A 52,674-nucleotide genomic window follows, 5' to 3' on the forward strand; every position below is an offset into this window, starting at 1 on the left:
AGTTTGTCTTCTCTCTTCTTAATGAACTCACCCTCAAGGTGTGCTGCGTATTCTACTCATTTCACTCTCAGTGTCAAACACTTTTTTGCTTTTTTTGTAATTATTTTCTTCTGCTTATTTACTATAATCCATATCGATTTTTTAGAATCCAAATTGATCATATTTTTACTTGCCTTGCTTAATGCTTTGTGATTTCCCATGAAGGAAATGCTTATTTTGTTACCTGTAGTTACTAATGTGACGAATTTCTATTGTTGCAAATCATTGATAACTTCATTGCCAACTCTCAAACCCGATTCAACAGCACCATCCATTTGCGCCCATGACTCTAACGCTCTTTCAGAGCTTGTCCAATGGATTCTACCCGTAGGTAGGCGCAAATATTGCCCAAAGCTAGTCCAAGAGCCCAAACTGGGGACTCCAACACTGCCAAGCGAAAATGAGCTTGCATCCCACATTTGTTCAGCATAATCAATGGGATTTCGAGCATCATCACCAAAAAATTTGACTAGTGAATCTTTTAATACCTGTTTTCGTTCCTTTTGTGACATGTCAGCCAAGTTAACTGGTCTGCCAAACGGTATATTTAAAAGAATAAGGCAGCCAACTTGGGCATCTTTTGGTGAAGCATCCCAAACCACCCCAATTGGCTCAGAAGAGGTAACTACATGGCCAGATAATCCTCGAGCACGCCAAAAAGGTTTATTATAAACAAACATTGCTTTAAAACCTGGCGTCATCGGAATTCTTTGATTCATATCCATCGTACCAGCTTGAGGAACAATTTTATCCCCTGCTTGATAAAAATGTATCCCATTAACTGCTATAGGTGGAATTGCTACAACTATATGAGTTGCTTCAATCGTAGTATTTTTAGCATGAACTCTGACACCATTTTCAGCTTGATCGATGCGATAAACCTGATGGTTAAATAGCAAGCTTACATTTTGATTTTGCTTTAATTCTTGAGCTATCTTTTCAGCAATTGCTGCAACACCGCCTTCTACACGCAACCAATATCGCATGTCCGCATAGTGATTTAATCCATGTGACATTTTCACATAAGCAAGCACATTCAACAAAGAAGTAGCATACATGGGTCCAATATATCCCTCAATTGTACGAGCCACAATATGGACATTTTTAGCATCCATTTTGGGATAATTTGTTCTAAACCATTCTAGAAAAGTCATACTATCTAAACGTTCTGCATCAGGATAGGTCCAGGGATGTTTAGCATCGAGGCTCTGACTCATAGTAATCAAACGTTGTAATAATTGAGCAGCAGGTTTTAATGATAAAGGTGGTTTTTCAGGAGAAAATGATAATTCACTCATCGGCACACGATGCACGGTATTATCTGACTCCATAATCAATGCATCCCCTTTGATATACGTAGGATATAATTGAACATGGTACTCTTTAGCTAGTTGGATCATATGTTTATGGGTAGGGCTAATAATCCATCCCGCTCCTAGATCAGCTGTAACACCCGGCAGTAGCTGTTTAGAGTAAGCACGTCCGCCAACACGATCCCGCGCCTCAAGAATAATGACACGGTAGCCTGCTCTCGCAAGTGTGCGCGCTGCCAATAAACCGCTATACCCAGCACCCACGACAGCGACATCTGCTTTCAAAAGTCTTGTTGTATTACTCGCTGTAGAGATAGAGGAGTTAGAGAGACTTCTCTCGACGAATGCATTCATGAGCTTAAAAATTTTCTTATTACTATTATTGGTATAACCTATATGAATCCCCTTGGTAATAAACTTTTTTTCAAAGGCTACAACTTCAGACCAATTTTTAAATTGATGATTTCGATAAATGAAATGTCCCTCAGGGTCAATAGTAATGAGCACACTTTTAGCCATAGAGTCCCCATTAGGAATCCATGTCTTGGGGAAAGGCGCATCAAATAGATGGCCCGCTTCCGGCCAAATTTTCAATTTAAATTGAGGGTTCTTATTTTGCATCAACAAACCAAAATCGATCGCTTGCTGTGGTGACACTTCATCATCTTTTCCTGCAATCACGTCTAAAACAGGAATCATCAGTGGACGAATGTGTTGTGGATCATAAGATAAAATCATTGCCGGATATAATACCATTGCATATTTGAGAATATGGGGAATTCGAAGAGCATGAAACAATCGTTCATCCAATACCAGGGTAACAGCTAATCCACCTCGCGAAGTACCAAATAGACCAACAGGTAAATGGCAATAATCTTTCATCTGATGAATTTTTTTAATCGCTAAAGCAATATCTAATACTTGCGAAGGCAAACTAATTGCCGCCTGATCAGAGAGCACATGTGAAACACCTCTTATTTTATAGGAGTCAACGACTAATACAGCCACTCCCATTTGCAAAAAATGACGAATATGTTGACCGATCATTTGATCTCTTACACCTTCTGACCCCGGTGAAATGACTATAACTCCCTTGCTCTCAAGTTCCGGCTCATAAAAGCTGAGAGAAGCTTTTCGAGTCAATTCAGGCAGTGGCGTTGTTCCGAGTAATACTGAAAAATCGTCAATATCTGTCGTTGTGAATGAGATATTAGTAAGTTTTGTTCCTTGTGGAACCTGAATAGCTGCTGGAGACAATAATACCGCTTCAGTATTAATAGCAACAGCAAATATGTTTTGATTAAAAAGCAAAAATATCAATAACCCTAAGAAACAACGCTTACAGACTCCTATACTAACTATCTCTATTTGAAAAAAGGTATATAGAGATACTATTCTAAAAATCCTTGTAATGTTAGCAAAGTAAAACATTATTGGTGGATTCCTTTCTTTTCTTCTGCGATATCCATTTGCGTATCACGTTGAAATAAAAGCGCTGAGATATTGGGTCCTTCGAAAAAATAAATATCACAATTATACCAAGCTCGATGATTCCTCCCATTTGATAAAGTTTGTGTTCCAGAAGGATTTTGCATCATGATAAATGCGTTACCAGCCACCAACACTCTTTCAACATTCTCATAAAAATCAGGCAATATTGCTAATAATCCATCAAAAAACATTGCTTTTACAGCTGTTTTACCTTTTAAATACAAAATACCTGTAGGTTCCCATGTAGATTGTTCAATATTGTCTGTTAATCTCTCCAACAATAATTGGCCTCTTTTAACAGTTGGCATAACTGTGCGTTTTAAATCCAGTATATAAGCCATGCCAACTAAGTTGTTGGTTGTAGTAGTAGGATGCCAATATTTATCAATAATTTCATATTCATGTTGAATATCTATTGATTCTGGATGTTTAATCAATTTCATGTAGGTATCTTCTTCGACACGCCAATCAACAATTTTTCCATGTTTTATAGTTATAACATCGCATCCTGCCCAAACCCATGGTTTCTGTTGTAAAGGAGAAGTTGACGCTTGATAGAATAAGATGAGTACACTATCAAAAGGTTCCTGACTTCCACCAACTCGTCCTCCAGCTACCATGAAACGACCGACTTGTTTTTTCAACTGAGAATATTCTTTTACCTCATGATTTAAATAGGTTTGTATCGCTTGTCTACCCCGTATTGGCATGGTTTGTTTCCCTTTCCACTGGAGCATGACAACGTCTTCATCCAGTAGCTGACTCATAGCAGATACCCACTCACTACCTTGTTTGTTTTGATAAATATCGATAATTTGTTTAAAAACAGGATCGTTAAGTTCATTAAAGTGAGGAATATTTTTCCTTACTTGCTCGGCTGTGAATGCAATTTGGGGTAGACAAGTACTTATAAAAAGCAATAGCAAAGCCAATGTTCTTTTTATCATGTTTAGAAATCCTTTCATATTTTTCCATTGAGATTTGGTGCAAGGAATTAAATGAGTTTCGATAAGCAAATAAATTTTAATTTCTTATGCAGGTTATCACAAATTTTGTAGAAATCAATTAACGCAAATCTTCTGGCGTAAAAGACATTATCATTACTCATGACAGAAAAAAGCACTAATTTGAGGTAATGAATTATAAATGAGATGAACGTCCTCTAAGATTCCGCTCATAAACATAAAACGTCATATCATACTTATTTTTTTCATCACGTTGTCGGAATTTTTGGTTTCGAATAGACCAAATTGACTCATCAATTTTTGGAAAAAAAACATCAGCTGCAAATTGATGATGTATTCGCGTAATATATAAAAAAGTTGCCTTATCGATTACTTCATTAAATAATTCAGCACCACCAATTATCATTATCTCATCATGTTCTGCGGTATATTCAATTGCTTTTTCTAATGAATCAAAAATGAGGACGCCTTCAATATGCGATAGAGTGCGACTCAGTACAATATTTAATCTTCCAGGAAGCGGTCTCCCTATAGAGGTAAACGTTTTTCTTCCCATAATAATGGGCTTTCCCATAGTCATTGATTTGAAATGGTGTAAATCGGCCGGTAAATGACAAAGTAATTGATTATTGATGCCTAAACCACCTGACTCATCGATTGCAGCAATCAAACTAATTTTTGTCATTGTCTCTTCCTAGATAAAGCCATAGACTTAGCCATATCAACCGCAGCAAACATTGATCCTGTATCCAATAAGTTTTTTCCTGCAAGTTCTAAGGCAGTTCCATGATCTACAGATGTTCTAATGATTGGCAATCCTAAAGTTACATTCACTGCTGCATGAAAATCAGCATATTTCAGTACTGGTAATCCTTGATCATGATACATAGCTACATAAGCATCACACTCATTTAATTGATTTTTAATGAACATCGTATCTGCAGGCATAGGACCTTCAACTTGAAAACCTTGCTCGCGTAAAAAAGCTAACGCAGGAGAAATTACCTCAATTTCTTCTTTCCCTAAATAACCTGATTCGCCAGCATGGGGATTTAGCCCTGCTACCTTGATGCGTGGATTTAGGATATTAAAATCCTCAATCAAAGTTTGATGTACTTGACTTACTACGTTGATAATTAAATCTGAGGTGATCGAATCTGCTACTTTTCGTAAAGGAAGATGGGTTGTCACCAAAGCCACTTTCATCTGCTGACAGGCCAGCATCATGACCACAGTTTCCACATTGTAAAATTGTGCCAAAAACTCAGTATGCCCACTAAATGTGATACCCGCTTTATTAATGTTTGCCTTATTGACTGGAGCAGTGACTAAAGCCGAAAAATCACCGCTGCCACATAATCGTGCAGCTTGGTTTAGTAACTCAATAACATAAGCTGCATTATTAGGATTAAGACATCCGCTTTGGACCGGATCAGGACAAGGAATAGACAACACCGGTAAATAACCAGGCTTAGGCTCAATTAGCTGGCCACTTTGGTAAGAAGTCAAGCAAACATCAAGTTTTAATTCTTTCGCTCTGGCTTCCAAAACAGCTCGATCTCCTAAAATGACTAATGGGAAATCGTACCTTGCAAGAGCCAAACATAAATCTGGGCCAATACCTGCTGGCTCTCCACTACTAATAAGTAATGGCTTCATGCTAATTCCTTATCAAGGATATTAACGTATGCATCTGTTCGTATATGTTGCTGCCAATTTTGTACTGCTTCAGCAAATTTTCTTTGCTGTAAAAATTGTCTGACTTGTTGAACTTTAAACGCTTCTGAATCATCCTCTTGCTTGCGCCCGAGGACTTGAATAAGATGCCAGCCAAATTGTGATTTCACTGGATGACTTATTTCATTGATAGAGAGTTTATCCATCGCTTTTTCAAATTCAGGAACTAATACTCCCGGCGAAACCCATCCTAAATCACCGCCTTTTACAGCGCTTGAGGAATCTAATGAATATTGTTTTGCCATCAGAGCAAAATCTTTGCCTGCTTTTATCTGTTGATAAATATTCTGGACTTGTTTCTTTGCATCCTCAGGAAGCATGCTCGGATCAGGCTTTAAAAGAATATGGCGTACGTGAGTTTTGGTGATAATATGATGTTGATTTTCACCACCAATAGAAACCAATTTTATAAGCTGAAAACCGTTTCCTGCTCGCAAAGGACCAGCAACCTGACCCGCTTTCATTTTTACAACTTCTTTAGCAAATAGCTCAGGTAACTCAGCGAGATGCCGCTCACCTAAATCCCCACCTTCCAATGCAAATTCCCCACTGGAGTTTTCTATAGCGAGACGACTAAAATCCTCTCCTTTCTTTATTTTCGTTAACAAGTATTCTGCTTTATTTTTAGCTTTTTTTACTTGTTCTGATGTAGGCTCCTCACTCAAAGGAATAACTATATTTTGTATGCGATACGTCAACGCTGAGCGATCAACAATTCCACCTTCAGTTTTTAAATACTGATTGACTTGCTCACTTGTAATCATTGCATCTCTGCCAACCGCTTTTTGCTGCAAATGGCTTAAGAGCATTTCTTTACGAATATTTTCCCTGTATTCATCCCAGGTCATACCTTGTCGGACAATTTCTTCACGTAACTGAGTTAAAGTAGCGTGATTCGCAGACGCAATTTTTTCAATTGCCTGGTTTAATTCCGTATCATCTACAGTAAGGCCATTCTTTTTCGCCATTTGAAGTTGCAAATCAACATCAATTAAGTGCTGTAACACCTGTTTACGTAATACAGAATCCTCGGGTACTTGCATTTTTTGTGCAAGAATTTGTTTTTTAGATAATTCAACTTGCTTATTTAACTCACTCTCGGTAATAACACCATCATTGACAACGGCAACTACTTTATCCAGCATTTGTGTTGCTTCTGCAATACCTACAACAGAAAAGAAGATGCATATCAGTGCTATTTTCTTATACATACCAGATTCCTTATTTACTTTTTTCGAGCAATTTAGGTTATTTTTATCCAAAACTCAAGCAAATTTGTTCGATTTTCATCATTCATTAGCGTCTGTTGACAATTCGCTAGGCTGAACCCAAATGGTGTGATTTTAAAGCACCGAAATGAAGCATACATGAAGTATGGTGAGCATCGGAGCGCATAATCACGCTATTTCCCCTAGGACAGTAGAATTGTCAACAGACCCTAGTCTAACGACGAAACGGGTCACTATATCCTGGGATATATGTATTCAATACACTGCCAGGATCACTATTGGCTACTGATCCTAAGCCTTTTAATAAAATTTGCAAATAGATATTATTATTATATCGAGGAGAATAATCCGCATCTAAGTTTTTAAATGTTCTTCCACCTAAAACTCGAACGGCCCAACAACAATTATCATACTGCATCCCTAACAACGACATCATGCTATAATCTTTACTAATATTATGGCTGTAAGCACCAATAGCACTCCATCGGTCACTTAATGGCCAAGAAATAGAACCGAGAACTTGATGTAACGCATTGTCGACTCCTAGGTTATTTCTGACTGCAGTTACATCACCATTCACTAAGTAACTATACCCCAAATTAACAACTGCATTAGGCTTGGGCTGGTAATGTATGTTTAAATCTGCATTATTTGTAGCCGAAGTAGCAGGATCCCAAACATAATCGCCTAAAAGTTTCCAAAATGGGCCCAAAGAATACATGGCACGACTTGCAATAGGTGAAAGTCCATAAAATGGTGATAATTGTCCTATTTCCAAGGGATTTGCACTGCAAAAACCAGAAGGGCTACGACACAGTTGTACATTCCTATCAGAAAAATACTTGATTTGTCCAATAGAAAAAGAGGCTAATTCAGTACCAGTTTCCTCTATTAACCAACGAGTTGTAAGTGCATAACTGAGTTGATTCGCGTCACCGATACGATCAAAACCCGAGAAACGATTTGTCCTAAAAAGTTGATCAAAATTAAAAATCATATTAGCGGTATCATAGATAGGTAACTGGCTTTGATCATAGAAAGGCACATACAAATAGTACAAACTTGGCTCTAAGGTTTGTGTATAAGAATCACCATTCCAATTAAAATTGCGATCAAAAAATAACCCTCCTTGAGTGCTGAAACGCGGAATAAAACGATTATAATCCGTGTGCATATTATTCCAATTATTTTGGACCTGGTAATAATTTTCTACAAACTCTACTGATGGAGTAATATACCCCCAATTTGTTCTTTGAGGTAATGCGAGCACTGGATTAAGATGAAATCGAGGACCTTGAGGCATTTCTATTGGGGCACCTTGGGGCATTAATATCGGAACATTTTGCGGTATTGATGTTGGCCAAAAAAACTGATCGTATTGTCCGGTCACATTTAAGTTGGCCTGCATGGGTAAATCATAATAATAACCTCGTGCAAATAATTGTGGCAAACGTTCATATTGATCTGCTATAGGAGTTTCATTAATTGGATGCAAGGTTTGAAAACTTTGTGCCATACCTCTAAAAGTCCAATGCTCTGTAGCATAAGTTAAATCGGCTTGGCGCAATAATTGTCTTTCTGTAATAAGCGCTAAATTAGTACTGAAATCCTGGAAATAGTAATCATCAGAAACTTGTTGCACATTCACATTTAAACGTAAATCAGGATTAAATTGCGTCGTATCACGAACAGCCCAAAACCAACGATTATTTGATTCATGTCTAAACCAAGGGAACTCATCCACATGGCTGTTTAAAAAATTACGATAAGCAGCATCATTTGGCAGAAAGTCACCAGTAATGATACCCATACTATTTGATGTTAAATAACGAAACTCACCACCAAGCATTACGTTACGTTCGGTGTAAAGATGCGGTGTTAGCGTTAAATCATAATTGGGAGCAATATTCCAATAATAAGGCAGCCCTAAATCAAAACCACCCACATTAGAATATCCTGCCACAGGCATTAAAAATCCCGATTTTCTTTCTTTAGTTGTTGGAAAACTTAAATAGGGAACATAAAGAACAGGCCACTCGTGAATTCGTAGTTTAGCATTTCTGGCAACACCTATTTTTCTTTTATTATCAATAACTATTGACTTAGCTTCAACATCCCAAGCTTTATCTTGTGGTGCACAGGTTGTATAAGTGGCCTGACGTAATAAATAATCAGAATTGGCAAAACGCTGCATTAAACTCGCCCGTCCCCACGCAGGCAAAATTGCGTCACGCTTATTGGTATTAAATCGATAAAGTACATCTTCTATCTGGCCTGACTTATCTTGTGGATTAATCACTGCTTTACGTGCAATCAATAATTTATCAGGTTCTAAGTAATGTACGTTTCCTAAAAACTCAATTTTTGTAATCTGATTACTTTTAGGATCACGATATACATAAGCAGTTTGTGCATTTACTACTCTCAAATTTTGTTGTACTTCCACATGTCCCGATAAAGTAGAGGGCTTATCTTGGTAAAAAGAAACGCGATCGGCCATAATACGTATTTCATCGGGTGTTGCGAGTGGGGTCACCGTGATAGATTGGTAAGATCCATGACAAATTGTCGAATTTTTGTCAGAAATCCAGCCGAGACACTGAGCGAATTTGTCTCTTATTGCATTAGTTAAATCAACATCTCGTGCTATGACACATGCTTGCACTGGCTCATAAATTAACGAAGCAGAATAGGCCAAAGTATGATAAATTACCATAAACAAGATAAACACTGTAGCCAGCATGCTCATCAAGAACCATTTGAATGAAATCTTGTTCATGAGTAATAAAATGCCTTATCATGCGCCAAAAAACATGTAACTAAATTACTTTTGATCATTCGGTGAGTTGTTTTTCATATAAAACCTACCCCCCCATTTACGGATAGAGGAGATCAAGTTATAAGTTACTGCCAAAAAGTTGAGGGGAAAGTATATCATGCATGCACGAGAAAACGCACTGAAAGAATGGCTCATTTACACGTTAAAACATCAAGGTTTTCATTTAACTTCATTAGCAGGGGATGCCAGTTTTAGAAGATATTTTCGACTTCAATATAATGGATTAACCTATGTGGTGATGGATGCTCCTCCAGGCAAAGAAGATCTTGAACCATTTATACGCATTGCTCAAACCCTGAAGAAGGCTGGAATACCTATTCCCGAAATTATTGCTGTGAATCTTAAGCAAGGGTTTCTATTATTAAGTGATTTAGGTGATCAACTTTTATTGAGTGATCTCCGACTTGAAACAGCCAACAAATATTATCATCAAGCTATAGAAACTTTGATTAAAATTCAATCTTGCTCCATTCATGATCCTATGTTGCCCTCTTTTGACAAGCTTCATATGCTTAAGGAAATGAATCTATGTAATGAATGGTTTTTCAAATCTTATCTTGCCTTAGATCTAAACCAAGAGGAATTAACCTTAGTACAACAAACCATGGACTGGGTTGCCACAGAAGTAGCACAACAACCACTAACTTTTATTCATCGAGACTACCATTCACGTAATTTAATGCTCATAAAGGAGCGATCTGAAGTTGTCTTAGGTGTTATTGACTTCCAAGATGCCATGTGTGGACCATTAACTTATGACTTAGTTTCATTACTCAAAGATTGTTATATTGCTTGGCCACGTACACAAATCCTAGAATGGGTAAATTTCTTTTATACAAAGCAGAGCATAGCAGCCAATCATTACTCGTTACCTGAATTTATTCGCGCTTTTGACCTTTGCGGATTGCAAAGACACTTAAAAGTTTTAGGCATCTTTTGTCGTTTGTATTTACGCGATAATAAACCAGGATACATAAAAGATTTACCGTTGACTTTAAAATATGTTCTTGAATGTACTGAAATTTATGAAGAATTACATCCGTTTTTTCACTTTCTGCAAATGAGAGTTTATTTACCATGAAAACTGCAATGATACTTGCTGCCGGTCGAGGCGAACGATTAAAACCAATTACTGAGGTAATACCCAAAGCACTTTGCATCATTAAAGGCAAACCTTTAATTGAACATCATGTAATTAATTTGGCAAAAGCTGGTTTTAAACAAATTGTGATCAATCATGCCTACCTTGGCGGACAAATTCGCCAATATTTAGGTAATGGAACGCGTTGGGATATTAAAATTTGTTACTCACCAGAACCTCCCGGAGGACTTGAAACTGGTGGTGGAATTGTCAATGCATTACCGTTGTTAGGCAATAAACCTTTTATTACAGTAAATGCAGATATCTATACTGATTTTGATTTTTCTTTATTAAAATCATCAGATGTGGATTCCATTCACACCGTTTTAGTTCCTAAAAATCCCGATCTTAATCATCATGGAGATTTTGGCATCATCAATCAAAATCAACTAAGCAACATACCCAAGGAATATACGCTTGCAGGGATCTGCTGCTATCACCCAGAGATATTCGCAAACTGTAAACAAGGACGTTACTCAGTAACCCCAATAATTCGACACCATGCCGAACACCATAAGGTAACTGCTCATGTTCATAAAGGTATGTGGTTTGATATAGGATCCTTATCAAGGCTGCACGCAGCGAACTCTATTTAAAAAGGGTGGCAATCAATCCGTGGCATTATCCTCCTCATTTTGATTTTCAAAAAGCAAGGGACAAATGTTCAGTAATCATTCACGGAATGTGTCATTTTCTAATGAGTCGGATAAAAAATAGTCGTCATTGCGAGCAAAGACGAAATATACACACCCGATGAACGATTAAATCTTCATGCAGTAAACGTTCACACCATACATCGAATGACTTTTTTTGTTCATATTGAATAAATATGAATCATTTCATCAAGATGCAATCCACCAATTGAGTAGATACTTCATCCAACATGTCCCGGACTTTCTTGCTGAACCTTGGGTTCTGAATCTGATTCTGGCTCTGATTTTGTCCCAATATTTTCTTCCATAACTTCATCAAGTTTCCTAGTTTCTATAAGTTCTTTAATAGCTTTTTGTGTCTTGGCTCGTATGCGTTCTTCTTCCAGGCGCTGCTCACCAGGATATTCACGTTGACGAGTTACAAGCGTAGTAGATACATTGCTTTCTTGGAGGAAGTCTCGAAAATCTTTTGCTGAGTCAGCCAGCAATTGTTCCATTATCTCCACAGGAAGTTTCCGAATGTGACTGCCCTCTTTATCAGAATTAAAAAAATAACCATTTTCTGTAGCAATTTGGTATTTCTTAGCTAACCATGCATTAAATAATTGATCTAAGGATTCTACCGTACCTTCGTCTAATGGCTCATCTGTTCCTGGAACTGCATAGCCACGGACAAAATGCCCCTCTTCACTAATAGCAAAATCAAACTGAATTTCTTCATAATTCTTATCTGCTAAGTTGCTTGCTGCTTTTTCAGCAATGCCTGTCTGCATATTCTTAAAGCTTGAAGTCTCAGGAAGATCACCCAGCCAAATCTGCTCTCTTTGAGAAAACTTATATTCAACAAATTGTACAAACTCATCTATTGCTTTTTCTATTTCTTTGGCAGCCGCCATTGCTTCAGGTGATTTTTTATAGTATCTCGAATTTTCTATAATTTCATGAACTCGTTGTCTTAAATAGCGAGCTAGTTCTGGTGACTTTTCTGCATTTTGCATCGCTTTTAATAATTCAGGCTTGGGAGGTAATGTGACATCTTTAGTGATGCTGATCGAAGGGGCGTTTGCGGACATAAATTATCTCTCTCGCAGATTCTATTATCGTATTGACCTAATTATAGCAAAATCATTTTAGTTACAGAATTTCTAGTTCTATCTAGCTGTTAAAAATTTGTAAAATATAAATTAACTCACGTTAATTTATATTAGAAGTTATTGTGAGTATTGACAATTAATCCTAAATTGACCATCTCTCCAGCTTTATGCGCGGCTCCCATAGATATTAAGTCATACGATGTTGGGTTGCCGTACATAAAACCGTGAGAATCCTCGTATAAAGCATCATATAAATGGGGATTTAATCTCATCAATTACGGACTTAAACGAATGGTTTTTCATTGAATCAAAAGTAAATTCATCCACTAGAATTGCATCCCAACGAGCCGATTCCACTGTAAGTAAATCATCCATTTCCTGTTGATTTAATTCGTTTTTTTCAACTTTTTCTTGTAGTTTCTCTCTTAATTTACCAAACTTGACTCGTTTCAAATCGCCCATTTTTTGAGTGATTTGATCAGCTTTGATAATTAATTGCAAAGCATGCTCCATCCGATCAACGGGTTGTTGTGGATCACCACTTAAATAAATCCATTTTTTCAATCGATCACGATAGACATTATTCTGGGCTGCCAATTTTACTAATCGATAATCCAGTTTATCACTTGGATAACGCATTGTCTGGCCCATAGGAAACGCTAAGAAACGCACTATAAATCCTAACACTTTGGACGGAAAATTATTACATAAATTAATCATCGATTTTTGTGCATGATAAAAGCAGTACGATACCGCCCATTGAGCATATAATTGGTCATCGGGATGATCCCCATTTAATTGCACATTACGCAAAACAGCCATTGCCATATAAAGATAAGACATTCCATCCGCTAGACGAGCAGACAAACGCTCTTTACGCTTTAAATCACCGCCTAATTTAATCAAAGACAAATCTGCAAGCCATGCATAAGCATGACTTAAACGCGCTAAACGCTGATACTCGCGTTTCATTTTTTGTTTCGGTGCACTAATAAATACCCCTGCTGTCCAGGCGGAACACACTGTTTTCGCAAAATTTTGCAAGAAGTATTGAATATGTTTCCAAATAACCTTTCTAAATGCTTCTTTATCCTGATTGGAAATAGCATAAAACTCGTCACGAATATAGGGATGACAAGCCATTGATCCTTGTCCAAAGATCAATAAATTCCGAGACATTATATTTGCCCCTTCCACAGTAATAGAAATAGGAACCCCATGATAAAAATTAGTTAAATAGTTGCGAGGTCCCACTACCACGGCACGCCCCGCATGTACATCCATCGCTGAATTCACAACTATTCGTGCTAGTTCAGTATTAAAATACTTGGTGATTGCTGACGCAACAGAGGGCTTTTTATGCTCATTTACCGCAGCTACTGTGAGTAATCGAGTGGAATTAATCAAATAATTTAATCCAGCAATCTCTGCAAGCTTCTCGACCACTCCTTCAAACTGAGCGAGTTCCACATTAAATTGGCAACGAATGCGTGCAAAAGCACTCGTTGTCAAATAACAAACAGAAGAAGAAGCGGCACCCAGAGCAGGTAAAGAAATAGAACGACCAATTGATAAGCACTCAACCAACATTTGCCACCCACTACCTATTCTTTTTTGTCCACCAATTACAGTAGATATAGGTACAAAAATATCTTTCCCACGAATGGTACCATTCATAAATGGTTGATCTGCGGGTAAATGACGATTTCCAATTTCTAGATTAGGAGTATCACGAGAAATGAGTAGACAAGTAATTCCTTCCGCTCCTTCACCTTGTAATAAACCATTAGGATCTTTGACATTAACTGCTAATCCAATCAACGTAGCAATTGGAGCTAAAGTAATCCAGCGCTTGTCTAAAGTAATGTTAAAACCTAACACCGTTTCGCCTTCAACAGTCTTCTGTACCACAATAGCATCGGACTGAATGGATGTTGCATCGCTCCCTGCGCCCGGTTCGGTTAAAGCAAAACAAGGGATATCAATACCTTTTGCCAAGCGTGGTAAATAATAAGTCTTTTGTTCCTCTGTTCCATAATAATTGATTAACTCTCCTGGACCTAAGGAATTAGGGACCATTACAGTCACTGCAGCTACACCAGAACGACTGGCAATTTTCATCACTACATCAGAATGCGCACGCGCCGAAAAACCTTTGCCGCCGTATTCTTTGGGAATTACTAGTCCTAAAAAACCTTTTTCTTTGATATAAGTCCAAACTTTCTCAGGTAAATCACGGGATTGGCCGATTTCCCATTCATCTAACATGCCACATAACGTTTGAGTTTCATTATCAAGAAATGCCTGCTCTTCTGTCGAAAGAGCAGTACTTATATTGGCTAATCTATCCCAGTCAGGTTTACCTGTAAAAATATCTTGCTCTAACCAAGTATCACCAGCATTAAGCGCTTCCTCTTCCGTTTTTGACAATTTCGGAATCGATTTACCTGCAGTTTTGTAAAGATAATCCGCAATTGTTGCACGCAAAGGCTCTAAATAGACCACAAGTAATGCGGAGATAATCACTAACCAGAGTAGAAAACCAACAATCCAAGGCAAACCTATAGCGAATGTTGCTATGATTAAATAGAAAACACTTCCTAACTCCCAAACTAATGGGTTCATTGCTCTATAGAGCACTACTAAAGTAAATATCAGGTACAGTAAAAAAAACAAAATGGCCATAATATCAATACCTTCCCTTGCTTTGTACAATAAAGGTGTAGTATATACTCTTTACTTTATAAGTAGCAATTGCACATGAACCAACGTTTGATTTGGAATTTTGAATTTACCCCCAAAAAAAGCTTACCCTTAGCGACTTACGTGGATAGCAAAGATGACCACATAAAATGGGAAGCTCGTTATTTTTGGCAGGATAATAAGCCCATTATTTTAAACACTATTGATCCCTCACTACTCGACATTACTCATTACAAACAGAAACATAAAGAAGACTATTATTATTTATTGCCAGAGCAAAACTACAATATTAAGAAGCGACGCAATCAATTACTTTATAAACCTTTACTTCAAAAAACAGACTCTGCTTTTGGTTTTGGCACCAAAATACTTCTAAGCACTCCTCAAGATTCGCTACATCAAACTGAATTAACCGATCCTGATTTACTAAAAATAATGCACCAAGTTACCAATGAAAGCATTGAGGTTCCTGTTAAAAAGGAAGCTTTTATTTATTCCTTTTCAACCCAGCCGAAAATAAAAATGGAACTTGCACGTCTTGACATCTTTGACAAAGTCTATTTTAGCGTTTGTATTGAAGGACGATCTCTTTATTTAGTAGAAACTATTTCCAAATACTTGCTAGAAGAACAAGTTTCCTGCGAATATGTAACATTCCTGAAAAGTCTACTGAAATTATGCTAAAGACCCTTTTCGCTATTATTCTAAGTTTTGGAAAAATCGGTCTCATATCCTTAGGAGGCGGTAACTCCATGTTAAAACTCATGGAATATGAAGCTGTTGAATACCGACATTGGATAGGACAAGAGGAATTTGTTGCAATGGTCGGATCGACCTTTATTTTCCCGGGACTAACTGGGGTTAAATTATCCGCACTCATAGGATATAAAGCGGCTGGAATAACTGGATTAATTTTTGCTATCCTAAGCCTTAATTTGCCTGGATTACTCATGGCTGTGGCAGGCTACCATTGGTTAACTAGCCACAATGGACCCGTGATGCGTAAAATCATGATCGGAGTACAATATGGTGCTCTGGCTTTACTGGCTGCAGCAAGTTATTCTGTTGCTCAAGGAGTAGTGGGTATGTATTTTTCTATTCCAATTGCTTTGTGCTGCATCCTATTTTTTATTGCGCTAACTTTTTGGAATTTATCACCTTTTTATGGTTTTATATTATTTATTGGGGTTTGTTTTTTTCTAGTGCGTTGAATAGGGTCTGTTAACAATTTTAAAAATCAATGGAGTTACTTTTGGAAACTAAGTTGGATAATCCGGAGTATTATATTAATAGAGAGTTTTCTATTATTGCATTTAATCAGAGAGTCCTTATGTTAGCCAATGATGAACGCGTTCCTTTGTTAGAAAGGATGCGCTTTCTCAGTATATGCAGTAGTAATCTCGATGAATTTTTTGAAATCCGTGTTGCAGGTCTTAAAGAAAAAATCGCAATGTCTTCAGGTAAATTAACTATTGATGGTTTGCGTCCAGATGAAGCATTCAGTCAAATTAGTCAAAAAACACATAAACTTATCGAGCAACTCTACTCTATATTTAACAAGCAACTTCTTCCTGCATTGAACAAAGAAAGGATCCACTTTCTGGAAACAGAGCAATGGACTGATGACATCCATCTGTGGGCAAAACATTATTTTAAACATGAAATTCAACCTATAATTAGCCCTATTGCTTTGGACTTAGCGCATCCTCTGCCACAATTGATTAATAAAAGTTTAAACTTTATTATTTCTCTAAGTGGAAAAGACGCTTTTGATCGTAAAATTAACTATGCGGTAGTGCATGCTCCTCGATCAATTCCAAGAGTCATTCATTTACCTTCTGAGTTATGCGGTGATGCTCATTATTTTGTATACCTTTCTTCTATTATTACAACTCATGTAGAGAGTTTATTCCCTGGAATGGAAATTAGTGGTTGTTACTCTTTTCGTCTTACTCGCAATAGTGACTTATTCTTGCGTGAAGAAGAAATTGATGATTTAGCTAAAGCGGTACAACGTGAAATTTTTTCACGCCACTATGGTCATGTAGTTCGACTTGAAATTGAAAAAAATTGCCCTGAAAAAATAGTGGATTTTTTACTGCAAAAATACCATCTTCGTCATGAAGACACTTATTATTGTGATGGTCCAGTAAATATCCAGCGTCAATTAACAGCGATTAACAGTATTAATAGACCTGATCTGAATTATCCTCGTTTTACGGCGCAATATCCTGTATTTTCCAAAGCTGAACGTAATTTATTTAACGTGCTCGATGAACAAGATATTTTATTACATCACCCTTACCAAAGCTTTGATGTAGTGATTGACTTTGTGAGACAAGCAGCAAATGATCCTAATGTTTTAGCAATTAGCCAAACTCTATATCGAACTCGATCGGAATCAGTTATGGTTGATGCTTTGGTGGATGCAGCACACTCGGGTAAAGAAGTGACTGCAGTCATTGAATTGCGGGCTCGTTTTGATGAAGAATCTAATCTGAAATTAGCCAATCGTTTACATGCTGCAGGAATTTTGGTGCTTTATGGTGTGGTAGGATTTAAAACGCATGCGAAAATGACCTTAGTTGTTAGGCGAGCCCATGGAAAATTGAAGCGTTATGTTCATTTAAGTACTGGAAATTATCATGAATATACTGCAAAACGTTATACTGATTTTGGATTATTAACCTGTGAACCTACAATTGCAGCAGATACTCAAATTATTTTTCAACAACTAACTGGCTTAGGAAAAGTAGTTAAACTCAAATCATTAAGCCATTCACCGTTCACGTTACAAAAAACGTTATTGCAATACATAGAACAATGCACCGCCGCTGCCTTAAAAAAAGGAGATAGCGAAATTCTCCTTAAAGTGAATGGATTAGCCGATAAAACAATCATTCAAGCTTTATATAGAGCATCACAGGCTGGAGTCAAAATAAACTTGCTTGTACGTGGAGTCTGCTGTTTAAAACCAGGCTTGCCTGGCGTTTCAGAAAATATACGCGTGCTTTCCTATATAGGTCGATTCCTAGAACATCATCGAATATTTTATTTTCGAATTAATGAAGAAGAGTTTTATTTTTGTTCCAGTGCTGATCTCATGGAACGTAATTTATACCATCGTATTGAAATTATGTTCCCCATTCTTGATGAAAATTGCAAAAAACGAATTAAACAGGAAATTATAAAAAACTACCTCAAAGATAATAGTAATACCTGGGAAATGCAAAGTGATGGGAGTTATAAACCAATCACTCAAGGTAATAACTGTGCCCAGGAAAAGCTCATTACACTTTATCAAGATGAGGAAACTTCAATGTGACCGTTCTTTAGCGAGAACACGTTAATTGAGCATTTTCACCTAATTGCAAATGCGCTTTTGTTCCCAAAGGGATAGGAAAGTTGACAGGACCATGCCCTATTCCTTTGATTCTTAGCACAGGAATATCACTACTTTCTGCAAAACGCTGCAAAACGGGTTCAATTAGAGAAGAACCATTAGGCTCATACCCCTCAAGAAAATCACCCAGTAAAATCGCAGCAGCATTGGTAAAAATACGTGCTTGCTTTAAATGCTCGAGCATGCGATCAACACGGTACCCTCGTTCGCCAATCTCTTCGAGTAAAATAATTTTATCTTGACCATCTATTTGCCAACAAGTCCCAATTCCTGATTGGATGATTGCTAAATTCCCACCAGTAACGCAAGATTGAATGAAACCTTCCTTTTGTGCCTGCTGATTAAGAGGGGTTAATTCTTTAAATCGTGCTGGTGCATCATGAAACAAAATTGACTTTACAGAAGCAATCGATTCCTTGGTAAACTTATCAGGAGCAGCAGCACCATGAATTGTTGGCCACCCCCAATGCTGCTGTAAATAAAGATGGAGACAGGTTACATCACTTATACCTACAAATATTTTGACATGTTCAGGAGGGGAAACTTCAGCTAATCTCGAGATCAAACGCGTAGCACCATAACCACCACGTACACAGATTACTGCTTTTGTTTGAGAGTTTTTTAGGGCATTTTTTAGGTGCTTCAAACGCATTTCATCAGTATTAGCGCATAATAAATCCTTGGCAAAAATATCGTTCTGCACGATACAATTTAACCCCCAAGACTCTAATAACTCTTTTAATTCGAATAACTGTCTGTCAGTACTCCGAGAAGATGGAGCAACAATCTCAATGGAGTCTCCGGCGCTTAAAACAGGTAGCTTTCTCATGCTGTCTCTTCTAAAAAATAAGGTAATTTTTTATATCTCACTATTCCAATTTTAAAACTGGATCCCGTATAAATGCTACGTATCCCGCTTTCGCTGGGAACAAGTTTTACGGGATAACGCTCGTTTAGCGACATCAAAGGCATTTGATGTCGCACTCACGCTAAATTAATAGAGTCTTGCTTAATTTTCCAGGTTCTTCGCGAACTAAGCGAGGCAACAAATACCCTGGCAATAAATTTTGTAATTGTTGAAAAAGAGCCTGTACTTTATTAAAAGGCAAATCAAAATGAGCTGCTCCAGTTACTTTATCTAATACATGTAGATAATAGGGCAAGACACCAAATGAAAATAACTTGTGACTCAAGTCCGCCAAAATAGGAGCATTGTCATTGATACTCGCCAATAAAACTGTTTGGTTCAACAAATGACAGCCTATTTGCTGTAATTCATAAATTGCTTGTCGTACAGAGTCATCTAGTTCTTGTGCATGATTGCAATGCAACACAACAACCTTATTCAATTTAACTTTTTTTAATAGGGCAAGTAAGCCTGGATCGACCCGTTCTGGAAAGACGATAGGAATACGTGTGTGGATACGCAAGGTATGCACATGAGTAATCCGTTCTAACTGCTCTATCAGCTCTCCAAGAACGACATCCGATGCTAATAATGGATCGCCTCCACTTAAAATTACTTCAGTAATACTTGTATCTTGGGCAATATAATCACAAATACGTTTAAGTCCTACACGTCCGGGATTATTATTTTGATAAGGAAAATGCCGGCGAAAACAATAACGGCAATTCACCGCACATACGCCAGTCATTGTTACTAAAACACGGCCATGGTATTTATGAATGAGTCCGGGAATAGGGTTTTTACTATGCTCATCCAAAGGGTCTATACTGTATTCCTCACTTCCTTGGAGCTCGTATTCAGAAGCCAAAACTTGAAGTAATAAGGGATCAAAAGGATTTCCTTTTTGCATACGGTCGGCAAATCCTAAAGGAATACGACTAGGAAATTGCTTTTCAGCATGCAAATTCCCAATTGATAAGGGTAACTCCAGATACGTTAATAATTCTGTTACTGAAGTAAAACCCTGAGCTAATTTTTTCTGCCAACTTAAAGAGGTATCTCGCATTAATAACACAGACTTGATAAACTGTACGAACTTTAACTAAAACCAAAAAAAATCTCAACTGTGGAGTACTAATGGCAATCTATAGCACCAATGAATTTAAAAATGGCTTAAAGGTAATGGTTGATGACGCACCTTGCGCCATTCTTGATTGTGAATTCGTTAAACCAGGCAAAGGCCAAGCATTTACTCGTATTAAAATCCGGAATTTAAAAACAGGCCGAGTTGTGGAGCGTACGTTCAAGTCGGGAGAAACATTACCTTCTGCCGATGTTGCTGATGTAGAAATGCAATATCTCTATAACGATGGTGAACATTGGCATTTTATGGTTCCTGACAGTTTTGAACAATATGCCTTGAGCAAAGAAGTACTTGCTGATGCAGAACAATGGTTAAAAGAACAAGATATTTGTATTGTTACTCTATGGAATAATGATCCCATACAAGTAACCCCACCTAACTTTGTTATTTTGGAAATCATAGAAACAGATCCTGGCGTACGAGGCGATACCTCCGGAGGTGGTGGAAAACCCGCAAAACTAGAAACAGGAGCTGTAGTCCGAGTACCTTTATTTGTGCAAACCGGTGAATTAATCAAAGTAGATACTCGCAAAGGCGAATATGTATCCCGCGCTAAAGAGTAATAGGATAATAAGTTCCCCAAAGTTTTGGGGACGAACTACGTCCTGTTCTTCCATTACCACTGAGCCAAAATGGGGTGACTTTAGAGCACTGAAACGCAGCATACACGAAGTATGTGAGTATCGGAGTACATAAAATCACGCCTTTTTGGCCAGGGATAGTAGAATGGTCAATAGGTCCTAATAAACCTGATATGAATTATACATACCCCAATAACCAACATTCCCCAAATCATTATAACCGTAATAATAACCATCAGCATCATTGTAATAATCTATTTCCCAGTAAGGATTAGTATTATAATAACTAGTGGAATAGATGTATTTTGGAGTATAATAAGATGGCGTGTAGTAAACTCTTTCAGTAACACATCCTGTTACTAGAAGTAGGGATCCAACCACCATTAAAGTAAGCATTAATCTGTTCATAATCCCTTCCTAATTGTTGAATGCACACTTAATTCTTTAGATGGAGTCTGAGAATACAGGCAATGACTTCCCTGTATTCTGAGCCCGTAATTGAAGTAAAATGGAGGTTTATGTAGAGCTTAAGGCTTCCTACCATCTACATAGGCTTACACACCGCTCTCCAAAGCAACCTCCCCATCTGGTACTATTAAATGGTTCAGGCAGGATTAGTCATTACCCATATGTATAAATAATAGACTAAAAGACTTGGTTGTGTAAATTTTTTAAACAATATTCGCCTATTTCTTAATTCTCGATAAGTGATTAGCAGAAGCTTGTACTGTAGGCATTATGATCATTTCTTCAATATCTACGTGCAAGGGTCGAGTAATACAGTATACGATTGCATCAGCTATATCCTCTGCTAACAAGGGTTGAAAGTCTTGATAGAATTCTTTTGCTTTTTGCTTGTCATTCCATCGCACTTCACTAAACTCAGTTTCTACCGCACCTGGAGAGATTTCAGTTACACGAACGGGGCTACCAAGCATGTCTAATCTCATCGTTTTTGAAAGAGCATGTACTGCATATTTTGTTGCACAATAAACATTGCCATTGGGATAACATTCATGGCCTGCTATTGAACCAATATTAACCACATGACCATAACCCCGTTCAAGCATACCAGGAATCAACGCTCGGCTCACATAAAGCAATCCCTTGATATTAGTATCAATCATTATATCCCAATGTTCTTCAATGCCTTGTTGCAAAGGAAGAGTATCTAAGGCTAATCCAGCATTATTGATTAAAATATCTATTGATTGCCATTGACTGGGCAAGGAATCTAAATATCTCTTGACTTGTTCATGCTCACGTACATCTAAAGGTAAAATATAATGTTCCTTACCATAACGTTGACGCAACTCTTTAGCCAATTGTTCGAGACGTTCTACACGCCGAGCACAAAGTATGAGACGTGCCCCATGTTTAGCACACAACTGAGCACAAGCTTGACCAATTCCGCTTGAAGCACCAGTGATTAAAATAATTTTATCCATTAAGTCATTCATCTTTTATACCTTTATTTCACCACAAGAAAATTAGAAACTACCAAGTTCTATCACTTAAATTTATAAAAAATTTAGTTCGAAAGCGCCAACAATTTTATTACTTCATCGTCTGTTGTTTGTGAAAAGTCATTGTACCACAATCCTACGGCATAAAAATTAGCTGGACAAAGTGGGCAGATAATCGTGTCAACCAAAGGGGCTAACTCATTACATGTAGAACGTGCGGCAACAGGAACCGCGATGATAATTTTTGCCGGATGCTTCTGTTTTAAAGCGGCAATGGCGGCGCGCATTGTGTAACCTGTTGCAATACCATCATCCACAAGAATTACAATTTTTTCCATTAGATCCGGAAAGGGTTTATTGCCGCGATAAACTGATTCACGACGTGATAATTCGTTTTGTTCTGATTGTAAAATTTTATCGATCGCGTCCTTTTTTATATGGAGAGTACTCAAAACTTCTTCATTAAAAGCCACTATACCTCCAGAGGCTATAGCTCCCATAGCAAATTCTTCATGACCGGGAACTCCTAATTTTCTTACAATAAAAATATCAAGTTCTAGTGACAACTTTTTGGCGATTTCATAGGCCACCGGCACTCCTCCCCGAGGTAGTGCTAAAATAATTACATCAGTTCGGTTCTCATAATCCTTTAGCAAATCAGCCAGAACGGAGCCTGCTTGATATCGGTCACTATAGTTCATGCCAATTCTCCAAAATAGTCCTTATTTCTGAAGTTTAGCCTATTTGTTTTGCTGTGCTATATTTTAACAATTAGCTATCTCACGGAGGAAATAGCCATGAATGTCACAGAAAAGATCATCAAAACCCACCTTCTTGATGGTGAAATGAAACCTGGCAAAGAAATTGCACTGAAAATCGATCAAACACTTTGCCAAGATGCAACAGGCACATTAGTCATGCTTGAATTAGAAGCAATCGAACTCGCACAGACTCAAGCTGAAATTTCTGTGCAATATGTAGATCACAATTTAATTCAAGAAGACAACAAAAATCCAGATGATCATCTCTTCCTCGCAAGTGCAGCAAGACGTTTTGGTTTTTATTTTAGTCGACCAGGAAATGGAATTAGCCATGCGGTTCACATGCAGAATTTTGGGAAACCAGGAAAAACCTTAACAGGCTCAGACAGTCATACCTGTGCTGCTGGCTCATTAGGAATGATTGCTATTGGCTCTGGTGGACTGGAAGTAGCCATGGCAATTGCAGGCTATCCACTCTATATAAAAATGCCTAAAATTCTTGGCGTACATTTAACTGGAAAATTACCTCAATGGGTTAGTGCCAAAGATGTCATTCTGGAAATGTTGCGTCGATATGATGTCAAAGGAGGCGTAGGTTACATCATAGAATACTATGGAGAAGGATTAAAACATTTAAGTGCTATGGATAGACACGTCATCGCAAATATGGGTGCTGAATTAGGAGCTACAACCACGGTATTTCCCTCAGATGAGATCACTAAAGAATTTTTGCAAAGCCAAGGTCGCGAAAAAGATTGGATAGAATTAAAAGCTGATAAAAATGCATCTTATGATAAAGATGAAGAAATCGATTTATCCAAACTTGAACCCCTTATAGCAAAACCGACGAGCCCTGGAAATGTAGTCCCTGTTGCTGAAATTGCCGGTGAAGAAGTGTATCAGACTTATATTGGTTCATCAGCAAATCCAGGTTACCGTGATTTTGCGATTGCTGCTGAAATAGTAAAAGGTCGTACTGTCCATCCGAATGTATCCTTTGATATTAATCCAACCTCGCGAACAATTTTAGAAGAATTGGTTCGGGATGGGCATTTAGGTAATCTAATTCATGCGGGTGCGCGTATCCATCAGGCTGGATGCAATGGCTGTATTGGTATGGGACAAGCGCCTGCAACAGAGAAAAACAGTTTACGCACGGTACCAAGAAACTTTCCTGGACGCTCAGGAACAGAGGAGGATAAAGTTTTTCTTTGTAGTCCAGAAACAGCAGCAGCTTCAGCATTAACAGGAGTCATTACCGATCCTAGGACTTTAGACATGCCTTATCCTGAGATAAAACTACCTAAAAAAAGAATACTAAATCCTGAATGTTTTGAAAAACCATTGCCTTTAGAAAAAGCTAAATACATTCAATTGGTAAAAGGTCCTAATATTGTTACTTTGCCTGATTTTGATCCATTTCCCAACTCATTGAAAATACCAGTATTACTCATAGTTGGCGATAATATTTCAACTGATGAAATTTCTCCGGCTGGCGCCAAAGTGCTTCCTTATCGTAGCAATATTCCTAAAATTAGTGAGTTTACTTATTATCATATCGATTCAGATTATGCGAATCGTGCGAAAAAATATAAAAAAGGTCACGTGATTGTTGGCGGAGACAATTACGGTCAAGGTTCAAGTCGAGAACATGCAGCTTTAGCACCGCGTTATTTAGGTCTGAGGGCTGTTCTTGCAAAAAGCTTTGCCCGCATACATTGGCAAAATCTAATTAATTTTGGCATTTTGCCTTTAGTGTTTAAAAACACCAAAGATTATGATGCGATCCATTTAAATGATGTTGTTGAAATCAGTAACTTTCCTAATATCTTAGATAATGAGTTATTCAAGATAAAAATTAATGATAAAGAAATTGAAGTCGAACAAACCCTATCCAAACGCCAAATTGAATTACTTATAAAAGGTGGATTAATTAATTGGGTTAAGGGAGATTTGAAAAAAAAACAAAAAGACAAGTAGACTATTTTTGCCACGACCTCAAAGTATCAATGCATCGCAGCTATTTCTTATTATTTAACGTGAGTTCTACATAAAAACGATATAAAAACACTTTATTTTTTATGTCGAACTCACGTTATTTATATGATTAATCAAACGAAATTTTGGGTCCTAAAGGAACAATCTGTGTTGGGTTAATGGTTTTATGACTGTAATAATAATGTTGCTTAATATGTAAAAAATTTACGGTTTCATACACCCCGGGATAGTGATATAGGCGTTTCAAATAGGGTTGCAACGCTTGATAATCACTAATTCGTTGTTGGTTTGTTTTGAAATGACCGTAATAAACAACATCAAAACGAATTAATGTTGTAAACAAACGCCAATCCACCTCGGTAAGTTGATCACCTAATAAATATTTTTGATGTCGCAAACGCTCATCCAGTTCATCCAGTAAAGCAAATAATTCGATATAGGCCTCTTCATAAGCATTTTGTGTGGTCGCAAACCCACAACGATATACTCCATTATTAATTGAATTATAAATTCTGTCATTTAAGTGCTCTATTTCGGATCGCAAAGCTTCAGGATAAAAATCTCGTTGATCACCCGTTAAATGATTAAATGCATGATTAAATTGACGAATAATCTCTGCTGACTCATTACTAACAATAGTTTTTTCCTTTTTATCCCACAAAACCGGCACCGTGACTCTACCGGTATATTTGCTGTTCGCTTTTACATAAAGCTCATACAGATAATCAAGTCCATAAAGAATATCTCCAGTAGCCCCCATCCCTTTTTTAAATGCCCAGCCTTTTTCAAGCATGTGTGGATGAACTATAGAGACATCAATATAATCATCTAACTTCTTTAACTTTCTAAAAATGAGCGTGCGGTGCGCCCATGGACAAGCAAGCGAAACATATAAATGATAGCGGCCTTTTTCTGCAGGAAAACGGGCATTTGATTCATTACTAATTGCAAAGTGAAATTGAACAGGTTCCCGCTTGAACTTCCCACCTGTTGTAGAAGTATCATACCACACATCATGCCAATGCCCATCAATCATTAATCCCATGATTTGTCCTATAAAATTTTATTTAAGCAATTATAGATTATGTTCTATATTTAGTATTGAACCAAAAATAGAGAAATGTATGAATAATTCAACTAATCCTTATCTTTTAGGAAATTTTGCTCCAGTTCATGATGAATTAGACGTAAAAAAATTGGAAGTAGTTGGTGAAATTCCTCGAGATTTACAGGGAGTGTATATGCGTAATGGACCTAATCCAGCATTCCCACCAATTTCATACACATACCCTTATGATGGTGATGGCATGATTCACGCGATCTATATTAATCAAGGTAAGGCAGCATACAAAAATCGATTTGTTGAAACTAAAGGATTAATTAAAGAACGAAAAGCGGGAAAAGCACTTTATAGTAGTGTTATAAAGCCTGAGCCCATAGATCCTCAATGGGCAGGCCCTGAAGATCACCCTATTGCTCTAAAAAATGGCGCATTCATTCATATCATTCGTCACCATAACACGTATCTAGCCCTCAATGAAGGATCTCCAGCATACGAGATGAATGTACATTTAGACACTCTTGGTGAGTGGCAGCCTTATAAAAACCGTCCTCCTATCGATGTATGTGCGCATACCCGATGGGATCCCGTAACCGGTGAATTATGGTTTGTCAATTATGCATTAACACCACCTTATTTATCTTTTTATCGATTTGATAAACAGGGTAATTCGATTCAAAAATGGGACATTGAAAAATCCAATTGCTCTATGGTCCATGATTTTATTTTAACCCCAAATTACGTACTCGTTTTTGACTGTCCCGTAGTCTTTGATCTACAACAAATCATGGCTAGCGGAGCCATGTTGAGCTGGGAACCGGAACTCGGCGTGCGCATTGGCGCCATGCCACGCACTGGCGGAGCAATGAAATGGTTTCACACTGATCCATTTTTTGTTTTTCATTTCGCTAATGCATACGAACAAGACCATGAAATCATGATTGATTATGTAAAGCATGAAAAAATAGTACTTCTAACACAAGAAAATCAATCAATCCCGCCTCGATTAAATCGTATTCGCCTCAACTTAAAAACTGGGACGATAAAAAACAGTGAATTAGACGATCGTCTTGTTGAATTTCCACGTATTAGGGAAGATCATGATACTTTGCCTCATCAATTTATCTATACCCCATCAAAAACTGGAAATCATAAAGGGGCATTTAATGCATTAATCAAGTATGATATAACCCATCAAAAATCATGGGCTCATGATTTCGGTGCTCACGCAGAAATCGGTGAAGCAGTTTTTGCACCTGCCGCATCCAACCAAGCAGAAGATGATGGTTATTTACTTTTATTTGTTTATAATGCAGCCACTAATCAAAGCGAATTCGTTATTTTAGATGCACAAAACTTCCTGGATAAGCCACTAGCCCGGATTAAAATGCCACGCCGTATCCCCCATGGATTACATGGCTCGTGGATGCCAGGAACTTGGTAATGAAAATAAGCTCTGAAATAAAGCTTATTTTCTAAAATATTCCTTTTATCAGGAACCTAGATGAAATTGCAGACAATTACGTTGCTGTTCCTCGTAAAAACTAGGCCACGCATCAATAAATAACCTCAAATTAACATTAGGAACAAGTGCCTTACCTCTAATATCTACTCGAGTAACTGGATCAGGAATAGGCTGAATATTGCTCCATACTGGTAGAGCACTTTGTTTGGAGCTTATCCATTGCTCTATCGAGCTTCGCTCATAGGAATACCCACTTGGACTTAAAACGGGATTTTCTATAGTGGCAAACAGTATAGGATCTTGGATGTCTTCCTCTACTTTCTCCAATTTAGCTAAGTACTCATCAGGCTGTAGTGAATTTGCGGCAATATAATTAATAATAGTTTTAAGTTTTATATTGGGGTAAAAATCATGACCTTCCTCTAAGCTCGGGCACTCTTCCAGTAAATTAACTCGTTCGTACGTGATACCATCTTTAACAAGAGTCACTGGATCTTTCATCAACTTTGCTTCCCCAGTTTTTTTAGTTGCAAGCGGACATGAAAGAGCCATAAGTATTCCTTCGGGCAAAGAAATTATCGTTGATTTTAAATGACGATCGTGTAACTTTTCTGAACGTGAAAGATTAGTGTAAGTCGTGTAAGCTTTTGTTTGTGTTTCTTCGCCAGCTTTTGGGTTTATTCTATTTTCTGGATAATACCCGTTCTCGGATAACAGCGTTAACAACCCAGGAAGATGAGGAGTTGTATTTTCCTCTGTCAACTTGATAATACCACCTACAGAATCAGCAATAGCCTGAAACAGATCACTACCAGGGCTTTCGTTATTACGTATCCATCCCTTTTCATTTGATAACAAATAGCGTTGCGGTATGTTCATTTTCCATTTGGATGAGCCTTTATCATAACTTACCGATTGAACCGTGAGTAACCCATCTACTCGACTCTCACGTATTAGCCATAACTTACCTTCATTTTCTTGTAGTGCGGCAAGCTTAGAAGAAAAATCGGGCTGTTTTTTGAGTAATTCAACTTTGGCTAAAAGGATTCGATTTGTTTCCTTAGGCCCCATTTTACCATAGATAAAAATATCAGCATCTTCAAGTTTAGATTGCATTTTTTCTCCACAGAAATTTAAACATAGTCAACGAAAAGAGGTGATTATACATTGATCACAAAGAATAAACAATGATAAAAATGAATAGTAAAAAGATATTGCGTTTAATTGAAATTCATTTAGACTTAAAAAAAGAACATACTACTTAAGAGCAATCCTATAAATTATTTTAATGTCCGATATAAAAATAAAAGTGATTTTTTATATCGAACTTATGTTCTTTTAGTGAGTTAACCCAATTTCAGAAGCACGTAACTCCTGTGTATTTTCCGATGAATGCGTTTTTTCTTGCCACCAATATTTCAACTGTTGAAACCCCTGTAAAGTCGCCCTATATAAATCAGGAAGAATAGAAACAATGGCATCAAAAAAATCAGTAAAGCCACCTTTGTTAAAACCATAAATACAACGACTAAATTCAGCCCCTTTTTTACTTAAAGCAATTATATCATCCTTTTTAGAGAAGAATTGATGTGGGTTAAAACCCAATTGAAACTGGGCCTCATAATCTTTTAATTCCTGAGCAAAAATACCTTCGATATCATCCGCTAAAAGATGCTCGACTTGTATTTCAGTAAGAACAGGATAAAGTGTCGCCATCATAGTTCGCACCGTCTCGTTCTTAGTTAACTGCTCAATTGAACGATCTTTGCGTTTACCCGGGCCTTGTCCAAGACTCCAATTGCATGCCCCAACCAGTAGGGTTAATGATTCATGATAGTCTGCATATGCAGTTGCCCGTTGACTGATATAATAAACTGTAGCTCCCCACCCTATCCAACCTAAAAAGCCAATTACAGGAAGAAATGACAAAGCAGTCGCTACAACACCAAACGCAACACTTCCTAAAATTTTTTGATCAATGCTATGAAGTTGTGCCGATTTATCTTTAAACAATGCAATACATTTATTTAAAAATTCGATATGTGTCGAATTTGTAGAAAGAAAATTCTGCTCTTCTTTAACTTGAACAGCAAGAACATTGCGATTCGCTGCTTGGGCTGACTTTGGAATAACGAAATAGTTTTCTGATTCCCTTTGTAACCTGTTAAGCTCATTGTTGATACCAAGCTGAGGTACTGAAGTAGAAACAGATTGCGTTTTAATCCTTAAAAATTCAAATACTGATGCCATTTGTGTTCCTACTCGCCAAAAAAATTCATTCTAAATTTTATTGAACCTGATGACAATATGCCTTTGCTCAAAATTTACTTAATAAAAAAAATATTTATTCAGAAATAATCTTTTTTAGAATCAATTCATTAGCGAAAGATGATATTTATTGACCAAAACCTTTAAAACATGGAGATCCTAATGATTGCATGGCACTACATCGAATTATTGTAGTTGTAGCTGCAGCATTATTAGCAATTTGAATCACAAAAGCTCGCCCATCAGTACAAGCGACGTTCCAATATGCCGCACCATATAAATCAAGTCCTTGGAAAAAAGATTTGATAGGCACACAAGGTTCACCGGCTGAATTGACAATATTACCCAAAATTTGAACTTGCTGATCGGATGTTCTGCTTGACAAGATCTCACTTGCAATATTGGCATAGGTAAGTGAAGCTAATGCTAATAGAGAAACTGCTATTATTGACTGTCTCATGTCGCATCCTTACATTGAGTAACAACAAGATTTTGGTCCTATGATGTTATTGTAGGATACGATTGGATTTAATTGCAAAAAAGAGCCAACAAGATAAATTTTAAGCCACCTTCTTTAAGTACATCGCTTAAGTGTAAAAAAACAATCCATTTAAAATGCGCAGCATTTATACAAGATTCCATGCTTATTCTGAACTTTGCACTTTTGCTCGAAAAATGGAACACCTTGACACCAAACCTGGCACACTGTAAAAATTAAATCGTCAATGGGAATGAAAAGGAGAATGTTATGGAAGGAAAACTAGAGCTGTATCAGCAGGAAATTAATTCTCAAACTCAAACAATTTTTACGCGCCTAGAACACTATCGTAATGCCATGTTTGAAATAAAGAAATTATTAAAGGATTATTTCTTTAATACATGGCGAACACAAAGACTCACCGAAGTCGCCCAAGGAGAAGAAGTCGTTTTTAGCTTCAATATGGTTCAGCAAGCCATGGAGAATTGTTTGGTTGATGAGAAAATATTAGTAGAAACCGCGCAAACAAGTATCAAGGACACAGAAAATCCAAGCCTTATTGCGGCTTTTGAGCCTTATGTTTTAAAGAGTGGTTTGCCATTGGAATTAAATCAAGAAACTGGTTTGTTTCTCTTTAAACCCGAAAAACCATATACACCAATGGCACAAGTTTTTATGCGCCAATTTGCTTATGCTCTAAGTATTTATCGTATATGTTTGGGCGTTTGCGAAACTTATTTTGCTATTTATAGTCATCCAGGAATAGAAACCAAACAACAAAAAGATTATATTGAGTCCGCGAATTTTTTAAAACAACAACTTAATGAAGAAATTGATTTAATTTCTTTATATAAAGAAGTAAAAAAAATTGAACATGAAATTTTACGCTTGCTCCGCACTGAGAAAATACATGAAGGGTTAGATCAATTTAAAAATGATATCGATAAACTTAAAATTAAATTGATTACGTTATTGGAATCTGGAGCTAATTATTTGCAAGATTCCTATAAAGAATTCCCTAATAATCCTATATTATGGCTACTTCATGATCGGAGTTGGCACGCATTACTTAAAACGATTTCAGGCCTTCTTTATGCTCAGCAATATAACTATTCTACTTTATATGGCACATTAGAAATTAAGAAAGAATTTATTAGTTTAATTAAGACAGAAATTGACAAGTTTGATACCGCTGTATTAGCAAAAACTCCTTTAGTTAAAATTGAATTATTAAAAAAAGCTGCAAAACTTATTAATGGAATAAAAATTGATATCCTTGCTCAGTTTGCAGAGAAAGAAATAGAATTGGTTGAGGCCCCTAAAGTCGGTATCTTTTCTCCTTCCCAATCTAATAATATTTATGGGCGCTATTTTGCTTATCATAAAAGTCTGTTAACAAATAACGACTGTGTTGAAGAAGAACACGTTGAAAAAGATGAAGAAGAGCGAGTATACAAACCTTTGTAAATAGATATTGACCCACCAAAAGTGGCTTTATATAGTTTACCTGTTTTTTCTGAAATCTTTTTAGCACAAACAGTAAAATTTTTTTATAAAATAAATATGGGCGATTCCTGAAAGATGCTCCTCATACATCACGAACAGTGTATACTTGAGAAACTCAAATATCTCGATACACATTGAGGAACTTTTATGCCAGGACAGCCCTTTAAAATTACCTTACTTCTTATTTTATTGAGCATGATTTTCTATCTTTTGTTGCTCCCTTTTATCCAATACCCTATAACCACTGTACTCAAACCTATTCCGATTATTTTGCTCATACTGTATGCATTACAAGTTACTTTAGAACAACCAACAAAATGCTTATTACTCGGAGCATTAAGCTTTTCAGTCATTGGTGATATTGTTTTAACATTGCCCACAAAAGCAGCACTCCAGGCAGGAATCTTAGCATTTATGGTAACACACTGTACTTACATTTCCCTCTTTTTAAAAAGTAGTCAATTTCAAAAGAAAAATGTCATTTCATTTTTACCGGTACTGATATTCGTTCTTATTGGAAGTTATTTCCTATGGCCCTATTTAGGCGAAATGAAAAAACCTGTATCACTATACTTATTCCTGCTTACTTTCATGGTTTTTTGTTCTTTTCAAGTAATGCAGCAATCACTCATAATTCGCCTTGGAGCTTGTCTTTTTTTACTCTCTGATTTTACACTAGCATTGGACTTATTCGTTCTGACTCCTAATAAACCACTTGATGTGGTAATTATGCTTCTTTATTATCTAGCTCAACTCTTATTAGTGGTTGGAACTACTCAAAAAAACTTCCAAAATATATTCATGCAAAATAGAGTCTCTTTTTGATCTGTATCTTCTTTATGCTTAATCCTAGATTCAGCTGCCGAATTTAGGTTACTATATTTCTCTTAATAAAAAGCATCAAAATAGCTTTCCGCGATATTCGCTGGCAAGCAAAAAGCTCAGGATGGGTTTGAAATGCGTAATTTGCTGTTCATAGGGTTGATCACCCTACTTTTAATCTCCTGCAACAATGAAAAAAATAAATCATTTAGTGGATATATTGATACAGATCTTGTTTATTTGTCGTCTGATTTTGGCGGGCGTTTGACTGATTTAGCCATATCAAAAGGACAAATAGTAAAAAAAAATCAATTTCTATTCAAGCTTGAACAAACTAATGAACTTTATAATGTCAAAATGAGTCAATTAGGTACTAAAGAACTTCTTGCTCAACGACAACAAACTTTAATTCAACTCAATTATAATGAAATTAATTATCGTCGTATTGTCGCTATGCGTAAACAAAATGCTGCAAGTCAAAATGATCTTGACGCAGCTCAAAAAGATTTAAATATTTCCAAACAACAACTTGCTGATATTGACGTTAAAATCAAAAATAATCAGCTAGAAGTTGCTGATAAAAAATGGCTGGTGACCCGCAAAGAAAATTTTGCTCCAGAACAAGGAATTATATTTGATACCTATTATACTCAAGGCGAATTTGTTCAAGCAGCAGCCCCAATTCTCTCATTAATTACCAAAAATAATATTAAAGCTATATTTTTTGTGCCTGAGGAAAAATTAAGTCAATTACGACTTAATGAACATGTTACAATTAAAACGGATCAAAATGCTCATTTTGCTACAGGACATATTTCCTATATTTCTAATATAGCGGAATATACCCCTCCTATTATCTATTCGCGCGAGGAACGTCAACGACTTGTTTTTCGAATCGAAGCAAAAATTGATACGCCTGATTTAGAAAAAATACATTACGGGCAACCGGTAACTTTGGAATTAACCTCATGAGCGATTTAGTTATTGATGTTAGAGAATTAACTAAAAAATTTGATGAAAAAGTTGCTGTTGACCACATCTCTCTTAAAGTGGAAAAAGGCTCTATATTCGGTTTTCTCGGCTCCAATGGTAGTGGAAAAACAACTACGATTCGGATGATTTGTGGTCTTTTAACGCCCACAGAGGGGAAAGGAACCTGCTTGGGTTATGATATTCAAACACAAAGCGATAAGATAAAAAAAAATACTGGGTACATGCCGCAAAAATTCAGTTATTATACAGGATTAACTGTCTATGAAAATCTTCGTTTTGTTGCTGATATTTTTCAAATTAAAAACTCGGCTGAAGAAATAAACAAAATGATGAAGGATCTAGGTCTTGACAAGTATCGCAAGGTCCAAGCAGGTCGATTATCCGGAGGATGGAAACAAAGCCTAGCCTTGGCTTGTAGCATATTGCATAAGCCCCAATTACTTTTTTTGGATGAGCCCACCGCAGGTGTTGATCCCAAGGCACGTAAAGAGTTTTGGGATTATTTACATAAAATTACCACACGTGACGGGACTACAATTCTAGTAACAACTCATTACATGGACGAGGCTGAGAAATGCACCGATCTCGCCTACATCAACTTAGGAACATTATTGTATACAGGCAGTACAAAAAACTTAATACCCTATTCAAAAGTCAAAACTTTTATCTTAGAAGCCGATCGGAAAGAGCAGAGTTTATTAATAAAGAAAGTAAACGATTCCTATCCAGAATTATTGGCTTCTATTGTAAATAATGAGTTGCGAATTTCATCTCGAAATCATCAAGAATTGGATAAGTTAATTCAAGAAAACAAGAACTTGTCCTTTAAAGAAGTGACTCCTTCGTTTGAAGAAGTTTTTATTGGGTTAATGCAATGAAGAATTATAAAAATGTCATACACGGAATATCGATTGCTCGCATTGCAGGTTTAATCCGCAAAGAATTCATTCTTATTACCCGTGATCGTGGTACTATAGCCATGCTGGTCATTCTACCCATCATGCTCCTTATTCTCTTTGGCTTTGCTATTGAATTTGATCCCAAACATCTGCCTACCACTATTGTAAGTTATGATAACTCTCCTTTAACCCGAAGTTATGTTAGTGCACTCGAGGCTTCAGGATATTTTAAAGTAACTCATGAAGCATCTGACGAATATAAAAAAAATCAAGACCTTGCGAATGGTAAAATAAGTTTTGCATTTACTATTCCTCCGAATTTTACTCGCAAATACTTACGTAATGAAAATCCTCAGCTATTAGTTGAAATTGATGGCTCAGATCCTGGAAGTAGTGCCAGTGCTCTTGGAAATGCACTGCCGATTTTGAATCAAACTTTAAATACATTCAACAAACAAGGATTAGGTTCTCCAGTACTAGGCAACCCACAACGGAACGTGAATCTTACGATTCACCGACTTTATAATGAATCGAATACAAGCTCTTATAATATTGTCCCTGGTTTAATTGGCGTATTACTGACATTAACCATGGTCATGCTCACCTCAACCGCCATTACGTCAGAAAAAGAATCCGGTACGATGGAAATGTTACTCAGTACCCCCTTAAAACCTACTGAGATTATTTTAGGAAAGGTGATACCTTATATCGTTCTGGGTTACTTACAACTCACAAGTATTTTAATTTTTGGTAAGCTCTTGATTAATATTCCTACTGAAGGAAGTTTGATTTTGCTTTATATGGCTTCCGCACCCTTTATTATTGCCAATTTGATGGTTGGAATGATTTATTCCACAATAGCACGTACCCCTATGCAAGCCATGCAACTTAGTGTGTTTTATCAACTCCCTTCCATGTTTTTATCAGGTTACATTTTTTCGTTCTATGGCATGCCAATATGGGCCCAAATGTTAGGATACTGTATTCCAATGACTTATTTTATTCGTATTACGCGTGGAATTTTACTCAAAGGTAACACTGTTAGCCAAATAATTCCTAATATTTTACCTATTTTATTGATTGCTTTTATCCTGGTGCTTTTGACAGGAAAAATATTTAGAACAAAACTTGATTAAATTTAATTGATGGAATGATGAAACTAAAAATTATCTTGCTTTATTTATGCGCTATTCTGCTCGGATCGTGTTGCAAAAACTGTATTGTTCAGGAAAAGGTTACTTATCCTAAAAGCACCCGGAGTGGAATAAAATACGTTAATGACACTACTTTTTTAAGTCAACTTGCATGGTGGAAAAAGTTACACGACCCTCAACTTGACCAGCTTATGTATCAAGCTCTTGCTTCTAATTATCAGATTAAAAGTTCTTATGCAACCATTGAACAAGCACAAGCTCAGCTTAAAGCAGCTCAATATGCTTGGATTCCAACTCTTGACGGCACTGCAAATGGATTTGCAGGTAGGGCTTGGAATTCGCATATTACACCTCAAGGACACTTAGTTAGAGATCCTTTTGTATCAAGCTTATCCAATTTACGATTTAAAGGATACCATACTGGCTTTGTACCCGAATATACTTTTAATGTATTAAACAATATTAATAATATTAAATCAGCTAAAGCTTCTCTAGAGCTCCAAAAAGCACTAACCCAAGCCACAAAACTAGGAATTATTAGTCAGATGAGTGGTGCCTATTTCATGCTCTTAAGTCAGCGCGAGCAATTAGCAATGGAGAAAGCACTATGCCGTGATTTAAAAAAACTACGCCACCTTGAGCAAGTTCGATTCCAAAAAGGCGCCAGTGACCTTGAATTAGTAACAAATCTCGATCAACAGCTTGCATATGAGGAAACAAAAATTCCACAAATTGAAAGTGTAATAGCGCAAAGTGAAAATGCTATTCATCTCTTATTGAATGGAAATCCAGGGCCAATTAGTACAAATCGTACTTTACTTTCACTTAACTTAGATAATCTCATTCCTAAACAGTTACCTTCGTCCGTTTTAAAAAATCGTCCAGACATTATGATTGCCTTAAATAATGTCAAAATCGCTTCGTCACAAATTGGCGTGGCTTATTCAGTTTTTTTTCCCACAATTTCATTAACTGGCTTAGTCGGAAATGCTTCTATTGATTTAACACATCTTTTAAAATTAAGTACCAATCTTTGGATTGCTCAAGCTGCAGCTTCAATGAAAATATTTAATGCCAGCTCTTACCAAAATATCAAATCCGCTAAAGCAAACTTCAAAGCAACTTATTATGATTATTTAGAAACACTGCACGCTGCATTTGCAGATGTAGATAATGCATTGATGGCAGAGCAAAAAAACAGATTATCTTATCTGCAAGCATATAGAGGATATCTAGCTGCTAAAGAAGGATATGCTCTTGCATTAGCACAATACAAGTCAGGTGCAAAAGATTATCGCAATGTAGTGAATGCAATGATCAATCTTGATCGAAGTAAACTCAGCGTAGTCCAGGAGAAAGCGCAATTACTCGACAGTATTATACAAGTTTACAACGCTGTTGCTGGGGGCTATGATGCGGCTAAAACTATGCCTTAAACTTGCTCGTCTAATGCTTTCTCGATAATTTTGATAACTCTTCCTGAGTCTGGAGAAGTAGTCGAATAAAAATAATCAATCAGCTCTCCCTTTCTGTTGATCAGATATTTATGGAAATTCCATTTTGGAGCAGTACCAAATCCCAATTTCTTTTTTGCCCAAAGATAAAATGGATGTGCATTTTTCCCTGAAACCACTTCCTTTGCTGCCATTGGAAAAGTAACACCATAGTTTACCTGACAAAAGTTAGAAATTTCTTGTTCTGTCCCTGGTTCTTGACTGCCAAAATCATTTGAAGGAACTCCTAATATAACTAAACCTCGATCTTTATATTGTTCATAAAGTTTCTCTAAACGAGCATATTGAGGTGTAAATCCACACTTAGAAGCAGTATTAACTACAATTAAAACTTTTCCTTGAAAAGATGACAGAGGCAATGGCTCCTGTCCTCGTAACGTATGAAATGAATAATCATACGCGTTATCATAATGAGGATTATCTGCTGCGGCTGATTGAGTCATCATACACCATCCTAGTATTATTAATGAGAGAAAGTACATGGTTATCCTGTTATTCAAGCTCAGAACTAAATCCGTTCTGAACATGAATTAATGATATACTATTGACCTTATAAAGCAAGAATAGAAAAATTATTAACTATTTTGCACGAAATATTAAATCCCATATAAATTCGAGACGGCATAAACGCCTCCTCAGCCCCACTGCCATTGACTTAAGGGTCTCGTCATTTTCGCGAAAGCGGAAATCCATTTCTATTTGAGCATGATGCCTACATCAACATGGGTCCCCGCTTTTCGCGAGGACGACTACAAGTTCCTTAATTCAACGACAGTGCTCCTCAGCTCGAACGATTCGTGATAATGAGCCAATCTCCTTATCCGAAACTCATGTTAAGTTAGTTCTATTTGATATCTTATTTTTTCTTGTACTTCACGTACATGCACTTCATTCTCATAATGAGTGCGAGGCCAAAAAAAACCTTTTAATCCATCTTGCTTATTTCTTGGAACAATATGAACATGAAGATGAGGAACACTTTGACTAATTGTATTATTCATAGCAATGAAGCTACCTGCAGCATCCATTGCTTTTTCAACAGCCCTACCGATTCTTTTAGTTAATAAAAAAAGAGACGATACCTTAGTATCTGGTAACTCATAAAGTGTTTTAATATGTGCTTTAGGTACTAATAAAGTATGGCCTGGGAATAATGGGCGAGAATCCAAAAATGCAATAAAACTCTCATCTTCGAAAACAAAAAATGCTTGTTCTTTTTTTGCAACAATTAAATCAAAAATACATTCTCTTGCCATTTATATATTCCTATATTTGCGACTGGCCTTAAGGAGCCATTGAACTCAATTATTCTTCTATTTTAGTCAATGGAAATTCCGTCAACGTAGTGTATGTCGTTCTTTCTTGGCCTAGTTTGCTTTCAATTAAATAAATATTATCAATAGTAATTGGCGGGATATTCTCTAATTGAATTTGTGATAATAACTTCTGCTTCTTATGCTGATTATGGCGAAGCCTTCCTATAGTCATGTGGCCACGAAAGTGTCTCGATTCAATCGGATAATTTAAAGAATTTAACGATTGGGCAATAGTACTTGCAAGTTTGCATAAAATATCATGGGGCTCAACAACTAAAGAAAGAATTTTAGGATGCCGTAGTGTGGGGAACCATTCTATCGGCCCTAATTTTAATTGAAAGCATGGGGTATGCTTCAATGCATGCGCTACTTTTTGACTCAGCAAGACTACGTCTTGTAATTGCAATTGTGCTATAAAGTGCAACGTTATATGTATATTATCTATAGGAACCCAACGGATATAATCTTCGGGCATTTCTTGCTTTAAAGACTGCAAAACATTCACTAGATGAACGCGTATTTCCTTTGAAGGTACAATTGCGAAAAAAGCGCGTATCGTATTCATCACCATATTCATTTATTAATTCGATTATAAAATTATCTTCGTCAAATTTATAAGGCATGAAGCCAAGCATAAATTTTAGCACTGAATAATCTTGGCGCTAAAGGTTCACAATGACCACCCGTTCCCTCTTCTGCATTAAAAAGAATATATTGTTTTTTACATTGTAATTGGTCATATAATTTTTTTGCCTGCCCTAATGTGATGTATTCTAAGGTATTATCACATACGAGCATAGGACACTGAATCTTTTCCACTAATCCGCTCAACGTGTACTCTCGAATTCTATGAAACATTTCGCCAATCGTTTTGGCACCAAATCGCCACTTACGACTTTCTAACATAAACCTTAAATTTTCATCTACGCTCATAAGATGTTCTATAGCTTGCTCTAAAGGAGTATCTTTTAAATCTGGAAACCGTGTCGTAAACGAATTAAATTTTGCTTCTAAATTACTACTTGCATCAAAAATGCCTGGATCAACAACACAAGCTGCAATTCGTGTTTCTTTTGTTACTGCCCGTGCAGCAAGATACCCCCCAAAGCTTCGACCTATTAAATAAATTCTATTGGAATCGATTTCGGGACGATCGATAATAAAATCGACAACCGCACTAATCACGTGCTCCCAATCAGGGATAAAAGGTATTTTATTTAAACGCAACATACTACCTTGACCAGGACCCTCAAAAGTTAAGCAGTGAAAGCCGCGTTTTAATGCTTCAGCTGCGGTGCTATAACACTCTTCTTTAGTACCATCCCCTCCACCAGTATCAATTAGAATAGGTCTAGGATGATTAGAAAAAGATGGATAGAGGTAAAGATAACCAGGCAATGTACTATTTGTAAAAGGAATTTCGACCTTTTCTACAGGAGTTTCAAAAAACTCAAGCGCCTGATGAAATGCATCAATACTGTATTGCAATGCTTGTTCAATCCGCCTATCTGTAGGTTCATCTTCCAGGAAAAAAAATGCGGTGCGATAATAAGTGCAGGCTCGTAAAAAAGCTAATTTTGCATCAAAATAAAGCCCTTGGCTACGATAAATTTCAGCATGACTATAATTGGTATCAGCCAAAGCAATCCAATGACTATACCAGCTTTCTTTATTGCCAGGCTCTATTTGACTCGCTACAGCAAGACACTCTCCAATTTCAGCTCCTTGATAGGTAGTACATCCTAAGCTTCTGATTAATTGAGCATTAAACAGTGCTGGTTTGATGAAGTCATGCATGATAGCTTCCTTATTCCTATTTAATCCTAGAAAAATTAAGTTCTAAAAATCAGTCCGTTGAAAAGCATTTTCCAACTCTTCCTATCCAAAAGCAATGCCCAACTTTCCCATTTCATAATTATATAGATAATGTTTAACCCAAATGATAGTATTACCTCATTTTATTCGAGAATGAATGAAATACCGTCCCGATATTGATGGACTGAGGGCCATTGCGATTGTACTGGTCTTAATTTATCATGGCGGTCTTCGCTTTTTTCCTTCTGGGTTTATAGGCGTTGATGTTTTTTTCGTTATTTCTGGTTTTCTCATCACCAGTATCATTCATGAGTCACTTAATACTGATTCTTTTTCCTTTTTAGATTTTTACAATCGAAGACTATGGCGCTTACAACCTGTATTTGTTTGTTTGCTGTTTTTGACCACAACATTAACCGCATTATTCTTTTTACCTGATGATTTAATGCAGTACAGCAAAAGCGCTCGCAAGACCTCTTTATTTTTATCTAATTTATTTTTTGATAAAACAACAACCGGTTATTTTTCACCAGAGACCCATCAACTCCCCCTATTACACACTTGGTCTCTGTCTATAGAATGGCAATGTTACTTACTTCTTCCTTGCCTTATCTATGGTTTATATCGCTTTTTACCTAAAAAGTATTTGCCTGCATCAGTATATATACTTACTTTAATTGCTTTTCTCTATTCATCACACAACGGTAGAACTTTACCCGCTCATACCTATTACTTATTGTTGAGTAGAATCTACGAATTTTTAATTGGCTCCTGCGTTGCATTGGTTCCGTCCATTACCCGTGCAGGGAACAAATATTTGTTAAATCTCATTGGCGGTATTGCATTATTTTCCCTGTTTTATATCGCAAGTCTTAATCCAGTTTTGCCAGGATATCCTGACAAACATGCGCTTGTGGTTTGTCTTGCAACTGGAATACTGATTACTCTAGGCAGATTTTTTCCTGAGTGTTTTTTATGCAAATTACTTTCCATAAAACCTATAGTCTTCATAGGATTATTGTCTTATTCTCTTTACATTTGGCATTGGGTTATTTTTTCACTTTTAAAATATCAAAGTATTGTAGAAACCCTCGTTATTCAGTTTTTTGCTTATGGACTTACTTTTGTATTGGCTTATCTTTCTTGGAACTATATTGAAAAACCAGCAAGGCATTTAAGGAATACTCCATTTCGCTACACTTTTGGGCTCTTAGTATTCATGCCCATACTTGTTATCCATCTTACTTCGTATTTGATTCATGTAAATAATGGCTTTCCCAAACGTTTTCATGGTGAATTAGCTACTATTTATCAACAATTAGAACAATACGAAAGTAAACTAAGACCTACATGCATCAGTGATAAACAACAAGAAATCAACATGCAATGTCTCGTGGGATCTAGAAAAAGAGACAGCAAAAAAGCACTAATGATTGGTGATTCATTTTCCAATCATTACTGGAATTTCATTGATGTATTAGGGAAAGATGCTAATGTCACCGTATTAATGCAAGCAGTGTCTTCTTGCATCACCTTGCCAGGCATTTATCTTTATGACTGGTGGCATTTTAAAAATCAAATTTATCAACAATGCCATGTATTAACCCAAAAATATTATCAAATGATCCAAGAAAATCATTATGATTATGTACTTATTAGCCAACTCTGGATCAATTATATGGCCGATAACATCATCAATCACTTAGGTGATAAGCGTTCCGTACCATTGACTCTAAAAAGACTAGAAGATGCATTAGATAAAGCGCTTACGATAATTACAGATTCTGGAGCAAAACCGGTGTTAATTAAATCAACCGCAGTAATGCAAAAAAACCTCCATGATTGCTTCTTTAAACATATAAAATTAAGAAAATCATATCTTCCTGGTGAATGTGATTTTACCCTAAATGAACCGGCTCCATGGCTTGAGCAATTGTTTCAGCAAATGAAACTGAAATACCCACAATTAATTATCATTGATCCCAAAAAAATCCAATGCATACAAGGAAAATGCAAAGCAGATATCAATGGAATTCCAGTGTACCGTGATGTAGGACATATTACTGATTATGCCGCATATCAATTGGGTACACTTTATTTGCAACAATACGCTAATCCCTTGATTAATTCTTAAAAAAGAAACAAATATAACTTAGTCAGACATCACATAGACAAGCCAAGGTTCTCTTGTTCCAATTTTATTGTAAAAATTTTGAGCCACATAATTATTAACCTTTGTTAACCAGCTCTGTTTATCACTAGAATGTAATTCTCTAACTTTATTGAATTCATAAACAGCCTTATTGTTTCAAAATATCATTTGAATCCCTACCAATAAATAGAGCAAATAAGCAATAAGTCATTAATAGGATTTCTTACTTGATGTTTTTTAAAAGCGGCAAAATAAAAAATATCGTGTGCACTAATGTGATAGCACGATCCTTCATAATTTAAAATGCCACACCCTTGTAAAACAATCCAAATCTCCTCTTCTTGATGCGAATCCAATGGAGTTTCACACTGACTTAACACCTGAAAATAAGTAGTATGAAAAGGAGGATTTACTTGAGCTAGCGCGAAATTAATAGCATGCACGTTAACTCCAGAAGCTATGTTCTCAGAATTTGAAAAAGGCAGTGCAAAATCCTCCTTACTCATCGTTGCATCAAGCCATTGAGGCATATTTTTGCTCCTTTCTATGAGGCAATAGCTCTCGCTCCCAATCTAATACCGTACTCTCATTTTCTAGATCATAGATTGGTGATTGCGCAATGCTATTAATGATTTTTGCACTTCGCCATGCCATAACACTTAAATTCGGTTCAGCAATTCCATGTGACTGAGCAGCAGCATTTTGGACATAAATGCGATTTTGTCTTGGACCATCCCATAGAATAGAAAAATCCTGATTCACACAAAATCTTCCGTTATTTAAGGGTATTCTGTCAGCAAGTGAAGAAAGATAAGAGGGGAAATCCCATTGATAACCCGTACAGAGAATAACAATGTCTGCGGGAATAAGTTTTCTTTTAGCTGCGCTAAGATCATGCAACAACAACTGATACCAATTTGACTCTCTATTCATATGAGTTAATTCATGTCGCGGTAAAAACTTAAAGAATCGCCCCTTATTTTCCAAAAATTCTAAGCTATAAAGTTTTTGATAAATCGCTTTTAATAAGTGAAATGAAATACCATCACTTGCAAGTAGCTGCTCCTGCAATAAAGCAGCTTTTTCTTTCTCAGGTAGATGAAAAAAATATTCCATATAGTTTGGAGTGAAAAACTCATTTACAAATGAAGAAGTATCCATAGGTAACAATTGATACCTCTTTGAAATCCAAGTCAACTCGGATGGAAGCTGCTCTGTATGGGATAAAAGGTGGTGTACTATTTCAGCACCACTTTGTCCGCCACCAATAATAGCCACTCTTTTTCCCTGCCAATGAATCGGTTTTAATAAAAAATCTTTATTGTGTAGTACATTTTTCCCCATATGAGGGTTCACACAAGTAGGGATTTTTTCCTGTAAACCATTACCCAATAAAAGATGCTTGCTTTTAATTGTTCGTTGACTCGTACTCATTACAAAATGAGATTGATTAAAACAAATATCTTCCACCTTTTCTTGAAAAAATAAATTAGGTAAGGAATGACTTACCCAATTTAAATAGTGACTAAACTCTGTTCTTAACACATTTTTAAATTGGGCATTAATAAAACGATATAATCGTTTATGTTTGGCTAGATAGGCAATAAACGAATAAGGATTAGTAGGATCAACCAGTGTCACGAGATCATTTAAATGACTGACTTGGATTTCAGCATGAGAAAAAAGCATTCCTGGATGCCAAATAAACTCTTTATTTTGCTCAAAAAAAACACTGGAAATCGCTTCCGTTGAGGATAGTAAAGCCGCTACACTTAAATTAAATGGGCCGATACCTACTCCAAGTAAATCAAAAATTTCATCATGATTCGTTGGATTCATAATTGATTTCCTCCTTGAATGCTCCAAATTCTTGATAAATACGCTTTATGTTGAGTTGCAGTTTCTGTAAGGGACGTGTTGGTAGTGCAAAAAAATCCTTCCTCACAGGTAAATCCTCATATCCCAAAACATTCCAAAGAGTTTTTCCTAACTCGGGCATATAAGGATAAATTAACAAAGTTAGTCCTTTTAACCACCAAAAATAAGTACCTGATTTCTGACTTAATCCTTGACCTAAGGTGAGCCAATCATCAATAGAATGAACCGCGATATGAGGTAAAAAGCGATTGGGTTGTAATGAATGGGCTTGAATGGAGAATAAGTTATTAAGTTGTGTACTTAAGTATTGATCACAAAAGGAGGATTTCACTTCACCTAAATGCTCCATGCCTTGAATGATTAATGATTCGATCCAACCTATTGTTTTATTGTAATAATGGATAAAATCATTTATCACAAAATTGCCTGTTTGATTACGAACATCTACAGAGGCGAGATAAAGTCGAATAATATCACTAGAGAGTTTTTTTCTATGGATCGCTTCATCAACGCCAATCATATGTTGCCGGCTCGTTGAAAATTTGCTGCCCTCCAGGTAGTAAAAATAATTAACCAGGTAATAATCAAAAGACTTATATTGCGGGCACCCCCAACTAATTCCCAAGGCACTGCTTAAAAAAGGCAAGGCATTATCAATGCCAAAACTAGAGACAGTAATCACCTCTGCATCATGTGCAAATGCATTTTTATTGATGCCCATAAGCTTCCCGGCAATTTCCCCAAACATTAAAAAATAAGCAAATATAAAACCGTAACTAAACAAAGTTCTACCATGATTAGGATCGGTAGGATCAGAAAGTCCCCAATCACAATGAGTGGTTAACCGAAACAAATTATTTTGCTGAACTCGATAGTTTTGGAATATAGTTTCTATAGAGTGATTTATTCCTTTAGGACGTAACTCAACTTGCTGAGTAAGGCGTAAAAAAATATTTTCTACTGCCTTTTGTGTCGTATTATTTTCTCGAATTATTTCTTCTGGGCGGAAATGTGCGCCACAATTTTCGCAAAAATAACTTGTGGTTTTTTTAAAACAAACAGGACAGTTTCCATGAAGCCAATAACCTGTCAGATAACGTCCATTCTCGTCATCCCAGGGAATATTTTCTTTTAATGAAACTGTTGCCTTATTATCCAATAATTGTTGAAAAATCTTCTCATGCCATTCTTGATAAGCAAACCGCCATTGTGAAGCCAGTGGATTAATAAATTGATCCACTTGAATATTCATTAATTTTAGATCTTCTGCGATTAATGCATGATAGTGATGACCTAGTTCTTCTGTTTCTTTATTCTCTTCTTCAGCTTTTCCTGCCGCATAAGATTCATAGCTATCGGTACCCGAAATTATCCAAGCGGAATGTCCACACGTCCGTAAGTATCTGGCAAGAATATCAACACTTAAAAAAGGACCACCTATATGTCCTAAATGTAAGCGACCATTAGGCGTAGGCACCGATGGAATAAGAAGATAGTTTTTCTTATTTTCAGTCATCTCTTTGCTCCATAACTTTTCTCCTCAAACGATCCGCCATAATCTCAAGTGAGTTTTGCCAACCAACCCGAGAGATCGCAACGGCTTTTTCCTTATTTCTCGCTAAAACAGCAGTGACTAAATCTTCATTTTCTTGCTTAAATTCTGCGAGTGCTTTTTTATTATCATGATGAGCCCCCATACATAAAAAACGATAACGAGCTGAATGGTCATACAGCATGTCTTGAAGTTTAAGTAACCAAGGGGATTGACATGCTTTGATTAAAGTAAAGGTAAATTCTTTTTGGAATTCATTCCATTTTATAGGATCCAATGGCTGAATTGACTGAGAATCAATATATTTAGCATAGCGATACCAACAAGAAATAACTTCAGCTTCCCAAGACGCATCTCCATGCTCCATCGCTAATTCTAAGGCTCGAGTTTCAAGATCGATTCTAACGGAATAAAGATCATATAACTCTTCTAGAGATAAAGGAGGAACAGAAAAACCACATAACTCTTCAAGATTAACAAGTCCATTTGCAACTAATCGAGATAACGCTTCTCGTAAAGGGCTATACCCAACATGATATCTATTTTTTAACTGCTCCATTTGTAACTTTTGGCCAGGGCTGAAATAACCACTGACAAGATCCAGTCGAATCTTTTCTAAAACCGCACTTGCTTTCGATTGTTTTTCACGAGTTCGTATCATTTTTACTATGCTTCGTTTTTAAAACTGGGGATAGTATTATTTATTTTCGAAAATTTGTAAATATTCGAAAATAAAAAGAGTGGTCTCATCAAGACACTATGATGAACCCTTTAACCTAAATTCGGCAGTTGAGTTGTAGCAAGAAAGCCTAATTTAACGTCAGTGCGACATAAAAAATAAAGTGATTTTTTACATCGAACTGGTTTTATTTAGAGTTGGATCCCGTATAAATACTACGCATTTTACGGGATAACGTTCGTTTAGGTTTAAGAAAAACGAGCTTCATTCTTTTTAAGTGCCATAGGATCTGCTGTCGGTTTAATGCCTTTTAATTTAAAAAGAGAATATTGGGCATGAGGTGATGAATGTCCTTCCATACTAGGCTTGGCCGTGATGAGCTCCTCATTACCTGCTCGATCAACATGAGTCTGCAGTTTGTGCGGCGTTTTCCCTGCTAATTGTTGCCTTAAACGAGATACTTCTTCTGTGAGTGTCTTAACTTGCGCTTGAGCAGTTACATTAGTGCGATGTAATTCGATCTTTTCTTCAAGCCCTTTAATTAAATTTTGTAGTTTTTCTGTCTCTCGATCCACAACCTTAGATTTGCATAATTGATCCATTCTTTCTTTATCCAATCCTTTCCAACGACGAATCAAGTTTTCAATTCCCGGACGTTGAACAAACCAGTAAATACTAAATGCAGCTAAACCAACAACAACACCTGCAGCAACAATTGGCCAGGCTGTTGCCGCTATTGTCGAAACAAATAAACTGGCAACAGTCAAAGCAACGGCTTGGCCCGAAAAAAAACCACCACTAAAAAAAATAATCCCTGCTAAACCTGCAGTTATCATTCTCCCAGCCTTTAGGTAGGGATTGTCTAATGCCAACTTAAGTTGCGTTCGTGCTTCATTTAAATGTTCATGTCTTCGTAACAACATTTTTGCGACCGCAAGATCTTGTTCGAGCATTTGCAGTGTTTTATTATCCGACTTTGAAAGACGAGCACGAATTAATTTTATTTGTTTAAACTCATCCAGCAACACATCAATTAACTTTGGAGCATCAGTAGATTTGACACCTAAATTTTTAGAAATTTCAATCAAGTCAAAATTGTAAAATACAATTACAGAAAGTATTGAAAATAATGTTCCGCCTACAAAAAATGCAATAGTGGGAATAAAAGAGAGAACCCCCATGATCGCTGTAACACCATCAAAACCTTCACAACCAAAATAAACAGTCCCAGCAAGAGCTAATAGCGCAAATTTAGCTTTTGCTAATGCCCCACCTTTTTTAGATTTTTTCTTGTTCGGTAAAGAGTTACCCAATGAATTATTTAGATCTTTTAACAATGATGTCTGCAATGAAGCGATTAAAAAAAATGTTTCACTCTCTGTGGCTGAAGAGGATTGTTCAAGCCACTGCAACAAAGAAGTTCTATCAATTGCAGTTTTTTGTTGAAATACCTGGGTGAAGTGCTTATCTTTCTTGCTTAACTTGGAAATTAATTCTTGGCTTGTTGTACTTAACGAAACAGTCATCAACTTCCCCCCCCATCAATTACAGAATTATTGCTCCTCCTAAGCCAATACAAAGAACAAATTGATATAATACTGAGAAATTATTAACCAAATATTAAGTGATGTACTACTTAAATGAAGACCAGGTAGATTTAATTGAAAATAACCAATATTTTATATTTTGAAATTGAAACACCTCTGAAGGATTTTATCCTACAAACACCACTGAAAGATTATACTGATCGTATAAGAAGCTTACTTGGCTATTAAAATATAGTTTTTGCTAAGGTTGTTTTGCTGGTATGTTGTAGGAGGCACTTGTAATTTTTTATATCGAACTATTCCAATTTTAAAACGGGATTTCATTCGTTTAACGACATAAACCTAGAAAAAGTTGAGTTCTACTTCACGAGCTAAGAGCACTACTTTTTCTAGGATAAAAGGTATTTGTATGTCTTTGATGTCGAACTCACCTTAACTAAATAAGCGTGTACAGTTTATAAACCGGATCCCAAATATTAGCGGTGAGCTCTTTTTCCAAATCAGATTCATTAATACGTGCAAGACCTTCCTGTATTGCCTGTTTCCCTACAGCTCGTGCCACCTCCAGGCTGATTGAACGGAGGCTCGCTAATGGAGGTAACAGATTTGCCATTTTATTCTTCCTTGCTGGTGAACAAGCTGCAAGAGCAAGTGCAGCTGCTTTAATCATTCCATCAGAGACTCTTTTTGCTTGAGAAGAAATAATACCTAAAGCTAAACCTGGAAAAATATATGAGTTATTTGTTTGATCAATCGGAAATTCTTTTCCTTTAAATTTTACAGGTTCGAAAGGACTTCCAGTTCCTACCAGTGCACGACCATCCGTCCAATTAAATAAATCTTGTGGCACTGCCTCACTATGCCATGTTGGATTAGAAAGCGGGAAAATCACTGGACGTTCCGTATATTTCGCCATAGTTCGTACTACTTCCTCAGTAAAAGCTCCTTTCTGAGTCGAAACACCTATTAGTGCGGTAGGTTTTACATTGCGCACAACATCAAGCAAGCTTATCTCCATAGGATTACTCACCTGCCATTCTGCTACCTCGGAGCGCTTACGAGCAAAAAACGCCTGATCTGGACTTAATCCCTTTCCTCCTTCCACAAGCAATCCATACCTGTCTACAGCATAGATGCGCTTACTCGCTTCTTGATCACTCAAGCCATCATCTTTTAAAGCTGCATGAATCAACTGGGCGATACCATGACCTGTTCCCCCAAAACCAAGAAAAACGATTTTCTGATCGTGCAACGGGATCCCTGTCACATTGATCGCTGAAAGCAGAGTACCTGTTGCCATAGCAGCAGTACCTTGAATATCATCATTAAAAGTACAAAGTTGGTTACGATAACGCTCCAACAAATGAGTCGCATTTGCTCCTGCAAAATCTTCCCACTGCAACAGTACATTCGGCCATCGACGTTTAACAGCCGAAACAAATGCATCAACAAACTCATCATATTCAGAACCACGAATACGGTGGTGTTTCCAACCTACGTAAAGAGGGTCTGCCAATCGTTCTTCATTATCTGTTCCTACATCCAAAAGAATTGGCAAGCAATATTGAGGAGGAATACCAGCTAATGCTGTATAGAGTGCCATTTTACCAATGGGAATTCCCATACCACCAGCGCCTTGATCGCCAAGCCCCAAAATACGCTCACCATCACTTACAACAATACATTTAATTAAGTCATAACGAGGGTGAGAAAAAATTTGCTCGATTAAATTTTTATTAGGATAACTCAGAAAAAGTCCTCGCGGTTTACGAAAAACCTCACTGAACTTTTGACAACCCTCTCCAACAGTTGGGGTATAAACAATAGGTAGCATTTCCTCAATATTGTGGACAATTAAAGAGTAAAACAATGTTTCGTTATTATCTTGGAGATCACGCAGAAAACTATATTTTTCTAAAGCGGTAGGTAGTTCGATCAGTCCTGCATGACGTCTTTTTTGTTGATCTTCTAAAGTACTTACTTGAGGTGGTAATAATCCGTGTAAGGCAAATGCATCTCGCTCACTATTGGTAAATGCAGTTCCCTTGTTTAATCGGGAATTATTCAGAAGATTATAACCTGTTAATTGAGTCTTGATGCTTCCATCTTCTAAGTATTGTGTTTCTTGAGTTAATTTACCCATTTCTTAAGATCCCTTTTATTTTATCCAATTTTATAAATACCTAAGCTCAAGAGTTTCTTATACAACTCGTTTATTCAGGCAAAGGAATGAACTCGTCCTCATCTCCAGGTATTTTTCCAAATTTTCCAGTTTTCCAATCCAACTTAGCCTGCTCGATTCTCTCTTTAGAACTGGCCACAAAGTTCCACCAAACATAGCGTTGTGTTTCAAGAGCAGCTCCACCAAGAATGATAATATGGGCATCATCTATCGCAGTTACTTTAATTTCAGTATCCGTTTTGAGAACAAGCATCTTGGCACAATGATATGAACTATTATCAATAATGATTTTACCCTGCAAAATTCATTAGGGCCAGCTTGATCCCAAAAAACGAAGGGGCCCACTGTTCTTTTTTCTTTTGATGGTAATACCCGCCCTACTTGAAACCCACCAAGATCAACCGTTCGAGGAATAAGCGCCACTCTTATTTGCTCAGGACAGGTTTTAGTCATACATATTGGGTCTTTTACATTAAAATAACTCATCTTTTGTTGCTCTCCCGCATTTACTGAAATCAAATTTTCGATGCTACTGCGATCAAACTTACTCAGTAAGCATAGCTCAAAATAGGACTCCATGTAGAAAAAATAGCCATGAAATAAACGAGAGCGATTTGCTTATGCAGGTAGTTTAAAAATCTTTTTTATTAAATTATATTATCCTCTTTATTTTGGTTATTGAATGAATCGATACCACAATCTCAAATTAATAGGACAATTATGTATCACTCAGCGAATAAATTATTAGTACTTATCTTGACCTTGATCAGCACTTCCCTTTTTTCTGCAACTTTGGCCCCTATTGAACTCACTCTTGATCCCAACAAACCGATTATTCTAACCAATGCAAATATCAGAACAACGATGCTCTGTGAAATCCATGCTGCTTCAAATGCAAAAAACAGTATTAGAATCCATATAATTAGTGGAAAAGGTGTATTCAACGGCACCACATTTAAGAAAGGGGATTACATGGTATGGACTGTTTACAATATGCAACAAATTCCATTTACAGCAGATCCTGGTACTAAAGCCGAAGTCACCAATCTAGGATCTTATATGCTGAAAGCCATATGTATTTAATTCGTCAAAAGCAGCTACAGTCAACAAATTTCATAGTTTACTAAAGCACCTATGTAGTAATAATGGTGCTAAGTTAGCGAGGTTTCGGATAAAGAGTCTATTTAGATCCAGCCCTATCTTGATCCATTCGGGCTACTTTATCCTCAACGTATCCCTGTTTTTTCAACTTATCACCACTCAAATAATTTGAGATAATTTGCGCCTATTGCCTTCTTTAACTCTTAATATTTTCTTAAAGTTTCTCAATTATAATATTCAACCATAGTGATAATATTAAATACAAAATTTCTATAGTTAATTAATCGTATTCATTCTTTAAGAGAGAACAAAATGCCTGAATATGTACAAGGGGTAGAACTAACCCAAGAGGGTATGCATGCCATTTTTGAACGCATGGGACAAGATATCACCAGTGGTATTGTTTACAATGGAAATCCTGATGTAAGAGTAGATAAACTAGACCAGCAAGGGTTTATGCCCATATTAACCGGCGTGAATCCAACACAAAAATCCGGCCACTGGATCATGTTAATTAAAGGTCAAGGTAATCAATACTACCTTTTTGACCCTCTGGGTGAAGGTTCAGGAAAAGGTTATCAAAAAATTCTCGCTAAAAAACTACCTGAAGGCGCTACATTATCTGTGATTCCCAATGATCCTGGATTCAATATGGGCTTATGCGGTTATTGGGTTGCTTCTGCAGGGGTAAGAGCACATACGGCATTAACCGGTGATAATCCCCCAACGTTAGAAAATCTTGGCTTAACCATCACTCAGGACATGCAAAATGAACTCGCTGGAAATGGGTATGGTGAAATCACCGGTTGGCTACGGGCTGTTGCTCATG

General features: G+C 36.7%; 44 protein-coding genes and 1 pseudogene. 17 read left to right on the forward strand and 28 right to left on the reverse strand.

All coding sequences use genetic code 11. From position 1 onward, the window contains the following. Positions 1-248: 248 nt before the first annotated feature. The 6 genes from Lgra_RS04360 to Lgra_RS04385 form a co-directional block, all read right to left on the reverse strand. The gene (locus tag Lgra_RS04360) at positions 249-2,663 is read right to left on the reverse strand and encodes an FAD-dependent oxidoreductase (RefSeq protein WP_162264311.1); all 2,415 of its coding nucleotides are present in this window, start codon (positions 2,661-2,663) and stop codon (positions 249-251) included. Positions 2,664-2,782: 119 nt separating this feature from the next. Then, complete coding sequence (locus Lgra_RS04365; protein WP_058498071.1) at positions 2,783-3,790, reverse strand: nuclear transport factor 2 family protein; 1,008 nt, start codon at positions 3,788-3,790, stop codon at positions 2,783-2,785. 193 nt (positions 3,791-3,983) lie between these two features. After that, positions 3,984-4,493, reverse strand: coding sequence for a dihydrofolate reductase (locus Lgra_RS04370; protein ID WP_058498072.1), 510 nt, complete (start codon positions 4,491-4,493; stop codon positions 3,984-3,986). Beyond that, positions 4,490-5,467: a 4-hydroxythreonine-4-phosphate dehydrogenase PdxA gene (gene pdxA / locus Lgra_RS04375; protein WP_058498073.1), complete on the reverse strand. Its 978-nt coding sequence runs from the start codon at positions 5,465-5,467 to the stop codon at positions 4,490-4,492. Before pdxA ends, Lgra_RS04370 begins: the two co-directional genes overlap by 4 nt. Beyond that, positions 5,464-6,756, reverse strand: a complete 1,293-nt coding sequence (locus Lgra_RS04380; protein ID WP_058498074.1) for a peptidylprolyl isomerase — start codon at positions 6,754-6,756, stop codon at positions 5,464-5,466. The genes pdxA and Lgra_RS04380 overlap by 4 nt, the downstream gene beginning before the upstream one ends. A gap of 232 nt (positions 6,757-6,988) precedes the next feature. Further along, positions 6,989-9,523, reverse strand: a complete 2,535-nt coding sequence (locus Lgra_RS04385) for an LPS-assembly protein LptD (protein WP_058498075.1) — start codon at positions 9,521-9,523, stop codon at positions 6,989-6,991. 187 nt (positions 9,524-9,710) lie between these two features. Here Lgra_RS04385 and Lgra_RS04390 point away from each other — a divergent pair, with 187 nt between their 5' ends. Further along, positions 9,711-10,694 carry an aminoglycoside phosphotransferase family protein gene (locus Lgra_RS04390; RefSeq protein ID WP_058498076.1) on the forward strand — a complete coding sequence of 328 codons (984 nt, stop codon included), beginning with the start codon at positions 9,711-9,713 and terminating at the stop codon, positions 10,692-10,694. Further along, the gene (locus tag Lgra_RS04395; protein WP_058498077.1) at positions 10,691-11,350 is read left to right on the forward strand and encodes a nucleotidyltransferase family protein; all 660 of its coding nucleotides are present in this window, start codon (positions 10,691-10,693) and stop codon (positions 11,348-11,350) included. Before Lgra_RS04390 ends, Lgra_RS04395 begins: the two co-directional genes overlap by 4 nt. 278 nt (positions 11,351-11,628) lie before the next feature. On the opposite strand, the gene Lgra_RS04400 is transcribed toward Lgra_RS04395, so the two are convergent. Next, positions 11,629-12,480, reverse strand: a complete 852-nt coding sequence (locus Lgra_RS04400) for a hypothetical protein (RefSeq protein ID WP_058498078.1) — start codon at positions 12,478-12,480, stop codon at positions 11,629-11,631. A gap of 267 nt (positions 12,481-12,747) precedes the next feature. Continuing rightward, positions 12,748-15,186, reverse strand: a complete 2,439-nt coding sequence (locus Lgra_RS04405; protein ID WP_058498079.1) for an acyl-CoA dehydrogenase — start codon at positions 15,184-15,186, stop codon at positions 12,748-12,750. 75 nt (positions 15,187-15,261) lie between these two features. Between Lgra_RS04405 and Lgra_RS04410 the strand changes: the two genes are divergently transcribed. From Lgra_RS04410 to ppk1, 3 genes are read left to right on the forward strand one after another with little or no spacing between them, the layout of a single operon-like run. Then, positions 15,262-15,888: a hypothetical protein gene (locus tag Lgra_RS04410; protein WP_058498080.1), complete on the forward strand. Its 627-nt coding sequence runs from the start codon at positions 15,262-15,264 to the stop codon at positions 15,886-15,888. After that, complete coding sequence (locus Lgra_RS04415; RefSeq protein ID WP_058498081.1) at positions 15,882-16,415, forward strand: chromate transporter; 534 nt, start codon at positions 15,882-15,884, stop codon at positions 16,413-16,415. Before Lgra_RS04410 ends, Lgra_RS04415 begins: the two co-directional genes overlap by 7 nt. Before the next feature lie 41 nt (positions 16,416-16,456). Further along, positions 16,457-18,529 carry a polyphosphate kinase 1 gene (gene ppk1, locus Lgra_RS04420; protein ID WP_172468403.1) on the forward strand — a complete coding sequence of 691 codons (2,073 nt, stop codon included), beginning with the start codon at positions 16,457-16,459 and terminating at the stop codon, positions 18,527-18,529. A 7-nt stretch (positions 18,530-18,536) separates the two neighbouring features. Here ppk1 and Lgra_RS04425 read toward each other — a convergent pair whose 3' ends face one another. Both Lgra_RS04425 and epmB read right to left on the reverse strand, forming a co-directional pair. Beyond that, the gene (locus tag Lgra_RS04425) at positions 18,537-19,436 is read right to left on the reverse strand and encodes a S66 peptidase family protein (protein WP_058498083.1); all 900 of its coding nucleotides are present in this window, start codon (positions 19,434-19,436) and stop codon (positions 18,537-18,539) included. 160 nt (positions 19,437-19,596) lie between these two features. After that, entirely contained in the window at positions 19,597-20,580 is a 984-nt protein-coding gene (gene epmB, locus Lgra_RS04430; RefSeq protein WP_058498084.1) for an EF-P beta-lysylation protein EpmB, read from the reverse strand. A 71-nt stretch (positions 20,581-20,651) separates the two neighbouring features. Here epmB and efp point away from each other — a divergent pair, with 71 nt between their 5' ends. Beyond that, positions 20,652-21,221, forward strand: coding sequence for an elongation factor P (gene efp, locus Lgra_RS04435; RefSeq protein ID WP_058498085.1), 570 nt, complete (start codon positions 20,652-20,654; stop codon positions 21,219-21,221). A 177-nt stretch (positions 21,222-21,398) separates the two neighbouring features. Here the strand turns inward: efp and Lgra_RS04440 are convergent, their stop codons facing one another. The 3 genes from Lgra_RS04440 to Lgra_RS04450 form a co-directional block, all read right to left on the reverse strand. After that, positions 21,399-21,647 (reverse strand): hypothetical protein, encoded by a 249-nt coding sequence (locus tag Lgra_RS04440; RefSeq protein ID WP_058498086.1) that lies wholly within the window; start codon positions 21,645-21,647, stop codon positions 21,399-21,401. Between the two features lie 278 nt (positions 21,648-21,925). Beyond that, positions 21,926-22,699, reverse strand: coding sequence for an SDR family oxidoreductase (locus Lgra_RS04445; RefSeq protein WP_058498087.1), 774 nt, complete (start codon positions 22,697-22,699; stop codon positions 21,926-21,928). Between the two features lie 71 nt (positions 22,700-22,770). Continuing rightward, entirely contained in the window at positions 22,771-23,406 is a 636-nt protein-coding gene (locus tag Lgra_RS04450) for a phosphoribosyltransferase (RefSeq protein ID WP_058498088.1), read from the reverse strand. 96 nt (positions 23,407-23,502) lie between these two features. Between Lgra_RS04450 and Lgra_RS04455 the strand changes: the two genes are divergently transcribed. Next, entirely contained in the window at positions 23,503-25,446 is a 1,944-nt protein-coding gene (locus tag Lgra_RS04455; RefSeq protein WP_058498089.1) for an aconitate hydratase, read from the forward strand. Positions 25,447-25,573: 127 nt separating this feature from the next. Here the strand turns inward: Lgra_RS04455 and Lgra_RS04460 are convergent, their stop codons facing one another. Continuing rightward, on the reverse strand, positions 25,574-26,509 hold the full coding sequence (locus Lgra_RS04460; protein ID WP_058498090.1) for a glutathione S-transferase family protein: 936 nt from the start codon (positions 26,507-26,509) through the stop codon (positions 25,574-25,576). 79 nt (positions 26,510-26,588) lie between these two features. Between Lgra_RS04460 and Lgra_RS04465 the strand changes: the two genes are divergently transcribed. After that, the gene (locus tag Lgra_RS04465; protein WP_058498091.1) at positions 26,589-27,968 is read left to right on the forward strand and encodes a carotenoid oxygenase family protein; all 1,380 of its coding nucleotides are present in this window, start codon (positions 26,589-26,591) and stop codon (positions 27,966-27,968) included. A gap of 48 nt (positions 27,969-28,016) precedes the next feature. On the opposite strand, the gene Lgra_RS04470 is transcribed toward Lgra_RS04465, so the two are convergent. From Lgra_RS04470 to Lgra_RS04480, 3 genes are all read right to left on the reverse strand, one after another. After that, positions 28,017-29,105: a U-box domain-containing protein gene (locus Lgra_RS04470; RefSeq protein ID WP_058498092.1), complete on the reverse strand. Its 1,089-nt coding sequence runs from the start codon at positions 29,103-29,105 to the stop codon at positions 28,017-28,019. Between the two features lie 222 nt (positions 29,106-29,327). Further along, positions 29,328-30,239, reverse strand: coding sequence for a hypothetical protein (locus tag Lgra_RS04475; RefSeq protein WP_058498093.1), 912 nt, complete (start codon positions 30,237-30,239; stop codon positions 29,328-29,330). Positions 30,240-30,384: 145 nt separating this feature from the next. Next, positions 30,385-30,717, reverse strand: coding sequence for a hypothetical protein (locus Lgra_RS04480; RefSeq protein WP_058498094.1), 333 nt, complete (start codon positions 30,715-30,717; stop codon positions 30,385-30,387). 288 nt (positions 30,718-31,005) lie between these two features. Here Lgra_RS04480 and Lgra_RS04485 point away from each other — a divergent pair, with 288 nt between their 5' ends. The 6 genes from Lgra_RS04485 to Lgra_RS04510 all read left to right on the forward strand — a co-directional run bounded on the left by Lgra_RS04485 (position 31,006) and on the right by Lgra_RS04510 (position 37,545). After that, on the forward strand, positions 31,006-32,202 hold the full coding sequence (locus Lgra_RS04485; protein WP_058498095.1) for a hypothetical protein: 1,197 nt from the start codon (positions 31,006-31,008) through the stop codon (positions 32,200-32,202). Positions 32,203-32,388: 186 nt separating this feature from the next. Next, entirely contained in the window at positions 32,389-33,066 is a 678-nt protein-coding gene (locus Lgra_RS04490; RefSeq protein WP_058498096.1) for a lysoplasmalogenase, read from the forward strand. A gap of 132 nt (positions 33,067-33,198) precedes the next feature. Continuing rightward, a complete protein-coding gene (locus Lgra_RS04495; RefSeq protein WP_058498097.1) occupies positions 33,199-34,035 on the forward strand; it encodes an HlyD family secretion protein in 837 nt (278 codons plus the stop codon). After that, positions 34,032-34,934, forward strand: a complete 903-nt coding sequence (locus tag Lgra_RS04500; RefSeq protein ID WP_058498098.1) for an ABC transporter ATP-binding protein — start codon at positions 34,032-34,034, stop codon at positions 34,932-34,934. Before Lgra_RS04495 ends, Lgra_RS04500 begins: the two co-directional genes overlap by 4 nt. After that, positions 34,931-36,091 (forward strand): ABC transporter permease, encoded by a 1,161-nt coding sequence (locus Lgra_RS04505; RefSeq protein WP_058498099.1) that lies wholly within the window; start codon positions 34,931-34,933, stop codon positions 36,089-36,091. The genes Lgra_RS04500 and Lgra_RS04505 overlap by 4 nt, the downstream gene beginning before the upstream one ends. Before the next feature lie 17 nt (positions 36,092-36,108). Continuing rightward, complete coding sequence (locus Lgra_RS04510; RefSeq protein WP_172468404.1) at positions 36,109-37,545, forward strand: TolC family protein; 1,437 nt, start codon at positions 36,109-36,111, stop codon at positions 37,543-37,545. On the opposite strand, the gene Lgra_RS04515 is transcribed toward Lgra_RS04510, so the two are convergent. From Lgra_RS04515 to Lgra_RS04530, 4 genes are all read right to left on the reverse strand, one after another. Continuing rightward, positions 37,542-38,069 carry a glutathione peroxidase gene (locus Lgra_RS04515; RefSeq protein WP_058498101.1) on the reverse strand — a complete coding sequence of 176 codons (528 nt, stop codon included), beginning with the start codon at positions 38,067-38,069 and terminating at the stop codon, positions 37,542-37,544. The two genes, Lgra_RS04510 and Lgra_RS04515, sit on opposite strands and share 4 nt — an antisense overlap. Before the next feature lie 387 nt (positions 38,070-38,456). Continuing rightward, positions 38,457-38,879 (reverse strand): HIT family protein, encoded by a 423-nt coding sequence (locus tag Lgra_RS04520; RefSeq protein WP_058498102.1) that lies wholly within the window; start codon positions 38,877-38,879, stop codon positions 38,457-38,459. 49 nt (positions 38,880-38,928) lie between these two features. Beyond that, positions 38,929-39,504 carry an RNA 2',3'-cyclic phosphodiesterase gene (gene thpR / locus Lgra_RS04525; protein WP_058498103.1) on the reverse strand — a complete coding sequence of 192 codons (576 nt, stop codon included), beginning with the start codon at positions 39,502-39,504 and terminating at the stop codon, positions 38,929-38,931. A gap of 47 nt (positions 39,505-39,551) precedes the next feature. Further along, positions 39,552-40,736: an alpha/beta hydrolase family protein gene (locus Lgra_RS04530; RefSeq protein ID WP_058498104.1), complete on the reverse strand. Its 1,185-nt coding sequence runs from the start codon at positions 40,734-40,736 to the stop codon at positions 39,552-39,554. Positions 40,737-40,911: 175 nt separating this feature from the next. Here Lgra_RS04530 and Lgra_RS04535 point away from each other — a divergent pair, with 175 nt between their 5' ends. Next, the gene (locus tag Lgra_RS04535) at positions 40,912-42,888 is read left to right on the forward strand and encodes an acyltransferase family protein (protein WP_058498105.1); all 1,977 of its coding nucleotides are present in this window, start codon (positions 40,912-40,914) and stop codon (positions 42,886-42,888) included. A gap of 194 nt (positions 42,889-43,082) precedes the next feature. Here Lgra_RS04535 and Lgra_RS04540 read toward each other — a convergent pair whose 3' ends face one another. From Lgra_RS04540 to Lgra_RS18225, 7 genes are all read right to left on the reverse strand, one after another. Next, positions 43,083-43,436 carry a cupin domain-containing protein gene (locus Lgra_RS04540; protein ID WP_083502851.1) on the reverse strand — a complete coding sequence of 118 codons (354 nt, stop codon included), beginning with the start codon at positions 43,434-43,436 and terminating at the stop codon, positions 43,083-43,085. Next, entirely contained in the window at positions 43,420-44,745 is a 1,326-nt protein-coding gene (locus Lgra_RS04545) for a lysine N(6)-hydroxylase/L-ornithine N(5)-oxygenase family protein (RefSeq protein ID WP_058498106.1), read from the reverse strand. Before Lgra_RS04545 ends, Lgra_RS04540 begins: the two co-directional genes overlap by 17 nt. Then, positions 44,726-46,300 carry a methionine--tRNA ligase gene (locus tag Lgra_RS04550; protein ID WP_058498107.1) on the reverse strand — a complete coding sequence of 525 codons (1,575 nt, stop codon included), beginning with the start codon at positions 46,298-46,300 and terminating at the stop codon, positions 44,726-44,728. Before Lgra_RS04550 ends, Lgra_RS04545 begins: the two co-directional genes overlap by 20 nt. Beyond that, positions 46,293-46,997, reverse strand: coding sequence for a GntR family transcriptional regulator (locus tag Lgra_RS04555; protein ID WP_238584358.1), 705 nt, complete (start codon positions 46,995-46,997; stop codon positions 46,293-46,295). The genes Lgra_RS04550 and Lgra_RS04555 overlap by 8 nt, the downstream gene beginning before the upstream one ends. A 266-nt stretch (positions 46,998-47,263) precedes the next feature. After that, positions 47,264-48,541: a hypothetical protein gene (locus tag Lgra_RS04560; RefSeq protein WP_058498108.1), complete on the reverse strand. Its 1,278-nt coding sequence runs from the start codon at positions 48,539-48,541 to the stop codon at positions 47,264-47,266. A gap of 457 nt (positions 48,542-48,998) precedes the next feature. Next, positions 48,999-50,705, reverse strand: coding sequence for an NAD-dependent malic enzyme (locus Lgra_RS04565; protein WP_058498109.1), 1,707 nt, complete (start codon positions 50,703-50,705; stop codon positions 48,999-49,001). Between the two features lie 70 nt (positions 50,706-50,775). Then, positions 50,776-50,997 carry a pirin-like C-terminal cupin domain-containing protein gene (locus Lgra_RS18225; protein WP_058498110.1) on the reverse strand — a complete coding sequence of 74 codons (222 nt, stop codon included), beginning with the start codon at positions 50,995-50,997 and terminating at the stop codon, positions 50,776-50,778. Between the two features lie 467 nt (positions 50,998-51,464). Between Lgra_RS18225 and Lgra_RS04580 the strand changes: the two genes are divergently transcribed. Both Lgra_RS04580 and Lgra_RS04585 read left to right on the forward strand, forming a co-directional pair. Next, positions 51,465-51,827, forward strand: coding sequence for a hypothetical protein (locus Lgra_RS04580; RefSeq protein WP_058498112.1), 363 nt, complete (start codon positions 51,465-51,467; stop codon positions 51,825-51,827). A 330-nt stretch (positions 51,828-52,157) separates the two neighbouring features. After that, positions 52,158-52,674: pseudogene (locus Lgra_RS04585) on the forward strand (SidE phosphodiesterase domain-containing protein); the annotation flags it as partial.

Source organism: Legionella gratiana (assembly GCF_001467695.1).
GTDB lineage: Bacteria > Pseudomonadota > Gammaproteobacteria > Legionellales > Legionellaceae > Legionella > Legionella gratiana.

What these genes read in the sequence shown, in the direction of transcription:
- Lgra_RS04550 (WP_058498107.1), bottom strand. Translation starts at nt 46,300, where the DNA reads ATGACTGAAAATAAGAAAAACTATCTTCTTATTCCATCGGTGCCTACG.
- Lgra_RS04370 (WP_058498072.1), bottom strand. Translation starts at nt 4,493, where the DNA reads ATGACAAAAATTAGTTTGATTGCTGCAATCGATGAGTCAGGTGGTTTA.
- Lgra_RS04390 (WP_058498076.1), top strand. Translation starts at nt 9,711, where the DNA reads ATGCATGCACGAGAAAACGCACTGAAAGAATGGCTCATTTACACGTTA.
- Lgra_RS04500 (WP_058498098.1), top strand. Translation starts at nt 34,032, where the DNA reads ATGAGCGATTTAGTTATTGATGTTAGAGAATTAACTAAAAAATTTGAT.
- Lgra_RS04495 (WP_058498097.1), top strand. Translation starts at nt 33,199, where the DNA reads ATGCGTAATTTGCTGTTCATAGGGTTGATCACCCTACTTTTAATCTCC.
- epmB (WP_058498084.1), bottom strand. Translation starts at nt 20,580, where the DNA reads ATGCGAGATACCTCTTTAAGTTGGCAGAAAAAATTAGCTCAGGGTTTT.
- Lgra_RS04450 (WP_058498088.1), bottom strand. Translation starts at nt 23,406, where the DNA reads ATGAACTATAGTGACCGATATCAAGCAGGCTCCGTTCTGGCTGATTTG.
- Lgra_RS04545 (WP_058498106.1), bottom strand. Translation starts at nt 44,745, where the DNA reads ATGAATCCAACGAATCATGATGAAATTTTTGATTTACTTGGAGTAGGT.
- Lgra_RS04395 (WP_058498077.1), top strand. Translation starts at nt 10,691, where the DNA reads ATGAAAACTGCAATGATACTTGCTGCCGGTCGAGGCGAACGATTAAAA.
- Lgra_RS04480 (WP_058498094.1), bottom strand. Translation starts at nt 30,717, where the DNA reads ATGAGACAGTCAATAATAGCAGTTTCTCTATTAGCATTAGCTTCACTT.
- Lgra_RS04475 (WP_058498093.1), bottom strand. Translation starts at nt 30,239, where the DNA reads ATGGCATCAGTATTTGAATTTTTAAGGATTAAAACGCAATCTGTTTCT.
- Lgra_RS04485 (WP_058498095.1), top strand. Translation starts at nt 31,006, where the DNA reads ATGGAAGGAAAACTAGAGCTGTATCAGCAGGAAATTAATTCTCAAACT.
- Lgra_RS04400 (WP_058498078.1), bottom strand. Translation starts at nt 12,480, where the DNA reads ATGTCCGCAAACGCCCCTTCGATCAGCATCACTAAAGATGTCACATTA.
- Lgra_RS04470 (WP_058498092.1), bottom strand. Translation starts at nt 29,105, where the DNA reads ATGCAATCTAAACTTGAAGATGCTGATATTTTTATCTATGGTAAAATG.
- Lgra_RS04425 (WP_058498083.1), bottom strand. Translation starts at nt 19,436, where the DNA reads ATGAGAAAGCTACCTGTTTTAAGCGCCGGAGACTCCATTGAGATTGTT.
- Lgra_RS04505 (WP_058498099.1), top strand. Translation starts at nt 34,931, where the DNA reads ATGAAGAATTATAAAAATGTCATACACGGAATATCGATTGCTCGCATT.
- Lgra_RS04530 (WP_058498104.1), bottom strand. Translation starts at nt 40,736, where the DNA reads ATGCATGACTTCATCAAACCAGCACTGTTTAATGCTCAATTAATCAGA.
- Lgra_RS04560 (WP_058498108.1), bottom strand. Translation starts at nt 48,541, where the DNA reads ATGACTGTTTCGTTAAGTACAACAAGCCAAGAATTAATTTCCAAGTTA.
- Lgra_RS04445 (WP_058498087.1), bottom strand. Translation starts at nt 22,699, where the DNA reads ATGAATGACTTAATGGATAAAATTATTTTAATCACTGGTGCTTCAAGC.
- pdxA (WP_058498073.1), bottom strand. Translation starts at nt 5,467, where the DNA reads ATGAAGCCATTACTTATTAGTAGTGGAGAGCCAGCAGGTATTGGCCCA.
- Lgra_RS04465 (WP_058498091.1), top strand. Translation starts at nt 26,589, where the DNA reads ATGAATAATTCAACTAATCCTTATCTTTTAGGAAATTTTGCTCCAGTT.
- Lgra_RS04540 (WP_083502851.1), bottom strand. Translation starts at nt 43,436, where the DNA reads ATGCCTCAATGGCTTGATGCAACGATGAGTAAGGAGGATTTTGCACTG.
- Lgra_RS04440 (WP_058498086.1), bottom strand. Translation starts at nt 21,647, where the DNA reads ATGAACAGATTAATGCTTACTTTAATGGTGGTTGGATCCCTACTTCTA.
- Lgra_RS04405 (WP_058498079.1), bottom strand. Translation starts at nt 15,186, where the DNA reads ATGGCCATTTTGTTTTTTTTACTGTACCTGATATTTACTTTAGTAGTG.
- Lgra_RS04535 (WP_058498105.1), top strand. Translation starts at nt 40,912, where the DNA reads ATGAAATACCGTCCCGATATTGATGGACTGAGGGCCATTGCGATTGTA.
- Lgra_RS04410 (WP_058498080.1), top strand. Translation starts at nt 15,262, where the DNA reads ATGAACCAACGTTTGATTTGGAATTTTGAATTTACCCCCAAAAAAAGC.
- Lgra_RS04515 (WP_058498101.1), bottom strand. Translation starts at nt 38,069, where the DNA reads ATGATGACTCAATCAGCCGCAGCAGATAATCCTCATTATGATAACGCG.
- Lgra_RS04380 (WP_058498074.1), bottom strand. Translation starts at nt 6,756, where the DNA reads ATGTATAAGAAAATAGCACTGATATGCATCTTCTTTTCTGTTGTAGGT.
- efp (WP_058498085.1), top strand. Translation starts at nt 20,652, where the DNA reads ATGGCAATCTATAGCACCAATGAATTTAAAAATGGCTTAAAGGTAATG.
- Lgra_RS04385 (WP_058498075.1), bottom strand. Translation starts at nt 9,523, where the DNA reads ATGAGCATGCTGGCTACAGTGTTTATCTTGTTTATGGTAATTTATCAT.
- Lgra_RS04565 (WP_058498109.1), bottom strand. Translation starts at nt 50,705, where the DNA reads ATGGGTAAATTAACTCAAGAAACACAATACTTAGAAGATGGAAGCATC.
- Lgra_RS04555 (WP_238584358.1), bottom strand. Translation starts at nt 46,997, where the DNA reads ATGATACGAACTCGTGAAAAACAATCGAAAGCAAGTGCGGTTTTAGAA.
- Lgra_RS04520 (WP_058498102.1), bottom strand. Translation starts at nt 38,879, where the DNA reads ATGGCAAGAGAATGTATTTTTGATTTAATTGTTGCAAAAAAAGAACAA.
- Lgra_RS04455 (WP_058498089.1), top strand. Translation starts at nt 23,503, where the DNA reads ATGAATGTCACAGAAAAGATCATCAAAACCCACCTTCTTGATGGTGAA.
- Lgra_RS04415 (WP_058498081.1), top strand. Translation starts at nt 15,882, where the DNA reads ATGCTAAAGACCCTTTTCGCTATTATTCTAAGTTTTGGAAAAATCGGT.
- Lgra_RS04580 (WP_058498112.1), top strand. Translation starts at nt 51,465, where the DNA reads ATGTATCACTCAGCGAATAAATTATTAGTACTTATCTTGACCTTGATC.
- Lgra_RS04510 (WP_172468404.1), top strand. Translation starts at nt 36,109, where the DNA reads ATGAAACTAAAAATTATCTTGCTTTATTTATGCGCTATTCTGCTCGGA.
- Lgra_RS04460 (WP_058498090.1), bottom strand. Translation starts at nt 26,509, where the DNA reads ATGGGATTAATGATTGATGGGCATTGGCATGATGTGTGGTATGATACT.
- thpR (WP_058498103.1), bottom strand. Translation starts at nt 39,504, where the DNA reads ATGAATACGATACGCGCTTTTTTCGCAATTGTACCTTCAAAGGAAATA.
- Lgra_RS04365 (WP_058498071.1), bottom strand. Translation starts at nt 3,790, where the DNA reads ATGATAAAAAGAACATTGGCTTTGCTATTGCTTTTTATAAGTACTTGT.
- Lgra_RS18225 (WP_058498110.1), bottom strand. Translation starts at nt 50,997, where the DNA reads ATGCTTGTTCTCAAAACGGATACTGAAATTAAAGTAACTGCGATAGAT.
- Lgra_RS04490 (WP_058498096.1), top strand. Translation starts at nt 32,389, where the DNA reads ATGCCAGGACAGCCCTTTAAAATTACCTTACTTCTTATTTTATTGAGC.